General features: G+C 46.2%; 48 protein-coding genes and 1 other annotated feature (2 of these 49 only partly in view). Of the genes, 35 read left to right on the forward strand and 13 right to left on the reverse strand.

Annotation, left to right across the window (positions count from 1 at the left end; translation table 11 throughout):
- A protein-coding gene (locus tag C161_RS06730) for a YitT family protein (RefSeq protein ID WP_036668942.1) crosses the window boundary here: on the forward strand, nt 1–47 show its 3' end. 865 nt of this gene lie to the left of the window's left edge; the window shows 47 of its 912 coding nt (coding positions 866–912); its start codon lies off the left edge, out of view; its stop codon occupies nt 45–47.
- A 55-nt stretch (nt 48–102) separates the two neighbouring features.
- Here C161_RS06730 and ligD read toward each other — a convergent pair whose 3' ends face one another.
- From ligD to ku, 5 genes are all read right to left on the reverse strand, one after another.
- Nucleotides 103–993, reverse strand: coding sequence for a non-homologous end-joining DNA ligase (ligD, locus tag C161_RS06735; protein WP_036668944.1), 891 nt, complete (start codon nt 991–993; stop codon nt 103–105).
- Between the two features lie 71 nt (nt 994–1,064).
- Complete coding sequence (locus C161_RS06740) at nt 1,065–2,015, reverse strand: ATP-dependent DNA ligase (RefSeq protein WP_036668945.1); 951 nt, start codon at nt 2,013–2,015, stop codon at nt 1,065–1,067.
- A 53-nt stretch (nt 2,016–2,068) separates the two neighbouring features.
- Nucleotides 2,069–3,166, reverse strand: coding sequence for a GerAB/ArcD/ProY family transporter (locus C161_RS06745; RefSeq protein ID WP_036668947.1), 1,098 nt, complete (start codon nt 3,164–3,166; stop codon nt 2,069–2,071).
- 177 nt (nt 3,167–3,343) lie between these two features.
- A complete protein-coding gene (locus tag C161_RS06750) occupies nt 3,344–4,213 on the reverse strand; it encodes a VOC family protein (RefSeq protein ID WP_036668950.1) in 870 nt (289 codons plus the stop codon).
- Between the two features lie 316 nt (nt 4,214–4,529).
- Entirely contained in the window at nt 4,530–5,444 is a 915-nt protein-coding gene (ku, locus tag C161_RS06755; protein ID WP_017690092.1) for a non-homologous end joining protein Ku, read from the reverse strand.
- Nucleotides 5,445–5,646: 202 nt separating this feature from the next.
- Between ku and C161_RS06760 the strand changes: the two genes are divergently transcribed.
- The 7 genes from C161_RS06760 to C161_RS06790 all read left to right on the forward strand — a co-directional run bounded on the left by C161_RS06760 (nt 5,647) and on the right by C161_RS06790 (nt 12,259).
- Entirely contained in the window at nt 5,647–5,943 is a 297-nt protein-coding gene (locus tag C161_RS06760) for a hypothetical protein (protein WP_036668952.1), read from the forward strand.
- Between the two features lie 4 nt (nt 5,944–5,947).
- Nucleotides 5,948–6,124 carry an H-type small acid-soluble spore protein gene (locus tag C161_RS06765; RefSeq protein ID WP_026081228.1) on the forward strand — a complete coding sequence of 59 codons (177 nt, stop codon included), beginning with the start codon at nt 5,948–5,950 and terminating at the stop codon, nt 6,122–6,124.
- A 267-nt stretch (nt 6,125–6,391) separates the two neighbouring features.
- On the forward strand, nt 6,392–6,874 hold the full coding sequence (gene tsaE, locus C161_RS06770; RefSeq protein ID WP_036668953.1) for a tRNA (adenosine(37)-N6)-threonylcarbamoyltransferase complex ATPase subunit type 1 TsaE: 483 nt from the start codon (nt 6,392–6,394) through the stop codon (nt 6,872–6,874).
- Between the two features lie 2 nt (nt 6,875–6,876).
- On the forward strand, nt 6,877–7,725 hold the full coding sequence (tsaB, locus tag C161_RS06775; protein WP_036669213.1) for a tRNA (adenosine(37)-N6)-threonylcarbamoyltransferase complex dimerization subunit type 1 TsaB: 849 nt from the start codon (nt 6,877–6,879) through the stop codon (nt 7,723–7,725).
- 17 nt (nt 7,726–7,742) lie between these two features.
- Nucleotides 7,743–8,264, forward strand: a complete 522-nt coding sequence (gene rimI / locus C161_RS06780; protein ID WP_036668955.1) for a ribosomal protein S18-alanine N-acetyltransferase — start codon at nt 7,743–7,745, stop codon at nt 8,262–8,264.
- Complete coding sequence (gene tsaD, locus C161_RS06785; RefSeq protein WP_036611272.1) at nt 8,261–9,316, forward strand: tRNA (adenosine(37)-N6)-threonylcarbamoyltransferase complex transferase subunit TsaD; 1,056 nt, start codon at nt 8,261–8,263, stop codon at nt 9,314–9,316. The genes rimI and tsaD overlap by 4 nt, the downstream gene beginning before the upstream one ends.
- 709 nt (nt 9,317–10,025) lie before the next feature.
- Nucleotides 10,026–10,364: a binding site (T-box leader), on the forward strand.
- A 335-nt stretch (nt 10,365–10,699) separates the two neighbouring features.
- Nucleotides 10,700–12,259: a 2-isopropylmalate synthase gene (locus C161_RS06790; protein ID WP_036668956.1), complete on the forward strand. Its 1,560-nt coding sequence runs from the start codon at nt 10,700–10,702 to the stop codon at nt 12,257–12,259.
- 651 nt (nt 12,260–12,910) lie between these two features.
- Here the strand turns inward: C161_RS06790 and C161_RS06795 are convergent.
- A complete protein-coding gene (locus C161_RS06795) occupies nt 12,911–14,869 on the reverse strand; it encodes an ABC-F family ATP-binding cassette domain-containing protein (RefSeq protein ID WP_036668959.1) in 1,959 nt (652 codons plus the stop codon).
- Between the two features lie 279 nt (nt 14,870–15,148).
- Between C161_RS06795 and C161_RS06800 the strand changes: the two genes are divergently transcribed.
- From C161_RS06800 to C161_RS06850, 11 genes are all read left to right on the forward strand, one after another.
- On the forward strand, nt 15,149–15,787 hold the full coding sequence (locus tag C161_RS06800; protein WP_036668962.1) for a 5-formyltetrahydrofolate cyclo-ligase: 639 nt from the start codon (nt 15,149–15,151) through the stop codon (nt 15,785–15,787).
- Nucleotides 15,788–15,814: 27 nt separating this feature from the next.
- Nucleotides 15,815–16,306, forward strand: coding sequence for a cyclic pyranopterin monophosphate synthase MoaC (gene moaC / locus C161_RS06805; protein ID WP_306068493.1), 492 nt, complete (start codon nt 15,815–15,817; stop codon nt 16,304–16,306).
- Between the two features lie 37 nt (nt 16,307–16,343).
- Nucleotides 16,344–16,829, forward strand: a complete 486-nt coding sequence (locus tag C161_RS06810; protein ID WP_017690080.1) for a MogA/MoaB family molybdenum cofactor biosynthesis protein — start codon at nt 16,344–16,346, stop codon at nt 16,827–16,829.
- 208 nt (nt 16,830–17,037) lie between these two features.
- A complete protein-coding gene (tatA, locus tag C161_RS06815) occupies nt 17,038–17,286 on the forward strand; it encodes a twin-arginine translocase TatA/TatE family subunit (RefSeq protein WP_036668966.1) in 249 nt (82 codons plus the stop codon).
- Nucleotides 17,287–17,364: 78 nt separating this feature from the next.
- Entirely contained in the window at nt 17,365–18,147 is a 783-nt protein-coding gene (gene tatC, locus C161_RS06820) for a twin-arginine translocase subunit TatC (protein WP_017690078.1), read from the forward strand.
- A 399-nt stretch (nt 18,148–18,546) separates the two neighbouring features.
- On the forward strand, nt 18,547–18,828 hold the full coding sequence (gene groES, locus C161_RS06825) for a co-chaperone GroES (RefSeq protein ID WP_017690077.1): 282 nt from the start codon (nt 18,547–18,549) through the stop codon (nt 18,826–18,828).
- 73 nt (nt 18,829–18,901) lie between these two features.
- Entirely contained in the window at nt 18,902–20,536 is a 1,635-nt protein-coding gene (groL, locus tag C161_RS06830; RefSeq protein WP_036611259.1) for a chaperonin GroEL, read from the forward strand.
- A 236-nt stretch (nt 20,537–20,772) separates the two neighbouring features.
- The gene (locus tag C161_RS31425; protein ID WP_051449617.1) at nt 20,773–21,213 is read left to right on the forward strand and encodes a hypothetical protein; all 441 of its coding nucleotides are present in this window, start codon (nt 20,773–20,775) and stop codon (nt 21,211–21,213) included.
- A 122-nt stretch (nt 21,214–21,335) separates the two neighbouring features.
- Nucleotides 21,336–21,572: a hypothetical protein gene (locus tag C161_RS06840; protein ID WP_036668969.1), complete on the forward strand. Its 237-nt coding sequence runs from the start codon at nt 21,336–21,338 to the stop codon at nt 21,570–21,572.
- A gap of 234 nt (nt 21,573–21,806) precedes the next feature.
- Nucleotides 21,807–22,850, forward strand: coding sequence for a flavin-containing monooxygenase (locus tag C161_RS06845; RefSeq protein WP_200869408.1), 1,044 nt, complete (start codon nt 21,807–21,809; stop codon nt 22,848–22,850).
- 276 nt (nt 22,851–23,126) lie between these two features.
- Nucleotides 23,127–23,474, forward strand: coding sequence for a hypothetical protein (locus C161_RS06850; RefSeq protein WP_036668974.1), 348 nt, complete (start codon nt 23,127–23,129; stop codon nt 23,472–23,474).
- A gap of 118 nt (nt 23,475–23,592) precedes the next feature.
- On the opposite strand, the gene C161_RS06855 is transcribed toward C161_RS06850, so the two are convergent.
- Together C161_RS06855 and C161_RS06860 are read right to left on the reverse strand one after the other, a co-directional pair.
- On the reverse strand, nt 23,593–24,117 hold the full coding sequence (locus C161_RS06855; RefSeq protein WP_235193751.1) for a hypothetical protein: 525 nt from the start codon (nt 24,115–24,117) through the stop codon (nt 23,593–23,595).
- A 314-nt stretch (nt 24,118–24,431) separates the two neighbouring features.
- Complete coding sequence (locus tag C161_RS06860) at nt 24,432–27,551, reverse strand: glycoside hydrolase family 2 TIM barrel-domain containing protein (protein ID WP_036668979.1); 3,120 nt, start codon at nt 27,549–27,551, stop codon at nt 24,432–24,434.
- Nucleotides 27,552–27,644: 93 nt separating this feature from the next.
- Between C161_RS06860 and C161_RS06865 the strand changes: the two genes are divergently transcribed.
- Nucleotides 27,645–28,511 carry an AraC family transcriptional regulator gene (locus C161_RS06865; RefSeq protein ID WP_235193752.1) on the forward strand — a complete coding sequence of 289 codons (867 nt, stop codon included), beginning with the start codon at nt 27,645–27,647 and terminating at the stop codon, nt 28,509–28,511.
- A gap of 5 nt (nt 28,512–28,516) precedes the next feature.
- On the opposite strand, the gene C161_RS06870 is transcribed toward C161_RS06865, so the two are convergent.
- Complete coding sequence (locus tag C161_RS06870) at nt 28,517–30,571, reverse strand: helix-turn-helix domain-containing protein (RefSeq protein ID WP_036668983.1); 2,055 nt, start codon at nt 30,569–30,571, stop codon at nt 28,517–28,519.
- Nucleotides 30,572–31,067: 496 nt separating this feature from the next.
- Between C161_RS06870 and C161_RS06875 the strand changes: the two genes are divergently transcribed.
- The 7 genes from C161_RS06875 (at nt 31,068) to C161_RS06905 (ending at nt 37,201) form a co-directional block, all read left to right on the forward strand.
- A complete protein-coding gene (locus tag C161_RS06875) occupies nt 31,068–32,288 on the forward strand; it encodes a metal-dependent hydrolase family protein (RefSeq protein WP_036668985.1) in 1,221 nt (406 codons plus the stop codon).
- A gap of 61 nt (nt 32,289–32,349) precedes the next feature.
- Nucleotides 32,350–33,516, forward strand: a complete 1,167-nt coding sequence (locus C161_RS06880) for a hypothetical protein (protein WP_036668987.1) — start codon at nt 32,350–32,352, stop codon at nt 33,514–33,516.
- 255 nt (nt 33,517–33,771) lie between these two features.
- A complete protein-coding gene (locus C161_RS06885; RefSeq protein WP_036668989.1) occupies nt 33,772–34,707 on the forward strand; it encodes a helix-turn-helix domain-containing protein in 936 nt (311 codons plus the stop codon).
- Nucleotides 34,708–34,734: 27 nt separating this feature from the next.
- Complete coding sequence (locus C161_RS06890; RefSeq protein ID WP_036668991.1) at nt 34,735–35,223, forward strand: DinB family protein; 489 nt, start codon at nt 34,735–34,737, stop codon at nt 35,221–35,223.
- 180 nt (nt 35,224–35,403) lie between these two features.
- Nucleotides 35,404–35,691 carry a hypothetical protein gene (locus C161_RS06895; RefSeq protein WP_036668993.1) on the forward strand — a complete coding sequence of 96 codons (288 nt, stop codon included), beginning with the start codon at nt 35,404–35,406 and terminating at the stop codon, nt 35,689–35,691.
- A 174-nt stretch (nt 35,692–35,865) separates the two neighbouring features.
- Nucleotides 35,866–36,558 carry a hypothetical protein gene (locus C161_RS06900; protein WP_036668996.1) on the forward strand — a complete coding sequence of 231 codons (693 nt, stop codon included), beginning with the start codon at nt 35,866–35,868 and terminating at the stop codon, nt 36,556–36,558.
- Nucleotides 36,559–36,679: 121 nt separating this feature from the next.
- Entirely contained in the window at nt 36,680–37,201 is a 522-nt protein-coding gene (locus C161_RS06905) for a GNAT family N-acetyltransferase (RefSeq protein ID WP_081745950.1), read from the forward strand.
- 35 nt (nt 37,202–37,236) lie between these two features.
- On the opposite strand, the gene C161_RS32925 is transcribed toward C161_RS06905, so the two are convergent.
- On the reverse strand, nt 37,237–38,481 hold the full coding sequence (locus tag C161_RS32925) for a hypothetical protein (RefSeq protein ID WP_076319090.1): 1,245 nt from the start codon (nt 38,479–38,481) through the stop codon (nt 37,237–37,239).
- A 19-nt stretch (nt 38,482–38,500) separates the two neighbouring features.
- The gene (locus C161_RS06915) at nt 38,501–38,851 is read right to left on the reverse strand and encodes a hypothetical protein (RefSeq protein ID WP_036668998.1); all 351 of its coding nucleotides are present in this window, start codon (nt 38,849–38,851) and stop codon (nt 38,501–38,503) included.
- A gap of 439 nt (nt 38,852–39,290) precedes the next feature.
- Here C161_RS06915 and rhaD point away from each other — a divergent pair, with 439 nt between their 5' ends.
- From rhaD to C161_RS06955, 8 genes are all read left to right on the forward strand, one after another.
- Nucleotides 39,291–40,136 carry a rhamnulose-1-phosphate aldolase gene (gene rhaD / locus C161_RS06920; RefSeq protein ID WP_036669001.1) on the forward strand — a complete coding sequence of 282 codons (846 nt, stop codon included), beginning with the start codon at nt 39,291–39,293 and terminating at the stop codon, nt 40,134–40,136.
- A gap of 261 nt (nt 40,137–40,397) precedes the next feature.
- Nucleotides 40,398–42,215, forward strand: coding sequence for an APC family permease (locus C161_RS06925; RefSeq protein WP_036669004.1), 1,818 nt, complete (start codon nt 40,398–40,400; stop codon nt 42,213–42,215).
- Nucleotides 42,216–42,654: 439 nt separating this feature from the next.
- Nucleotides 42,655–43,521 (forward strand): carbohydrate ABC transporter permease, encoded by an 867-nt coding sequence (locus C161_RS06930; protein WP_370511427.1) that lies wholly within the window; start codon nt 42,655–42,657, stop codon nt 43,519–43,521.
- On the forward strand, nt 43,518–44,339 hold the full coding sequence (locus C161_RS06935; protein ID WP_036669010.1) for a carbohydrate ABC transporter permease: 822 nt from the start codon (nt 43,518–43,520) through the stop codon (nt 44,337–44,339). The genes C161_RS06930 and C161_RS06935 overlap by 4 nt, the downstream gene beginning before the upstream one ends.
- A gap of 382 nt (nt 44,340–44,721) precedes the next feature.
- Complete coding sequence (locus tag C161_RS06940) at nt 44,722–46,080, forward strand: ABC transporter substrate-binding protein (protein WP_143781084.1); 1,359 nt, start codon at nt 44,722–44,724, stop codon at nt 46,078–46,080.
- A gap of 187 nt (nt 46,081–46,267) precedes the next feature.
- On the forward strand, nt 46,268–47,422 hold the full coding sequence (locus tag C161_RS06945; protein WP_051449618.1) for a copper amine oxidase N-terminal domain-containing protein: 1,155 nt from the start codon (nt 46,268–46,270) through the stop codon (nt 47,420–47,422).
- A 574-nt stretch (nt 47,423–47,996) separates the two neighbouring features.
- Nucleotides 47,997–53,153 (forward strand): S-layer homology domain-containing protein, encoded by a 5,157-nt coding sequence (locus C161_RS06950; RefSeq protein WP_051449619.1) that lies wholly within the window; start codon nt 47,997–47,999, stop codon nt 53,151–53,153.
- 133 nt (nt 53,154–53,286) lie between these two features.
- Nucleotides 53,287–53,505, forward strand: a complete 219-nt coding sequence (locus C161_RS06955; RefSeq protein ID WP_036669013.1) for an immunity 17 family protein — start codon at nt 53,287–53,289, stop codon at nt 53,503–53,505.
- Nucleotides 53,506–54,113: 608 nt separating this feature from the next.
- Here C161_RS06955 and C161_RS06965 read toward each other — a convergent pair.
- Together C161_RS06965 and C161_RS06970 are read right to left on the reverse strand one after the other, a co-directional pair.
- Nucleotides 54,114–56,702 carry a glycine betaine ABC transporter substrate-binding protein gene (locus C161_RS06965; protein WP_036669017.1) on the reverse strand — a complete coding sequence of 863 codons (2,589 nt, stop codon included), beginning with the start codon at nt 56,700–56,702 and terminating at the stop codon, nt 54,114–54,116.
- A protein-coding gene (locus C161_RS06970) for a quaternary amine ABC transporter ATP-binding protein (protein WP_036611218.1) crosses the window boundary here: on the reverse strand, nt 56,668–57,671 show its 3' portion. 226 nt of this gene lie beyond the right edge of the window; the window shows 1,004 of its 1,230 coding nt (coding positions 227–1,230); the start codon falls outside the window, past its right edge; the stop codon is at nt 56,668–56,670. Before C161_RS06970 ends, C161_RS06965 begins: the two co-directional genes overlap by 35 nt.

Raw genomic sequence — 57,671 nt, forward strand, 5'->3', positions numbered from 1 at the left:
TTCATGACGTGAAGGGCGGACGTTTCAAGAAAAAAGGTATCCATTAGCGATTGATATATACATGAATGATAATAGCCGACACCCTTGTGATGAGGGAGTCGGCTATTTTTTCTTCAAATGTTTGAGAATGAGCTCTACCGGTTGGGGTTCAACAGCTGCGATTAAATCACCGGTTTGGTTCAAGCGTTCAATAATGTTCATCAGATGGTAATCCTGGATGGAGACGTTGCTTCTAACCTCATCCCAGGTAAGGGGTGTAGAGACAGTGGCGCCGGATTTGGCACGTGGTGTATAGGGAGCGGCAAGGGTCTTGCCTCCATAATGCTGGAGATAGTCAAAATAAATGCGGTCTCCACGGTCCTTTTTAAGTCGTTCCAGTGTGAACAGATCCGGGTGCTTCTGAGTGACATATTTGCCGACAAAATAACCAACCTCTCTCAATTCATCAAAGGTTACACCTTGCACAATGGGAACGATGATCTGAACTCCTGTTGCGCCCGAAGTTTTGGGAATGGACCTCAGACCAAGGGAAGTCAGGGTTTCGCCAACGATGAGTGCAGCTTGCATGATCCGCGGTTCATGTTCCTGAGAAGGGTCCAGATCAATCATCCATTCACTGGGCAGATGGCTTCCCACAGTATGCAGAGAAGGATGAAATTCAAGTGCAGCCAGATTACCAAGCCATAACAATTCGGGAAGTCCATTCATGACCACATATCGGATGCCGTCGTGAACTTCAGTGCGCACATAATCTGGTACAGGCTCAGGGGCATTCTTTTGATAGAAAAATGTTCCTCCAGCGCCGTGGGGATACCTTATCGTGGTGAGAAGTCGATTGCTCGTATACGTGAGCAGATAAGGAGCCAGAGCGGCCAGCTTTTGCAGATAGATGGCTTTGGTAACACCCACTTCCGGCCATAAGAGCTTGTCCGGGTTGGTGACCGTCAGCTCTGTGCCTTCTATTATGATGGTTCCCTGGATCTTGGGGGCCATGTGGAACACCTCCTATGTGCTTAATGAATTATTGAAACATGGGCCGAAACACGAGTGAAGCGAACTCTTCATCATGGAAGAAGCTGGTTCGCCAGGCAATCCTCGCGGGTTACATCCGCGAAGGTCTGGATACTGGGATGGCGTAGAGTGTTATGATGAGTCAGCTCCATATATTGCACTTTGACTCCTATTCGCGGTTCCACCCAGGTGGTCTCTGCACTGCGCTCGGGTACATTATGGAACGGTCTGTCCTGCCTGATCAGAGGCTCGACTTGATGTGTGAGTTCCCGCCACGTATTGGAGTTCAATTTGCCAGTCCCGACATGACCAATATAGACAAAATCAGGCCCATCATATACACCGACCGCGACGGCATTCACAATACCGCTCCGGTACGTGACTCCCCCGATCATCGCATATACATCATGCATGATTTTGACCTTCTGCCAGCGCTGATCCTTGCCCTGTATGCCATAACTGCTGGTGAGATCCTTGCAGACGATGCCTTCCATCTGATGTTGTCTCATGACCGTAAGCAGGGAAGAGGCATCAAGTGTATTGGTGACCTCCTGAACATGGGGAGCGTTGTTAAGGACCTCGTGCAACAGGCGCTGTCGATCTGCCAAAGGCTGATCCGTCACCCATTTCCCCTCATAGAACAGGATATCAAATACCATATATGTGACCGGAATCTGATGTATGGCTTGGGCGATACCTTCGGGTCTGCTCATCCGATCCCGCCGCAGAACGTGATAAAACGAAGGTTTTCCGGTGTCTGGGTCCAGCGCAATAACTTCTCCATCTAAGATATAAGAGGAGCCTGAACATAGATTGCGTGGTGTTACCAGCTCGGGATACTGTGCGGTTCGATCATGTAATCTGCGATTCACCAGGCGCAACTCATGCCCGTCCTCATAGGCAAGCATGCGGACTCCATCCCACTTGACCTGGGCAATCCATTGCGGTCCGGTGGGCAAAGTATCTCTGGAGATAGGTTCGAACGGAATCAACGGTTTGAACATGGGGAACTCCTCTCTCGTATCAACCAATTAGCGCAGGTTAATTTGGAATTTAGTTATATTTTTTGAAAACGGGATTTCATATGATGCACCAGAATGAGCAGTAACGGAAGTGCTATGCCACAGGTCAGATCCCAATCAATCCAATAGGGAATAACGACCTTGAGATAAAAGTTCTCGTTTGGAGAGATTAGAATAGACATGGCGAGAATAAGCATGGCACCCGGCAGGATCAGAGAACGGTGACTGGACAAGCGAAACAGATGAGCGAGGCCCAGGACAAAACCGTAGAAGAACAGAGCGGCTTTGAAGAAAACTGCAATAATCCAGACCGATGCTATGAAAGCTTCGATGCGTTGCATAAAGTTTCCGATATTGATCTTCTGTGAAAGGTTGAATGAAGCGAACCAGTGATGCTGGGTCATCCATGGTCCCATGACGAGCAGACACATACTTAGCGTCAGTGTGAGTAACAATCCGCCAATCATCCCTGCTAACAGGATGTCCTTCTTCAGATGGGGTTCATTTTTAGTGTAGGGAAAAAACATCATGAAGATGCATAGCTCACAGTAGGGATAGGTGAGTACAGCAACAAAACCTTTGAATGGATCAAGAAACCCTTGTGCCAGCACAGGTTGGATGTTGGCCAAACGTACATGGGGGATTAGACACACCGTCAGAATAAGCAGAAACAACACGATCAGAGGAAGAAAGACCTCAGCAGTTTTACCAATGCTCTCCAGACCCGACAGAAGCCCCCAGACAAGCGCATACATAAAAACCAAATGCAGAATCAGTAATGGAGATTCCGGCAAGATCTGAGTAGACATAAAATCGCCAATCTCCCTAATGAACGTTGAGGTACTGATCAGGAAATAAAAGAGATAAAAAGAGCCAAACAAGGTTCCGATCCAGGGTCCCAGTGTTCGAAGAGCATTTTGAATCAGATTTAACCGGGGATGCAGTTTGTAGGCAACTAGCATAATGAAGAGTATTCCCAAGCCCCCTACGACTCCCAATAAGGCTGATAACCAGGCATCCTGATGAGCGTAGGATGTGATCATGGAAGGGAAGACCAGAATCTGCTCCCCAATTGTGCACAGGAACATGAGTGAAGCGAGCTGTCTAACTGTCAAACGTCCCTTTTCGATCATGAGGTATCTCCTTAACATATCTTGTCTATGTATTGGTTAGAATGCACCAATTGTGCCAGTTTTATAAAAGCCAACTCAAAAAGCCCGGGTAACTGATCTCTCTGTGATGTAGAGAAATCAGTTACCCGGGCTTATTAAAATGAGGTTAAGCAAACATATTGTAACGCCTAAACAAAATCAGTTCGCAGTTGTCAGACGTATACGAATATTTTGTGGGTCTACCGTAAACCAGGTACCCTCCACTTGGGTAACGACTGCACCGGATTGACGCAATTGCTCAAGTGCCTGATCCAATTGTTCCTGTGTGGCGTACACAATGGTGAAGTAGTCAATTCCTGTAGCGTTATCTGGATTAACAGGTGCGTTCACTCCCGCCCAGATATTAAGTCCCAGATGATGATGATAGCCACCTGCGGATACAAATAGTGCTGACATGTTGGCGAAGTTACCCACGATATCAAAACCGAGTATGCCAGTGTAATAGTTGCGAGCTTCTTCCAGGCTGCGGACGTGGAAATGTACATGACCAATAACGGTGCCAGTAGGCAGACCCTGCCAAGGTTCATTCTCCGAGATGGCAAACAGGCTTTCCACATCAACAGGATCACTTGCCATCACGTAGTTATTGTCGCTATCCCGTTTCCAGGTATCACGTGCACGGTCCGCATAGATCTCAATCCCGTTCTGATCGGGATCGGAGATATAGAAGGCTTCGCTGACTAAGTGATCGCCTTGGCCGATATCGATACCGGATGCAGCCAGATTACGAAGAGCAAGACCCAGGGACTTACGGTCAGGCAGCAGGATGGCGAAATGATACAAGCCAGCGTGTGAGCGTTCCGGCAGGGTAATTCCATCCGTGAGCTCTTCCAATCGCAGCAGGGACTGTTTTCCGTCGGCTGTCAACGTGGCCACTTTGCCACTACGCTTCAGTAATTTTAATCCAACCACTTCGGTATAGAACTTAATTGAACGGTCTAGGTTCATAATTCGCAGACTCACTTCACCCAGATGGGTTGTGGCAGGGATTTGATATGTTGTATTCATGATTGTTTCCTCCTGATAATAGATAATATGGGTGCTCGTTTAATTGTGTATATGCGTTGAAAACGGATTATTTAATTGCATACTGTTGAAGTAGAATTACAGGGTGACTGTATATTCATAAATAAGTTACTTTTCATAAGTTAATATAAAATATAAATCAGCTTTCGTCAATTGTATTTTGCAATTATAACTGGAGTTTTATTGACAAGAACTGCTTCAATAGTTCTGTAAAACAAAAAAATCCGACTGTAAAGCCGGACTTGAGTTGAACGCATTACACACGCATATAACGGAATCGGTCTTGCCTTAGCGACATTCAAACTTTTGGTTTGGGTGTCGCCTTTTTTCTTTTGGCTGGTGCAGCAGGTGTATCGGATTCTCCTCCGGCAACCGCTTGAGCAGGCGTTTTTCGCGGTGCACGTTTCTTAGGCTTGGCCGTTGTTGTCCCAGGGTCAGCCGGAATAGGCTTCACGGCCTCGATACTTGCCTGCAAGGCAGCCATCAAATCCATCACATTGGCTTCAGGTTTGGCTGGAGCAATTTTGATTTCTTCACCTGCCACTTTGTGCTGGATAAGATCCAGCAGTTTGCTGCGATAGTCATCGGTGTATTTACCGGGTTCAAAAGGTGTGGACAATTGATCAATCAGCAACTTTGCCATCGTGAGTTCCTTTTCATTCACGTTCTGCACTTCCGGCAAGTTGGGCACCTGGGAGACAGGACGAATCTCGTCCGGATAGAAAATCGTCTCCATGGAGAGGCAATCTTCCAGCACACGTATTGCAGCCAGACTGCTTTTCGAGCGAATGGAGATTTTGGCGATGCCAATTTTGCCGGTATCCCGCATGGCGTTCATCAAGAGCTGGTAGGCATTTCCACCAGCCTGATCGGGCGATAGGTAATATGTTTTCTGGAAATAGATCGGATCAATCTCAGTCAAGTCGACAAAATCCAGTATGGTAATGGTTTTGCTGGTGGAATCATTTAACGCTTCCAATTCATCTTTCTCGAAGAGTACAAACTTTCCTTTTTCATATTCATAACCTTTGGTGATCTCTTCCCACTTCACGTCCACTTCACAGGATGGACATTGACGAACATAAGCGAGCGGGCTGCCGCAGACTTTATGGATATAGCGCATGGAGATGTCTTTGTCTTCGGTAGCCGAGAACATTTTGACAGGGACATGCACAAGGCCAAAACTGATTGCACCTTTCCAGACGGTATGCATAGATCGGCTCCTTTCATTGAGGTACCTTTATATTTAATAGTATGGGCATCTGGCGCGAGGGATAATCGTCTTGTAGACGAACGAATTCGTATGGTTCGGCGAGACTCGGGGATGATAACAGAAACATGTTTGGATTCCGACAGGAAGACGAGCATGGGATTAGGTAGTTATTCTCGCAGCACATATGCCGGGAGGTGCAATATTGAAGAATAGACGTGATGAGGAAGAAGCACACAAGCATGCATTTTCTCCGTACCCTCTTGCTGAAGCCGAAAGTGCTGAAGAATTCTATACACCTGCTACAGCTGTAAACTGGGAAGCGGTCACTTCGGAAGAATTGCCCCTTGATCGTGAGTCGTTCATGCTCGACATTGATCGGATGGTGAATGAAGGGTTAGGCGGGGGACAGGTTACGGAAGATAACGGTTATATTGGTGAAAGTACAACAGATAGCATGGTTCGAGAGTCACATGATGATCCGGAAGGGGAGTATGAATAAGATGATGGATGCAAAGCGCGCCAAAGCGATCTATGATTCGAAGGATACCATTGCCGTTACGCTGGAGGGAGATCCAGTCTGGATCGAGAATGTGGATGAAGCCAATGGCATGGCAACCGTTCAGGTTGGCAGCAGGCCGGGAAATACCCAGACGGTTCGTGTGGATCGTTTGGAGGAGTAGATACAAGATGCATTTAGTTATTGAGGCATTCGAGAATGAATAAAAGCTGAAATATATGTATAACACGGCCGGTACCGGGAGGTGCCGGTTTTTTGGTTTTTCCTAATAGGTGTCTGAAACTTCGAAGGAAGCGAGTTTTGAAACATGTCTAATAATGCACGTTATATTTCCGCTCGCCTCCTTGGATGTTGCGGGGGAAGAAAGGGACCGATATAATAAGGTTCAAAGTGAACTCAGGCGGCTGGACCGCCAAAGGTGGGGCGAATATTGAATCAGACGCACGAGCAGTGGGTGTATCAATCCCATGGCATTGCAGATACAGAAGCACTCGCTTCCGCACTCGCCAGACAGGCAAACGCCGGCATGGTGATTGCTTTGGATGGTGATCTGGGGGCGGGAAAAACGGCATTTTCACAGAAATTTGCCTGGCATTTGGGTGTACGTGATGTGGTAAGCAGTCCCACATTCACGCTAATCAAGGAGTACGAAGGGCGTCTGCCTTTATATCACATGGATGTATATCGCATATCGCTGGAAGAAGCGGATGAGCTTGGACTTGATGAATATTTCTATGGAGCCGGAGTCAGTCTGGTGGAGTGGTCGAGTATAATTCCCGAATTGCTGCCGCAAGAGCACTTGCATGTGCAGATTGAAACAACGGGCCTGGAGGATCGAACGATTACACTGGATGGGTACGGCGAGACTTATGCAGCCATATGCCGACAGTTCAGACAGAATGGAGTCAAATGATGATGGAAGATTTACAAAAAGAGCCGCGTCAGCGGTTTTTGGCGTTGGATACATCCACCGCAGTGATGGCAGCTGCGATGATGGAAGATCATGCGCTTCTGGAAGAACGCAATGAACGGGCTGAGCGTAACCATTCGGTACACGTCGTACCGGTGATGGAGCAGCTGCTGGCCGCCAGCAACACACAGCCTGGGCAACTTGACGGCATTGCCGTTGGCGTTGGCCCAGGCTCGTACACGGGCATCCGCATTGCGGTGACCGCGGCGAAGACACTGGCCTGGGCGTGGGACATCCCCGTAGCCGGGGTGTCCAGCCTTCAGGCCATCGCCTGGGGCGGCTGGCACAGCGGCCTTGCCACCAAGGCGGAAGCTGCGGCAGAAGATGCCGCAGCAGGGGCTGGCGGAACGCCATCCGCGGACCAGGGCAGCACAGGTGCTGCCCCTGTCCACTGGATCGTTCCGCTTGTGGATGCACGGCGCGGTCAAGCGTGCACCGCGCTGTTTGCCTCCGCCGGGAGCGATGCGCCCCGGCGTCTGGCGCCTGATGCCATCCGCAAGATGGACGGATGGCTGGAAGCCCTCGCCGCCCGCATGGCGGAGGCGGCGCCGGAAGAGCGGCCCGTAGCCGTCTGGATCGTCGGCGAGACGGGCCCTCATGCTGCGGCAGCGGCGGAGCTTCGCTGCCCCGCAGGAACGGCGCTCCAGCTCGTACCTTATGAACTGGAAGGCCGCTGGGTTGGGCGCCTTGGCGCCGCCGCGCTGCTTGCAGGTCAGCGTGATGACGTGCATGCGCTGGTGCCGAACTACACCCAGCTGTCTGAAGCGGAAGCCAATCTGCTGCGCAAAGGCTAAAGGGGGAGGGGAAGCAGATGGACAATGTGGCGAATAATAAGCAGGAAGCAACGCTTCAGTTCAGGTTCATGACACTCGCGGATATTCCCGATGTGATGGAGATTGAACATGAGGCCTTTACCCTGCCCTGGACGGAAGAAGCATTTCAAAATGAATTGACACACAATCATTTTGCTAAATATATGGTGATGGAATTAGAAGGAAAAGCCATCGGCTATGCAGGTATGTGGACAATCATGGATGAAGCCCATATTACCAATATTGCAGTCAGAGGCGCGTATCGTGGACGCAAGCTTGGCGAAAAGTTACTGGATGAATTAATGAGCACAGCGGCTTATCTCGGGATGGAACGAATGACGCTGGAGGTCAGAGTCTCGAACAGCATTGCACAGCGTTTATATCAGAAAAAAGGGTTTGAATCGGCGGGTCTTCGTAAAGGGTATTACTCCGATAATGGGGAAGATGCGATGATTATGTGGGCGAACTTGCCGTCCGCAGGCCGGAGCGGCGAAGAGGAAGGAAGCGTACTGGATTCATGAACGAACTCAATGAAAAAATAAATTCTGCACCATCCTATATTTTGGCGGTGGAGACAAGCTGTGATGAAACATCGGTAGCAGTAGTCAAAGATGGACGGGAAGTGCTGTCCAATCTGATCTCAAGTCAGATCGAGACGCATAAGGCATTTGGTGGTGTTGTACCTGAAGTGGCTTCACGCAAACACGTTGAAGTCATTACGTTGATGCTGGAACAGGCGATCGAACAGTCCGGCATTCGTCCACGTGATCTAAGTGCAATTGCCGTAACACAGGGGCCTGGGCTGGTCGGAGCACTGCTGGTGGGTATCGTTGCGGCCAAAACGATGGCGATGGCACTGGGCAAACCGCTCATTGGCACACATCATATTGCCGGGCATATCTATGCCAACCGACTTACTCATGAACTGCAATATCCAGCGATGGCACTGGTCGTATCTGGTGGACATACAGAACTCGTGCATATGGAATCCGAGGGTAAGTTCAAACTGATTGGTCGTACACGTGATGATGCCGTAGGCGAAGCGTATGACAAAGTAGCACGTGCACTGGGTTGTCCTTATCCGGGAGGCCCGCATGTGGACCGGATGGCGTCTGAAGCGGAGGATGTAGTGCCATTACCACGGGTATGGCTGGAAGCAGGTTCGTACGATTTCAGTCTCAGTGGTCTGAAGTCTGCTGTACTGAATGTGCTCAACCAGGCCAAAATGCGCGGAGAAACCTTGGAGCCGTCTGCGGTTGCACGTGGTTTCCAGGAAGCTGTTGTTGAAGTACTGGTGGAGAAAGCCGTTAGAGCAGTTCGTGAATATGGTTCACGTCAACTGTTATTATGCGGTGGTGTTGCAGCTAACCGGGGGTTACGCTCGGCATTACAGGAGCGATGCACGAAGGAAGGGCTTGAACTGTTAATCCCGCCAATGGAATATTGTACGGATAATGCGGCCATGATAGGAGCAGCTGCGTATCTGAAATGGCAGCGGGGAGAAATTGCTGAATTTGATGCGAAGGCAGATCCGGGACTTTCTCTGGAGGAATGGTCCGTTCAGTCCTTATAGAGGTTGTTCAAAAAGCCCGCTTTTGATTACGAATGATGCCTAGCGGCATCATCAGCATCGAAGATGGGATTCAGCCGAAATGTCCGTTGCTCACGTAGTTTTGACTACGCTCCGCTACTCCATTTCTAGCTTCATCCCATCTTCTCGGTACTGAAAACCGATCTTTTTGAACACGCACTTATAGTTTATATAAACAGGCAGTTTGAGATTAAGAGTTGACAGCAGGGATGTAAAGAATGTATATTTAGTTACAAATTTAAACAGGAATTCAGATTCCTGAACTGATAAACGCGATGAACAGGAATAGTAAGGTCATTCCCGGTTATAGAGAGCTGCGGTATGGTGCAACGCAGTCGAAGGAAACCTGAAACTCACCTGGAAGCGGAACGATGGAACACGGTGACTCCCTGGGAGAATCCGAAGGCCGATCATGGCCCAAAGTACATGGTTACGGGTTGCCTCCGTGAATGGGCCGTTGTTGGTAGGACCGTTATTACAAGGATCAACTGACGATAACTGAGGGGGCTTTCAGGCTGCTTCAAGTGATCCGATTATGCGAAAGCATTCAGGGGTTGTCTTGAATGAACAGGAATGAAGTCAACAAGAGTGGTACCGCGAAGGTGAACAGCCTGTCGTCTCTTGCATTATTGCATGAGGTGGCAGGCTTTTTTGATTTTCAAAATAAGGCTGAATGAAGTTAGGTCATATTATAAATGTGATGAACGGGAGCAGTAGAACGAGAAAGCGCTCAGAGAGCTGCGGGGTGGTGCGACGCAGTGGCTGGAATCCTTCGAATCTCGCCCGGGAACGGAGTTGTGGAAGCGTGGGGACGATATCAATCGCCCAGTTGTCCTGATGGACAACAACATGTGTTACACAGCAACGGTTAACCCCCGTTATAGGGTGTTTCTCCGAATTCCAGTGGTGTCGTGCGTGTACGTACATCCAGTGGATTTCGGAGACGACGAGGTGGATGGAGTCCGGCGCAAGCCTGGCCCATCAAGCGAGAGTGGTACCGCGGAGGGGATAATAACCCGCCGTCTCTTATATGAGATGGCGGGTTATTTGTGTTTGCTGCCGGCAGCAGGGTGGGCATGGGAAGAACCATATGGAGATTGAAAAGTCAGAGGATCAGGGTGTAAGTCGACGTACACTCTGTCATGAGGGTAAGCAGGATATACAACGAACCAGTAATGAACATTGAACAACAAGTATAGGCACGAAACATTCAACAGGTATTACTGATCACCAAGGACTAAGCTACAAACAACATACGCGTTTACAAACAAAACATATAACAACAGGGACGGCGATCAGTGGGTGTTCTGTGGCACGTGGATCATAACGAAAATATTTATAAAAATTTGATGGAGGTTGATGGATATGACAACAACTAATAACAAACGCATGATTGAAATTTTTGATACAACGCTGCGTGATGGAGAACAGGCACCAGGAGCAAGTCTGCAACCCGAGCAAAAGATTGAACTGGCACACCAATTGGCTTCTCTGGGTATCGACGTCATTGAGCCTGGATTCCCGATCTCCAGTCCAGGTGAGTTCGCGGCGGTTCAGGCGATTTCGAGACAGTTGCAGAACGTGGAAATCTGCGGATTCGCGCGGGCGGTCAAAGGTGATATTGATGCAGCTGTGCAAGCAACAGCGGATGCAGCACGGCGCCGAATTCACCTGTTTATCTCTTCCTCGGATATTCATATTGAGCATCAACTGCGCCGTCCGCGCAGTGAAGTGGTGGCTACCGCTCGTGAGATGGTATCTTATGCACGCCAGTTCACGGACATCGTAGAGTTCACAGCCATGGATGCTGCCCGTACCAAGATGGACGATTTGATTGAAATGGTTGAAGTCGCCATTGAAGCTGGAGCGAGCATTATCAATCTGCCGGATACGGTCGGATATGCCCTGCCACATGAGTATGGTGAGATGTTCCGCCGGGTGCGTGAGGGTGCAAGGGGCGGCGATCAGGTTCGCTATAGTGCCCACTGTCATAATGATCTGGGCCTGGCCGTAGCCAATAGTTTGGCTGCGATTGCCAATGGAGCTACCCAGATTGAAGTGACCATCAATGGTATCGGAGAACGGACGGGGAACTGTGCACTGGAAGAGCTGATTATGGCGCTGGAGACTCGGGGAGACGCAATTGGTGCAACGACGAACATTAAGCTGAATCAGCTGTATGAGACTTCACGTCAGATTAGCCGTGCGATGCACTTCCCGATTGCGTACAACAAACCAGTGGTGGGACGTAATGCATTCCAGCATGAATCTGGCATCCATCAGGATGGTCTGCTGAAGAATCGGAGCACCTATGAGATTATGGACCCGGAAGCGCTGGGTATCCCACGCAGCATGATTATTCTGGGCAAACACTCCGGTCGTCACGCCCTGAAGGATCGGGTTCGCAAATACGGTTTTGAGCCGGATGAGCAACAGATGGAGCAATTGTATGAGGTGTTCAAAGAAACCGCAGACCAGCAAAAAGTGGTCAGTGACGACCAGTTATTACAGATGGTTAGCCAGACTATGAATATTCCTGCACAGGACTATGAACTGGTTGAATTGCAGGTGACAGCGGGCAGTATGACGGATCGAATGGCCGCCGTTCGCATTCGCACAAGCGCTGGAGAACAATCTTACTCCGCTGTTGGCGGTGGACCCGTGGATGCAACCATCCGTGCGATTGGTCAGAGCATTTCGGATGATATTGCATTTGTAGATATGGAGATGCATGCCTTGAGTGGTGGAGAGGGTGCAAGTGCAGAAGCTGTAGTTACCGTGGAACGTGCAGGACGTGAGTTCCGGGGAACAGCAACACATAATGATATCGTCATGGCTGCCGGTTTGGCTTATGTAGCGGCTTGTAATGCTGCTGGGCTGAAGGCCGAGTCTTCCGAACATCATGAACAAGAAGCACATGCGTAAAACATCTTTTGCCAGATCGCATCTACAGCGGCAATAGTAGCAATTGCAATTCGTTGTAAATATGCATGGCATATAGTAAATAAATGACGGGCAGGCCTTGAACGACAAAGGTCTGCTTTTGTCTTATTATGGAGGTACATTGAGGAGTGGAATGATGCATTTGTCAAGGTGTTATTATAGTTATCCACATATCCAGTGTAATTTGTGGGTAACTATCCCAAAGCCAAACCAGCATAGTTTTCGAAACGAAAAGGGTTTAGGGGATAGAATGACTCCTTACTATCCACAAAGTTGTGGATAAAGTGGATAACTTGGTGGATAAATATGGTTTTTGTGTGCAAAAGGCTATTCTACCGCTGTATAATTAAGCTTATTAATGTGCTTGCTATCTTGCTTTCTTGTGGATAAGTCTGAGGAACAGGGGGATAAAAATATTTTTCTTCATTCGAGTAAATTTGACAAAAGCCAAAACAGCTCTCCCAACCTCCGTATGTTAGAGTTCAATCTCAAGGAACATAAAGAAGATAGGGTGCATAGCTTCAATACGCATCCTCAACAAACAAAAAGCTGATCCCAATAAGGAATCAGCCGGTGGTACTACTATAATTGTATGACGCGATCAAGCCATGGTCTGAGTCTGTACTATTCGTACTATTCCATAGCTAGTTCTTCCCAGTCCTCGTAGGCTTTGGTGAGTTCTGCTTTGTGTTCCTCCGATTGTTGCTGGAGTTCTTGCAGCTTCATATAATCCTGATAGATTTCAGGCAGAGCCATCTGTGCCTCAAGTTCGGTGATCTTCGTTTCCAACTCCGCAATCTGTTGTTCCAGAGCTTCCTGCTTGCGTTGTCGGTTGCGCTCTTCACGCTTCGCCTGTTTTTCCGCTTCGAATGAAGCCGCTCCGGATTTTTCGGTTGTGGCTGTGTTCAGATCGGATTTGGACGAGTTCTTGGACGAAGCCTGACGTGCCTCAGCAGCTTCACGTGCGATGTCCTCAAGCTCCTGTTTTTTCTCCACATAATCATCGTAATTACCGAGATATTGCTCTGTGCCGCCTGGATGAAGTTCAACAATGCGTTCAGCCATTTTGTTGAGGAAGTACCGGTCATGGGAGATGAACAGCAGGGTGCCTTCATAATCCATTAATGCCGCTTCCAGCACTTCTTTGGCAAACAGGTCGAGATGGTTCGTAGGCTCATCCAGAATGAGCATGTTGGCTTCCTTCAGCATCAACTTGGAGAGAGAGACACGTGCCTTCTCACCGCCGCTGAGGGAGGAAATTTTCTTGAGCACATCGTCACCGCTGAACAAAAAGTTCCCCAGTACGGTCCGAATGCGTGCTTCTTCCATCCCGGGATAGGCACTCCACAGTTCTTCCAGAACCGTGTTGGACGGATTGAGCCCAGTCTGTTCCTGATCATAATAGCCAATCTGCACTTTTGTTCCCCATTGGATCTCCCCGCTTACCGGACGTAAACTTCCCGTAAGACACTTCAGCATGGTGGATTTACCAATACCGTTTGGTCCAATCAGAGCAACCGTTTCCCCGCGTCGCAGATCGAAGGATACGTTGCGGAACAATGGAGAAGCCTCGTCATAAGCGACAGACAGCTGATCTACTCGAAGCACTTCCTTGCCTGACATAACGGCGGTTTCGAAGGAAAAATGGGCTTTTTTCAAATCTCCCATCGGTTTATCAAGCCGCTCCATTTTGTCGAGGGCTTTGCGCCGGCTTTGCGCCCGTTTGGTCGTCGAAGCACGTACAATGTTTTTCTGGACAAAATCTTCCATCTTGGAGATTTCGCCTTGCTGTTTCTCATATTGCTTCATCTGAGTTTCATATTCGGCAGCTTTGAGCTCCATATAACGGCTGTAATTTCCCGTATATTTTTTGGAGCGGTGACGTTCGATCTCAACGATGGTTGTTACGAGTCGATCAAGGAAGTACCGGTCATGGGATACCACGAGCAGTGCGCCTGAATAACCTCTCAGATAATCTTCCAACCAAGTAAGGGTGGCGATATCGAGATAGTTGGTAGGTTCGTCCAGCATGAGCAGATCGGGTGCCTGAAGCAAAATACGAGCAAGGGCAAGGCGTGTCTTCTGCCCGCCGCTCAGAGTAGCAATGGGGGTGTCTGGCGAAAATTCGCCGAATCCCATTCCGTGCAGTACGCTGCGAATGCGGGTTTCCATCTCATAACCGCCATGGTCCTTGAACCAGTCGGAGCGTTTCGCATAACGTTCCAGTAGGTCAGCATACTTTTTCTCGTCTTCCATCTGGGCAGGGTCGGCAATATCGCGTTCCATCTGACGCAAATCAGCTTCAGCCTGTGTCAGGTGAGCGAAGACGTTCATCATTTCTTCCCAGATGTTACGGTCGGATTGTAGCCCGCTGTTCTGAGCCAGGTAACCGAGCGTCGTTTCTTTGGACTTGAAAATCTGTCCTCCGTCATAGGACATTTCACCGGCTACAATTTTGAGCAAAGTGGATTTCCCTGCACCGTTTACACCAACGAGGCCGATGCGCTCGCGTTCTAATATTTGTAAGTTCACGCCGTCCAGGATTGGATCGACACCAAAACGTTTGATAATTCCGGATACTTGCAGCAGCATAAAATTAAGTTCCTCCATAGGTCCAGTTCTTGATATGACAACTATATCCCAGTTTACATGAAATACAGAGCAATTGCACCGATTGGGAACGCATGGGGCATGTAGTCTTTTTGATCAATCAATGATAAACTGAAAGAAGGCATGTTATTACATGAGGATTTTGCAGAAAATGAATCATTTTAACCATTTCAACAAGATGACAACTGGTCATAACATATAAATTGTTTTTAATGAGAGCTTTTTTCTACCTTCCCTATCAACAGGAGGTTATTCAAGGATATGCAGGATCATGCGGAACTGAAAAGTCAGCTTCGATCCAGACTGAGACAGAGCCGTGATCTGATGGATGCAAGCATGCATCAGCAGGCGATGACTAAGATTAACGCTGGAGTGAAGCGGGAGCTGGAGCGCCTTAGACAGGCCAAGAGCAAGGTTGTGAACAGACCACTCGTCATATTCAGTTATTTGTCCTATGGAAGCGAAGCGTCCACAGCTTTTCTGTTTCAAGAGGGCTGGAATCATGGAGATGTGATGTTTGCACCAAAAGTGTTGGCGAATCCACCTCGAATGGAGCTACGGCGAGTGACTGGAGAACAAGATCTGGAGCCAGGCATATGGGGGATACCGGAACCCAAGGATTCCTGTGAAGTCCTGACGCCTGATGATTGGCCGGATATCGATCTCATATTGGTACCGGGGCTTGGTTATGATCTCCATGGCGGGCGTATTGGTTATGGTGGCGGTTATTATGATCGTTTTGCCGAGATGCTTGCAGCAACCTGTGTGATGACGGGCAAGAAACCGTTGATGGCTGCGATGGTATTGCCGGGTCAGTTACAAGAGGAGATCCCGATGGACCTGCTCGATCTGCGGATTGATCTGTTGATAACAACCGAAGGTATATTACATATCGAATAAAGGGTTGTGATGTGATTGAGTTCAGAAGTGAACAACGGCCAGGCTTCGGGTGGCAAACTGACCCATTTTAATGAACAGGGGCGGGCCCGGATGGTTGATATTTCAGGTAAGGAAATTACCGTACGTACGGCTGTGGCCGTAACCAAAGTGACGATGAATCCAGATACACTGGAAGCGATTCGGGAGGGCCGAATCGGCAAAGGTGATGTTCTGGCTGTGGCTCAGATTGCCGGGATTCAAGGCGCGAAGAAAACGTCGGACTGGATTCCGATGTGCCATCCACTGGCACTGACGGGTGTGGATATTCGTTTTCATGATAACGGAGTGGATGAATTACACATTGAAGTTACTGTCAAAACCGAAGGCAAAACGGGTGTTGAGATGGAGGCGCTCACGGCTGCCTCAGCTGCAGCACTGACGGTCTATGACATGTGCAAGGCCATGCAAAAAGATATGATTATCGGTCCAACCATGCTGAATTCCAAGAGTGGTGGCAAAAACGGTGATTACAGCCGATAGGCAATATTTATTTTCATAGAGGAGAAGGGTGATCTTTATGGTGTGGAGAACAGCAATCCTGACAGCCAGTGACAAAGGAGCCCGCGGGGAACGTGAGGATACGAGTGCACAAGTCATTCGGGAGCTGGTGGAAGAAGAGCTGGGTGGTCAAATCGTGGAGTACCGTATCGTTCCGGATGAACCCGATGAGATTATTGCGGCTTTGATTGAGATGACGGATTATTTTCACGCCGATCTGGTGCTGACTACCGGTGGCACGGAGCTGGCCATTCGTGATATTACTCCGGAAGCGACCCGGCGCGTAATTGAGCGGGAAGTTCCCGGGATGGCAGAGGCCATGCGGTACAGTGTAATGAGCAAAAACCGTTCTGCAATGCTGTTCCGTGGGGTATGTGGCATTCGTGGGCGCACGCTAATCGTCAATTTGCCAGGTACACCAAAGGGTGTGCATGAACATCTGGCTGCCATTATGGATCAGCTTCCGGAAGCGCTGCTGATGGTTACGGGTCAGTTCAAGCAATAATCGAGCATGGACTCTGGGGCAAGATATCCGATTAGCCATGACTGTTGTTAGATTGTTCTAGTGACATCTCTTATTTGTGAATTTTGCGGGTTATGTAAGTGGTTACATCTATGGTATGATGGGCTTAAATTAAGAACGCAGCAGAGACATCTATGAACATCTGGCCGAGTATGCGCATCTTCGAAGCTTGAGACGAGGAGGAATATCAATGTTTAGTTCCATTGGACCAACGGGCTTTATTTTGCTGGCCGTGATTGCATTGTTGTTGTTTGGACCCAACAAACTTCCGGAACTGGGACGTGCAGTTGGGCGTACCTTCCGTGAATTCAAAGAGGGCGCTCGCGAGATTATCTCTGAGGATGACTCGTCCAATCGCAAAGAGCAGGAGAAGGCGAAACCGCTGGCGGCTGAGAGCACACCTGCAGACAAGCCTGCTGATAAACGCCTGCCGGAATAATCTTGACGGCAATGAAAGAGAAATCCCTTCCTGCCGGAAGGGTTTTGTATTTTAAGCTGGCAATAATGGGGGGCAGGCATGACGCAGCAAATGGAAGAAATGTCGATTACGGAACATCTGAGCGAGCTGCGGAAGCGGCTGATTTATGTACTAAGCATTTTTGTGCTGGGACTGATTGCAGGATTTTTTGTGGCGGACCCGGTATACCAATATCTGACCAAGGCAGAGTCGGCAAAAGGTTTTGTATTACATGCCTTCTCGTTCTGGGACGGGATTGGCATCTATATGAAGATTGCAGGGTTGTTCTCACTTATTATTACGCTGCCGTTTACGGTGTATCAGATCTGGAAGTTTGTTAGTCCAGGGCTAAAGCCGCGCGAACGAAAAGCAACGCTGAAGTATGTGCCCTATGTGTTTCTTTTATTTCTGACAGGTATGGCTTTCTCGTATTATGTTATTTTTCCGATGGCACTTGCCTTCACAACAGCGATAACGGAGAAGATGGGGCTTGTGGAGACCTACGGGATGAAGCAGTATTTCAGCTTCCTGTTTGGCATTGTGCTGCCTGTATCCCTGTTATTTGAACTTCCTTTACTTATTATGTTTCTGACAGGACTGCGGATTCTGAATCCAATTCGCCTTCGCAAGATGCGCAGAGTCTCTTACTTTGTTCTGATCTTCATTGCAGTGGTTATTACACCACCAGACTTTATTTCCGATCTGCTGGTGATGATTCCCTTACTGCTGTTATATGAGATCAGTGTGTTATTATCCGCAATCGTATATCGCAAGCAGCTTGCAGCCGATGAAGAGATCGAATCCCGCTACGTTCGTGCCGAGGATAAGAAACATGCGGGCTGAATGAGGACAAGCTGTAATGTGCCCGGAAAAGACGGTATGTTCTTATCCGGGCTATTTCTGTAGACTGCCGACAACACGACAGGACAAGCAGGCATATTATGTTCAACAATGGATACAATGGGGAAGGGACTGTCTGTTAACGTTGCAGAAGGGTCAAACAATTTCGTAGAATAAGATTAGTGAATTGCAACATAGAACCAGGCACAGCGGGTGTAATTTGGCTATGTTTGTGTAAATTCAACGTAAATTCTCGCAGGAATTCGTCAAAAGGACTTGAAATCATGCTTCAAGTTGAGTATCATAAAGTTGGTTGTTAGCACTGAACACTGTCGAGTGCTAATACATATGGCTACAACCTACAATGTAACGTTATATAATTTCAAAAGGAGGCTATTTTTCATGATCAGACCTTTAGGTGAACGCGTATTGGTAGAACCACTGGAGCAAGAACAAACAACTTCTTTCGGGATCGTACTCCCGGACTCCGCCAAAGAAAAACCGCAAGAGGGTAGAATCATTGCAGTTGGTGCAGGAGTATTGAAAGACGGCGTACGTGTAGCTCTGGAAGTGAAAGAAGGAGATCGCGTTATTTTCTCCAAATATGCCGGTACAGAAATCAAATTCGAAGGTAAAGAATATTTGATTATGAAAGAGAGCGATATTCACGCGATTCTCGACTAATTCAAATTTAATCGGATAACCGAACCATATAGCACGACCATTTTCCAACAAAAACTAGGGAGGTTTTCTTAACATGGCTAAAGACATTAAATTCAGTGAAGACGCTCGTCGCTCCATGCTTCGTGGTGTGGACGCATTGGCTAATGCAGTAAAAGTAACACTCGGTCCTAAAGGCCGCAACGTGGTTCTGGAGAAGAAATTCGGAAGCCCGCTCATCACTAACGATGGTGTAACCATTGCTAAAGAAATCGAACTGGAAGATGCATTCGAGAACATGGGTGCACAACTGGTTAAAGAAGTAGCAACGAAAACCAACGATGTTGCCGGTGACGGTACTACAACAGCAACTGTATTGGCGCAAGCGCTGATCACAGAAGGTCTGAAAAATGTAACTGCAGGCGCTAGCCCAATCGGTATCCGTAAAGGGATCGACAAAGCGGTTAAAGCTGCGGTTGCTGAATTGCAATCCATCTCCAAACCAATTGATTCCAAACAATCCATCGCACAAGTTGCAGCAATCTCTGCAGCTGACGAAGAAGTAGGCGAACTGATCGCTGAAGCTATGGAAAAAGTGGGTAAAGATGGCGTTATCACTGTAGAAGAATCCAAAGGATTCGCTACAGAGCTTGAAGTGGTTGAAGGTATGCAATTCGACCGTGGATACATCTCTCCTTACATGATCACTGATACGGACAAAATGGAAGCTGTTTTGGACAATCCGTACATCTTGATCACAGACAAAAAAATCTCCAGCACGCAAGACATCTTGCCATTGCTTGAGAAAATCGTTCAACAAGGCAAACCGCTGGTATTGATCGCTGAAGATATCGAAGGCGAAGCACTGGCTATGCTGGTTGTGAACAAATTGCGTGGTACATTCAATGCTGTAGCTGTTAAAGCTCCAGGATTCGGTGACCGTCGTAAAGCAATGCTGCAAGACATCGCTGCCCTCACTGGTGGCCAATTGATCACGGAAGAACTGGGTCTGGACCTGAAATCCGCTGTTGTGGAACAACTGGGTACAGCTCGTCAAATCCGCGTAACTAAAGAAAACACAATCATCGTTGACGGTGCTGGTAACAAATCCGATATCGATGCACGTGTTAGCCAAATCCGTACACAACTGGAAGAAACAACTTCCGAGTTCGACAAAGAGAAACTGCAGGAGCGTCTGGCTAAATTGTCCGGCGGTGTAGCAGTAATCAAAGTTGGTGCGGCTACTGAAACAGAATTGAAAGAACGCAAACTTCGCATCGAAGATGCCCTGAACGCAACTCGCGCTGCGGTTGAAGAAGGTATCGTATCCGGTGGTGGTACAGCGCTCATGAACGTATATAGCGCGGTTGCGGCTGTAGCTCTGTCCGGTGACGAGCAAACAGGCGTAAACATCGTCCTGCGTGCTCTGGAAGCACCAATCCGTACAATCGCAGCTAACGCTGGCGAAGAAGGTTCCGTAATCGTGGAACGTCTGAAAAAAGAACAAACAGGAATCGGCTTCAACGCTGCAACTGGCGAGTGGGTTAACATGATCGAAGCTGGTATCGTTGACCCTGCGAAAGTAACTCGTTATGCATTGCAAAACGCGGCTTCCGTAGCAGCAATGTTCCTGACTACTGAAGCAGTTATCGCTGACAAACCAGAACCAGCAGGTGCTGGCGGCGGAATGCCTGATATGGGCGGTATGGGTGGAATGGGCGGCATGATGTAATAAAGGTGTAAAAACCTTTAAAGCATCATGTGCCTGGCAGAGTGAATTCTCGTTACGATGTGACAAGAATTTGTGAAGCAGTCACTGTTACAAATTATAAATAATACAAAAACCACTTCTTAGTAATTATTAAGGAGTGGTTTTTGTGTTATTGAGTATTTTATAATCAAAGTCACAATGTGGGGGAGCAGTTGTATGATGAAAGTTAGTATCAAGAGATATGGAGGTCATATATCATGAAACATATTAGAAAAATGATAGTGGCAGTTTTGGTTTCTATTGCTGTTATTATCTTTATTTATAATTTCACTTCTAATTCCGAACGAAAATTTGTAAAAGTAAATGATGCTAGTGATACTCCATTAACTACATTCACAGTAATTAATAATGAGAATTTCGCAGGTACTACAAATACGCATCGGTTTGATATTCGGGCAGGATTTAGTTATGTGAAAGTGAGTTTTAAAAACACGGGTTCGAAACACTTCACGTTCACGATCAATGAAGGATCTACTAGTGGAACCGCGATAAAGTCTGGCAGTGTTCCAGCAGATGGGAAAGAGCATACATATTATAGTGACAAAGCATTGTCGACGGGTTCGTATTATGTAAGTACCTCTTCTGCGCAAGGGATGTCGGGCATATTGGATCTTTCTCTTGGAACTGATGTTAATTAAAGATTCGGTAATTCGCTCTAAATGTAGATTTGAAGCCCTGAGATTGAAACCTCGTTCCTATGGTTTCGTATGTACAGTGATACATAGAGAGCTTATAAGTAACGACTTGAGGAGGAAATGATTTGAGAAAGGGTACAAAGTGGACATTATTGATTCTGGGCTTGATGCTCGCTGCAATATTTATCAACTTTTTTATGAATCTATATAACTTTGCTTATGCACTGATTACCGTACTTATCCTTGCCTTTATGGGATGGGGATTCTTAGCAAAGTTAAAGAATGACGTTCGTCAGCATGAGGATCATCATAGAAGAGAGCACGAGTCTGCGATCGATGACATCGATAGATACACCAGGTAATAACTAACGAACGAACAAAAGAACATATCATACTTAGGATCAAAGTTACGTTACATGTATCCTACGCTTAAATGAGTAAAGGCTCCCGTAAGGGAGTCTTTTTTAATGTTGATTTTTCAAAAAAAGGACGGATGTGTTCATCTTCTATTGCTAAACAGAAAGTTGTTAAGTAAAATGAACATATGAACAAGTGCTCATATATTAATTCATAAAACGATATTGGGGATGATACATATGTACGATGTATTGGTTATCGGTGCTGGGCAAGCAGGCTTGGCAACAGGTTACTATCTTCAGCAGTCAGGGTTAACCTTTTTAATCGTTGACGCTGCCTCACTTGTCGGGGAATCTTGGCGTAAACGGTACGATTCATTGCGTCTTTTTACCCCACGAATGTATGATGGGTTACCGGGAATGCCGCTTAGTGGAAATGAAAATGGTCTGCCAAGCAAAGACGAAATTGCAGATTATTTTGAAGGTTACGCCAAGCAAATGCAGCTTCCTATAAAGTTAAACTGTGTAATCTCCCGTCTCTCGAAGCAAGATGAGGTGTACTATGCTGAAACCAATGATGGAATGATTGAAGCGCGCAATATTATCGTTGCGACGGGACCTTTCCAGACCAAGAATGTTCCTCATTTTGCGAAAGCATTATCCGAGCATGTGATTCAGTTTCACTCATCAGAATATAAAAAAATCTCTCAATTGCTTCCTGGAACAACAGTAGTTGTAGGCGGAGGAAATTCAGGTGCCCAAATTGCTGCAGAGTTAACATCAGATGAACAACAAATCGTATACATATCCATAGCTCGAAATATAACCTTTAGGCCTTTGCATATTATGAAACGAAGTATATTCTGGTATTTTGAAAAGCTCGGAATATTACGTGCAAGTGCAGATCGTATGGTTGGAAAATGGTTGAGAAATCAGCCTGAGTACGTATATGGCTATGAGTTAAAGGAATTGATGACCCAGGGAAAAGTTAACCTGCGCCCACGTGCCATTGATGCAATAGATGACCGCATCCTATATGAGGATGGTAGTGAGACACAAATAGACAATATTATCTGGGCGACTGGGTTTAAGCGAAATGATAGTTGGATCGATATCAATACTGTTTTTGATGCCCAAGGTGTAATTATACACGAGAGAGGCGTATCACCGGTTGCTGGACTGTACTTTGTAGGGCTACCTTGGCAAACATCACGGGGTTCAGGACTGTTGGGATGGGTTAAATATGATGCTCAGAAAATCGTTAATCATGTGATACAAAGGTAAGACGCATTAAACTATATAAATTGAACTAATCATTTACACGATAACGGAGAGGACAGAAAAAACCTGAAAAAGCAAAGCGTTCGCCTTTATCCCCGGATTTTCCCCTTCGGAAAAGGAATCAAAAAAATCTGGGGATAACAGCGATTGGAAGGTTATTCTGTCATCGTAGTGTCTGTGTAAATAACTTTAGTTCAACTTATATAGATTAGATATCAGGAATGATTAGCAAATATCACAACTCACATTTTTGGGTATATTCCTAAAAGGAGGGATTTTATGAAATTATTTAAATTGCCATTGATTCTTTGTACTATATTAATTGTATCTATTTTGTCAGCTTGTGGTGCGGATGATAGGTTACACGGAAAGAGCGATAACTGGGATGTTTCTCTACAGAGATCAACAGGGAGCTATAGTATTACTTATATAGGTGATGAAAAGCGCATAAAGGATTTTGTGTTTGACCTTACCGGCAATAATATAAAACAACAGGGGAAGGCGCTTGAGGAGCAAGGGGTACCGTTCAGTATGTCGGGAACGGCTACTGAGGCGGAGAAAACGAAAGACCCGATTACCTTTAAAATGAGTTGGAACAATCAAAGCGAGAATGTAACTTTTGAGTAACTCTCACATGCGGGAGGTGTTCATCATTGGTTTGGTGGCAATTACTGAATCATTTCAATAGTACATTTTACACGAAAGGCCGTTCCTTCATGGAGCGGCCTTTTTGCACAATCGTATCTTATTTCGCAACAGTTATTTCAAAAGTAGAGTGATCAGAATCCTGTACGCTGAAGCGATATTCCAATCCGTTGCGAATAGTCGCTCCATCAAAATCAGACTGATTCACATCACGATCCAATAGACCGATATCCTGGATGGCATCTTGTGCATCGTTATACGTGTACTCACTATTGGTTGTGAGAATGAGTGTGGCGATAGCAGTCAAGAAAATTCCACCTGTTGGTTTACGCGTATCACCAGTTGCGGACAACCTGACTTCCTGTATGCTCTCATCTGTATTCACTGAACCAACCAAACGCAACTCGTCATTGAATACATACTCGAAAGTGTCAGTGCCCTGCTCGGAAGAGTCTTGTATATTCAAGCGGGTAATACTCAAACCATTCAGTCGGTATTTGCCTACGGCGCCATTAAACTTGTTTTTAAATTCTTCGGTAGTCATGTAGAGGCCAGAAAGTTTAATCTGGGATGAAGGGGTCTGATCTATTTCAGACTGAGTAGAGTTCGAAGATAAATTCAGCATCCCATACAAACCTATTGAAGCAATCGCAAAACAGTACGTTGTTAGAAAAATAAATCTGATTGGCAACCTATTACCTTTGCGAATAGACAAGATCATCCCAACAACAAATCCCAAAAAAGCGATAAATCCAAAAATGAAGAGAGTGGTAAACAGATATTGCAAATTCTCACCTCGTAATAGAGTAATAGCTGGTACAAATCTTTCTTGCACCTCATTCATTATAATGTTCCCATGACAAAGTTCAAACTCCCACTATTCACTGCCCCAACAAAAAAAAGCACTGCCGGCATGCTGCCAGCAGTACTTGCTTGATGTTATACAGGTTTTACCGTAAAGGTGAAGTGATACGCGCGGTTGGCTGGCAAAGTGTATTCAGGATGGGTACGTGCGCCCCAGCTGTCATCTCCGCCAACACCCATTTGTTTGTAATTGATGCGTGCGATAGTCTGTGTGCTCTGAGGTAATTTGTACACATGGTCGTTTGCTTCCAGTTCCTCCGGTGTCCACGGCAACGCATTAATTTCAAAGGGTATGGTGGCTTCAACATGAAGGCCAAGCTGACCATCCGCTGACGTAACTTCAGCAAAGCGTACATCCGTTTTGTTACCACACTCTTGTGGCTTCAGATATGGAACAAATTGATCTCGAACCGCACCTGTGTAATAACCGAGACGTGCACTGGTCAGACGGTCTGCGTAGTTGTCATGCGGGCCTCTGCCGTACCAAGAGATTGTATCCAAGCGGTTATTCAGTTGTAGCAGCATACCAAATTCCGGTAGATCAGGTAAGCCTACGCCTGGAATAAGGGTTTGACTGATTTCCAATACACCATCCGCATCAATTCGGTATGTGATGGACAGCGTACATCCCGGATGTTGATCCCACGTATAATCGGTCGTTACAAGAAAACCTTGTTCGTCTGCATGGTGTTCAAAGCGAATTAATCTGCTGGTAGCGTGAGCATCTCTCCAGAAGGCAGAACGCTCATTCAGGCGGTTCCCCATATCATTGTCTGTCATGGCTCTCCAAAAATTCGGCCGGACAGGTGCGAGCAATTGCTCCTGATTGTTAATCTGATAGGATGTTAACGCGCCAGTGGCTGGATTGAAGCTCAACGTGACTTGGCCTGTAGCCACTTTCAATACATCTTGCAGATCCTGTACCTGCGGCGCATTGTCTTGTCCTTGACGTATCGATTGGATTGGACGCAATCTCGGAGATACCACGAACTGATCCCAGGCAATCTCATGACCTATTCCTGCCCATTTGGTTGCCACTTTGGTAACCAGAGATACAGTCAGCACCGCTTCCTGGAACAGATCGGAAGATGGCGTATAAGGGATTCGGACTTCAACCGATTCGCCAGGAGGTACCGCGATATCCAACGTACCGTTCTCTACAGATTTGCCATCGTGAGTTACTGTCCATACGAGCGAATATTCGCCCAGATCCGTGAACAGGAACTGGTTTTTGATGCGCAGCAGGCCGTCTTTGACATCAACGGTTTCCATACGAACGTTCTGATAACATTTCTTCACTTCTTCCAGCTTCGGTGTAACCGTCTTATCCGCCAGAATCAATCCGTTCCCGCAGAAATTGCCATCATGAGGAGATTCACCGAAATCGCCACCATAAGCAAAATATTCTACACCGTCTGCCGTAGTGGTACGAATGGACTGATCAACCCAGTCCCAGATGAATGCACCCTGCAACACATCATATTTATCGAACAACTCCCAATACAGATGCAGACCTCCACAAGAATTACCCATGGCATGGCTGTATTCACAGATGATGTAAGGCTTCTTAGGTCCCTTCATGCGCGCGTATTGCTCCACATCTTGTGGGCTGATATACATCGTTGATTCAATATCGCTTGCCGAATCGGAAGGGCGATAATGGTAGGTACCTTCATAATGAACGAGTCGTGTTGGATCGACCTGCTTCAGATAATCGTACATGGCAATGAAGTTATCGCCGCCGAAGGATTCATTACCCAGAGACCAGATAATAACGGACACATGGTTTTTGTCCCGCTGGAACATCGAGTTACAGCGATCTATTACGTTATTACGCCATTCCGGTTTGCTCGCGGGAATATTGTTCTCATTCATTTCCTTTTGCCCATAATCCCAGGTGCCGTGAGTTTCCAGATTCGTTTCGTCAATGACATAAAGGCCATATTCATCACACAGTTCGTACCAGAGTGACTGATTCGGATAATGGGATGTACGCACCGCGTTAACGTTATAGGACTTCATCAACTCGATGTCACGGATCATGTCTTCCCGCCCAATGGCTCGACCCTTATCGGGGGAAAATTCATGACGATTCACGCCTTTGAACACAATGCGTTTGCCATTGATTTGCATCAGGCCGTCCTTCAGTTCAAACTTGCGGAATCCGATCCGGCTACGGACCGCTTCCAGTGTTTCGCCTGATTCGTCCTGAATGGACAGCACAAGTGTATACAGGTTAGGGGACTCAGCGCTCCATAGTAGCGGCTTCATAACCTCTGCTGACAACTGGAATGAAAGTTCATCCTCGCCCTGGAACGTAACGGCCGCAGTAAGTGGTTGCTTCAGCACTGTCTGCTGTTGTGCATCATAGAGCTGCGCCTGAACGGACAATCCGGCAGGGGTCTGCGCGGCATTATGATTAAATAATTTCAAATCCAGCAGTAGCTCCGCATCCTGATACGCGTCATCCAGTTCAGTACGAACAAAGAAATCGGCGATCTGAACCGGTGAAGGTGAATGCAGGTATACACCACGGAAGATGCCGCTTAACCGCCAGAAATCCTGATTCTCCAGCCAGCTCGCATCACACCAGCGATATACCTCCACAGCGAGCTTGTTCTCACCATCCGTTAGATACGAAGTGATATCAAATTCTGCGGGCGTGAACGTATCTTCGCTATAACCGACCAGCTCCCCGTTCACCCATACATAAAAGGCAGATTCAACGCCCTCAAAATGAAGCAGGACAGGCCGGTCTTTCCAGTCTGCAGGAACAGTAAACGTGCGGATGTACGAACCCACCGGATTATAAGTTGTTGGTGCAAATGGTGGCTTCAATTCAGGCTCACGCTCGACCCACGGATACGTCATATTTGTATAGTGGGGATAATCGTACCCTTGTAGTTGCCAGTTGGAAGGAACGGCGATCTCGTCCCAGTCACTGGCATCATAGTTGTTCTCATAAAAGGATGTAATCCGTTGCTCTGGTGTCTCCGCAAAGGCAAACTTCCACTGACCATTCAGTGATTCGTACCATGGCGATGCGTTGGATTCACTGGACAATGCTTCTGTTATAGATGGAAACGCTACCATAGAAGCATGTGCGGGTAGACGGTTTACTTGAAAAGTCTCGGGATTATTGTTCCATTCCGGGTATCCATTTGCCGGAGGGGTGTGTACCAGTTTCTTTCGCATAACAGCAACTCCTTCTGAAATGTTATAATATTGTCATTATAGAATTGAATGATGACTTAGAGAATAAAGAATATTGCCCATATATATCACAATATGAAACTAACGATGGAGAAAGTGGTGTACTGGATGGATACCCGGATTTTTTTTGGTAAAACAGAAGAAGCTGCTCGCCTGCCGATCTATATGACCACGGTTGGTTACTGGGAACACCAATATGAAACTGAGCGTCCAGAGGGATTCCCGGATTATCAGATCCACCAGATTATTCATGGTCAGGGGAGACTGATTATACAAGAGGAAGAATATATCGTCGGACCGGGTGACGTTTTCTTTCTGTATCCCGATGTTCCGCATCGATATATGCCCATTAGTGACCGCTGGGAGCTGGCGTGGGTCTCGTTTCAGGGGAGAGAGGCTAGCCAGTTATTATCTTATGCGGGGATAACCGGTTCACGCGTATGCAGACTCAGGACAGCCACGCTGCTGCGTGGGCTGGAACAACTTCTGGTTAGAGGAGAGAATGGCGGTGATACGGATTACGCAGATTACGATGTGGAATGCTCCAAACAATTATATGCCCTGCTGCTGGATCTGAAGCCACTGCTCATCGCATCCGCCAATTATAATGATGAACTGGAGCGCTTGAAGCCTGTGCTGCGTTATATCGCTGAGCATCTGGATCGTTCACTGTCGCTGAAGGAACTGGCCGATGTGGCTGTGGTATCTCCCCAATATTTGTGCAGGCTGTTTCAGAGGGCACTCCAAACCAGACCTGTATTTTACGTGAACCAAGAACGGATCAATCGGAGCAAACAACTCATGTTCAGTGAGAGAGAGCTTCGAATATATGAAGTGGCTGATCGGGTGGGTTACGAGAACGCCAGTTATTTCTGTGCGATGTTCAAAAGGCATACAGGCATGAGTCCAGAGCGTTTTCGCAAACTGCACGGACTGAATTGATGGAGTTACAATTTTAGTGCTCCACTCGCGGTAGGAGCAACAGAGTATACTTCGCTTAAATGACATGCCAGATACACCTTCATCCAACCCTCGGAATCGTTCAGATCAACACCTAGAATCTCCTCTATTTTGCGCAGGCGCAGGTACAACGTATTGGTATGGATATGCAGACGTTCGGCTGTGGCTTGCACAGATCGATTCGCGGCAATGTAGGTTTTGAGTGTGAGTTCAAGCTCTCCTGATTTTTGCTGTTGAAGAGGGGACAGAATTTCGTTAATGTAGTTCTCGATATCGGAAGATTCCTGGTTAAGAAACAAGCGATTGATCCCGATTTCTTCGTAGAGCATCAGGCCCGCTTTGTTTTGTTTCAGCAGAAAGGACAACGAGCGTGTAGCCTCGTCATTGCTTTTGGACACATACTCAAGCCCTTGATACAGTCCACCGATGCCGATAGATAGGGCAGGAGTCTTGGAGGTGGTCCATTTCTCCACAGCCGTTTCCAGCCTGCTGATGATCCAGTGTCTGACCTTGGGCTCGGATGCCGCAGCCAAAATCGTAATTTTGTGATGTGCACTGAACAATAGATGTTCGCGGGTGCCCAGCTCCTTTTCGATAAATCCGATCAACTTGCGCACCCAATTTTCAGTTGTTTTCATGTCGGGATGTTCCCCATAGAGCTGCAATTGAGCGACGAACAAGGACTGATGGGCTGGCAACTGAAAGCTGGAAAGTCGTGCCTCCAACTGCTGTGGTTCTCTATATTGCACGAGATCACTGAAGAAATCATGGTTTTTCCGATAGGACATCTCGGTGAGTGAGTAGGTATTCACCATCTCCAGCATCACAATAGCTCCGCCTTGTTCCAAAATCACATGATCCAACTGACCTAACGGATGATCTATTTGGATGGCAAAACAGCCAAGCACCAGAGATCCGTTCACAATGGGATAGAGGTAATAATCGCTATGATCCGTTCCACCGGATAAGGTGATGGGGTTAAACTGGCTGTCCAGAGCGGTATAGATATCGAGCTCACTTAGCAAGACACTTTCCGGGATGAGCGGGTACCAGTCATTTCTCGCCATGTCCACATAATAGGTGGGAAGTTTCAGCATCGACCCAACCGTCTCAATGATATGTCCGAGGCTCACATGTTCAATGGAAAGTGCCGTGAATTGATTATGAATTTCATTTCGGCTAACGAGATATCGGTTTGTTTCCAGCAGTTCTGAATACATGGTGGCGTTGGAGATGGCAATGGCTGCCTGATCCGCAAATCCCTGCATCACATTCAGATCATGTGGGGCAAATCGTCTGTTTTGTTCAAATTGGTATACCAGCATTACACCGATTTTGTGAGTATTCATTGTCACGGGAACGGCGATAAGTCCTTTTGCCATAATACCGTCAGGCAGTGAACTTACAATGATATCCGCATTCTCCTGACTAACATTGCCCATATCTTTAAAGGCATCATCCGGTGTGCTATACATTCGGCCAATGCCTTCCTCGTATACTTTTCCCGTAATGCCCTCATCCAGCTCGCCCTGATATTGATACACGCTATCCTGAAAACCGACTTTGGCTCTAGGAATCATCTTGCCAGAGTCCGGATCAACCATCATGAACAGTCCGCAGGAAAGGGAGGGGATGACATGGAGCGCATTCTCCATGATTTTGAGTAACAAATCGTTCAGCTCCAGGGAACAGGTCAGCTCCCGCAGTCCGGTCAACCATCGATCATTGTGTGCACGTTCCTTCTCAATCTGTTGCTTCAGCAGTCCTTCCCGAATCAAAGACTCCAGACGTTCACTCTGTAGCAGGGTAAGTTGTTTCTGGGTATCGATAACCACACGAATGTTGATGTTAGACAAAAAAACAAACGTGTACCTGAGAATCTTCCAGGATGACTCAATCTGTTCTTGATCTGTATATTCAGGTAGCTCTCCTTCACGTAGCCAGTTATTCCACTGGAAATCATATTCATCCTTGATCCAAATTCCGTACGGAACAGACCCAAAGACTTGAGCCATAAATGAGCGAACCGCTTCATGAATCATAGCAAACGTACTCCTTTTGTGTTCACATGGCAAAATGCTTACATATATAACATGATCTTCACTATGCTGTGTGATTTATATTTTATATTGTGTATATCACCATAATTAATATTAGAATGCTGTTGCTATCAACAATGACATTATACATTTGCAACTTATATAATGTCATTAACTTTAACACGATACAATTTCATCGTAGTACAACAGTAGAGCTGTAAATCGAACAGATATACGTAATATTTAAGTTCAACTTAACTTTTTACACGAGAACGGAGAGGACAGAAATAACGTGAAGAAGCAAAGCGTTCGCCTAAAAGCTTTCGCAAGAAAGCTACTTCGGAAGCATAGGCTATCTCCGGATTTTCCCTTTGGAGAAGGGAATCAAAAAAAATCTGGGGATAACAGCGATCGGAAGGTTATTCTGTCATCGGAGTGGTCAGTGTAAATATTCTTTAGTTGAACTTACAACCAAGTCTGAAAATGAGGTGGAGTACAGATGAGTCAAATTACTGCTTTTGTAGGTGCATTGTTGATTGATGGACAAGGTGGAGAGCCTGTTTCCGATAGTGTGGTCCTGGTTGAGAACGGGAAATTCATAGCTGCGGGTGCAAAAGCAACCGTTCCAATTCCGGAATATGCCGATCTTGTTGATGTAACAGGCAAAACGGTGATGCCAGGATTAATCGATGCCCATGTCCATGTACACGGGGCCAAAAATCTGAATATGGCTGCGGTGGCGCTGGAAGCCAATGAACTCCAGATGGGGAGAGCACTCCAGGATCTGCCGAAGCTGATCAACGCAGGATTCACAACCGTCAGGGATGTCGGTAGCCATGTTGCTGTATACATTCGCGATCTGATCAAGGAAGGTGTGGTGAAGGGGCCGCGGATTAAAACTTCCCGTCATATGCTCTCTCAGACGGGTGGGCATGCAGACATCCATATGATTCCAACGGAACTGAATATCTTCACCGTGTGTGACGGCGTTCCCGAAGTCATTAAGGCAACACGCACGCAGTTCCGTGAAGGGGCGGATTTCATTAAAGTGTGTTCCACAGGCGGGGTACTTTCGGAGAAAGATGACCCTCGCTGGTCGCAATTCCGCATGGATGAGCTGAAGGCGATCGTGTATGAAGCGGAAGCGGTACAGTCTTATGTGGCTGCACATGCGCAAGGTGCACAGGGGATCAAAAATGCGTTGGAAGCGGGCGTACGCACCATTGAACACGGGATCTACATTGATGAAGAAGGCATTGGCATGATGCTGGATCAAAAGGCGGTTCTGGTTCCAACGCTGGCCATTGTACATCGGATCATCAAAGAAGGGCATAAATACGGTGTTCCCGAATTTGGTATCCGCAAAGCCAAAAGTGTATATCAGGAGCATATTGAGAACATGATTATCGCGCGTAAGGCAGGCGTAACCATTGCAGTAGGGACAGACTTCTGCACGTGTGCACCTGTTGAGCATGGGGGGAATGCACTCGAACTTCGATTGCTTGTTGAAGATGTTGGATTTACGCCGATGGAAGCGATCGTAGCCGCAACAAGAGATGCGGCGAGAGCGATGCAGATGGAAGCGGAGATCGGTACGATTGAGCCTGGCAAAGCTGCTGATCTGCTGGTATTGAATGTGAATCCGTTGACGGATATTGGACTGCTCGAAAACATAGAGAATATCGAACAGGTCTATTTATCGGGTGAGCGCTTGAAATAAGAAAGATGGTTCTACGTGTACTGAACTGCACTGACAACATAGAGAATGGGGAGAAGCCACCATGTTTAGTCAACCGATATATATCGCCACAGTATTGCTTGTTATTTTAGCTATAGGGGAACTGGTTTCGATCTGGTCCAAAGCGCGAATTCCTTCCTTGCTTGTTATTCTGATCGGATATTTGCTGCTGAACTGGGCGGGGTTATTTCCTAAAGGAGTGGTATCCAGCTCTGCTCTGACGGCGTTCGGGGCTCTCATGGTGGCTCCGCTGATTGTACACATGGGGACATTAATACCGCTGAAATTAATACGTTCCCAATATAAAGCAATACTGATCTCATTGTTCGCATCACTCACGGCGACAGGTCTTATCCTGTTAATCGTATCACCGTTCTATGGTTATCCTACGGCTGTTGCCGGATCAAGTCCGGTTGTTGGTGGCATTATCTCTTATCTGATCACAACCACGAAGTTGCAGGAGATGAATCTGGGTCATCTGATTACAATTCCGGCTGTTATTCTGGGTATTCATTCCCTCGTGGGGATGCCGATTGCAACCAATATGTTGCGCAGATATGCGTTGAAACTGCAGAAGCAGGGCGCTTTTGAGAACAAGGTTGCAGGGGAAGGCCATGTGAACATTAAAGAAGCGAATGCCAAAACATTCCTTCCGCAGCGATTCCAGACCGCACCTATTCTGCTGTTGCTCTTGTTCATTATGGGTAGTCTCTCCATTTATCTAGGTAATGTAACCGGACTTAGCTACAGTATCTGGGCTCTGTTGCTGGGGGTTCTCGGACATCTGATCGGACTGTTCCCATCTCGTATTCTGGATAAAGCAAGTACATCGGGAATTGCCATGATAGGTCTGATCGTAGTCGTTATGACAAGTATGGAGTCGATCACTTTTGATGCGGTGGTTAGTTCCATTATTCCAGTGTTGTTCATTATCGCAATCGGTGTGATTGGGGTGCTGATCGGTGGATTTGTTGGCTCCAAGCTGTTCAAATGGGACCCGCTTAAAGGTCTGCCTGTGGCACTGACTGCACTATTCGGTTTTCCGGGGGACTACATTATCTGTGAGGAAGTAAGCCGTTCAGTTGGACGTGATGAAAATGAACGCAAAGCCATCCTCGATGAGATTTTAACGCCAATGCTGGTAGGTGGATTCACAACGGTCACAACAGCATCCGTGTTAATTGCGTCCATACTGATCAAGACACTTTAAGAGGTTGTCAAAAACGGTCTTTTTGAACACTCACTATAAGAAAAATTGATGTTCTTTTCATCCCAATTTCAGTTTCCATTAAGGTTGGGAAGGTAAGATAAGTCTTGTAAACCCCTTCTCGTGTTAAATAGATGTGTGACTGGCCCTATCGGATTGTCCTCCGGTAGGGCACTTTTTTTCTTCATTTCTGCGGTTGGTGGTATGATAGATGAATACATAATGTGTAACCAACTCTAGTGACCGGAGGATGGAATTGTGGATCACAGTTTGCACCCGTTGTTTAAGCCTATTCAGATGAATGGAACGTACCCTAACAGTTATTATGTTGAGAAAGTACCTGCTACTGGTCTGATGGCTTATGTGGCCTGTTATTGGGAATCAGGATCTCTTCCGAACACACATGCGGATGTTGCTAAGAGAGAAGGTCCAGAGCGATCGATGACGACGGTACCTGCCCGGGTATTACCGGATGGTTGCACGGACATGCTGATTACATACGACCCGGTCTGTTCAAAGCACTCCTATGCTTACTGTGGCAATTATACACAGCCATTCGCTGTACCTGAGCCAGCCGATGATGGTTCCCCTGCTGGAGACTACACCTTTGGTGTCCGGTTCTTCCCGGGTGGAGCGCATGTCTTCCATGGCATGCCTCTGGAGTGGTTTACGGATAAGCGAATTGCACTTCAGGAATGTTGGCCGGAGAAGCTGAACGGGCTTCAGGAACGGATGGCCGAAACGAATCATTTTGCAGAGCGAGTAGAGGTTATGAATGCGTACTTGAGTCCGTTGCCCGTGCAGGCAAGCACATCGGAGAACAATGTGATGAAAAACGTGCTGCACCGCATCTTTATCGATGGGGGACGTATGAGTGTCCAAGAGCTGGCGATGCGTGAAGTGATCAGTGAGCGGCAGCTGCATCGAAAGTTCTCGGAGTGGGTCGGAATCAGTCCCAAACGGTTCAGTGAGGTGGTTCGTTTTCATCGTGTGTTGAGTGATATTCATCAAGGGAACACGGCAGACTGGGCAATGCTTGCCCAGAATCATGGATTTTTTGACCAAGCCCATCTAATTCGGCAATTTCGCAAGTTTTATGGAGAGACTCCGTTGACGGCAGCCAGGGAGCATGGCAGAATGTTGTCCGATTTGTACAATAGATCTGCAGCACCTTCGGTTATACTGAAGTCGTGAGAATAAAAGATAAGGGAGACATCATATATGAATGGAACATTGCAGATTCGGGATCACTTGTTAAATGAATTGGAAACAGGCGTACGGACGGGGGCTTCGTTAATTCGCTTGATCCGTTCGGAGGATTGGTCGTATCGTCCACAGGAGAATATGCGTTCATTGGTGGAGCTAGTGCATCACTTTATCCAAATCACGGCATCGGATCTTGCCATTATGCAGGAAAAAGGTGAAGCTGAGGTTGGGCTGGTGGAGAATAGCCTGTCGGGGATTGAGGATATCGAGAAGCTTGAAGCAACATTATGGAGCAATTTCGAATCCTACAAAGCTTATATCAAAGGATTGAGCGAAGACGACTTTTTGAATCGTTCAACAAAAGCTTTTTATATGGAACATGGTCACTTGCAGGTTCAATGGCAGATTGAAACCGTAACGCATGTATTCCATCACCGTTCGCAGCTGTATAACTATCTCAAGCAGCAGGGCCATGAACTGAACTTTTTCATGCTGTATGCGTAATTAAACTAAAGTAAGCTTAATTGGCTCCACCGGATGGTCCGGTGGGGCTTTTTTGCGTACATTCGTCTATCAATCTATGAAGTCTATCAAAATTGGACATTATGACCCTGGTAATTCACCGTTGCTTTAATAGATTTCAAGCATAGAATACCGTATCAAAGCAAAAAGGAGGTGATTTCAATGGCCATCCTTTTACCGATACAAAATTACAACCTTCCTGCCGGAGTAGGCAAGTCCTACTACGAAAATTTGGCTGGAGGCACAAATGCCAGCGCTACAGTGAACAACTTTGGACCTTTTCCGGTATCTCTCGTGATCACACGTGTTAATGCACCAGTAGTCACTTACGTTGTTCCTGTAAACAGCAGCCTTACCATTTCTTCAGGTGGAGTTCTGGTGTTTGCCTTGTTAGCTAACCTTGGAGGCGCAGCTTCCGGAACAATTCAATTCGCCGTAGCAGATTTGTAATTGGTGTGAACTGAATTGGAACGGCCTCTGTCGGACATCTTGTCGGCAGGGGTTTTTCTTTTTTTTATGTGGAACCTTCTGGATTGAAAGTGATATTATACTAGAGTCTTATTATTTGATTAATAGGTTGTTATAAGAATGAATTTCTTATACAGCGAGAGAAAGGGAGATTTGATGTTTAGAAAGATGTTCATCTGTATTTTGGGGATAACCTTAGGATTGTCTGCAATCCTGTCACCACATGTTGCTCAGGCGGCGAATGAAAAGACTACTCTGGAGTATGGCAATGGGGCTACATATTATGGAGAGACCAAAAATGGAAAACCTCACGGGAATGGAACCATGACCTGGGGGAAAACCAAAACCTACAAAGGAAGCTGGGCACAGGGAAAACGTTCGGGACACGGCGTATATAAAGTTATAACACGCGGAGAGGACAGTATTACAGAGTCCAAGTATGATGGGAACTGGAAGAATGACAAGAAAGATGGTAAAGGTAAACTTCATGTTAACGAAATAGCTTTGACTGGATATATGCTGGAATCGCGAATCCAAACAGGGACATTTGCAAAAGATCAGTGGATTGCAGGCTATGATGTACGAAATGGGGAATATGATCCGCCATATTCGTTTCTTTACAAAGATTCGAAATTGAGATTTGAAATCTTAGGGTATGCCGGAGACATTTGGAATGATTTGAAGAGTGGTTATATATTCTCATTTACATATAAAAAGGGAAAAGTATATAAACATATTGGTGTTGGAGAAGAGTATATTTCCAAGCAATTCAGCTCTTTTATAAAAAGTGTAGAGAAAGAGATCAAGCCTCACATCAATCAATTTGAGAAATTGGCTAAGCAATTATAAGTGTTATTACAAGGGATGAACATGTACACAGATTATAAATGTTGTTTATCCTGACGGTCATTCGATTAATTTAAGGTATAAGCTGCACGCAGATTGGTGTTGGCATACAGGAGGTTAGTGGATGATGAATAGAACAATCTTATTTGAAACGGAACGGTTGGAATGTGCGACTTGGAACGAAGGAGATCGTGCGCTGGCGTTTGCATTGTGGGGCGATCATGAGGTTGCCAAATGGATTAGCAGCAAGGGATTTCTGAGCGAGGATGAAGTAGAAGCGAGATTAACACAGGAGATTCAAAGGCAGAAGGAAGCGGGTGTGCAATATTGGCCCCTTTTTGAGAAAGAGTCCGAGGTGTTTGTGGGCTGTTGTGGCCTGCGTCCGTATTCTTCAGAAGAGGATATGTATGAACTGGGATTCCATCTAACCCGGGATCACTGGGGCAAAGGGTATGCCCAGGAAGCGGCGCGGGCGGTAATTGGTTATGCCTTTGACAAAATGAATGTGAAGGCACTGTTTGCCGGGCATCATCCGGATAATGAAGTGTCACGTCACATCTTGATCAAGCTGGGATTTGAGTATACAGGTGATGAACGTTATGAACCAACAGGAAAGATGCATCCATCATATGTGCTGCGAAAATAAGAAACCCCCGACCAATGAAGGACAGGGATTGCGTGTTAGGCGATACTGAATAATACGGTTTTGGTTCCCACAAGTATAGATCCGCTGTTAACAAAATAATAGTTGGAGGCGGCATCCAGCGTTAAAGGTCCTGTCCAGGTGATCGTAGCAAACTGACTACTAAATATGCCTGTTGGAGGGACATCACTTAAGGCGAGTGTGACGGTCACATTGCCACTGATCGTGGAATTGGTAATGTGTGAGTATCCTCTTACATTAATGGTGCTGTCTGAAGTACTATCTACCATCCTTTGAATATTCAAACCGTTATGAACCATGGTGTTGATGCGACTGTGATACAGGTATGCATTCAGATTACCCATATGACCCGATTGTACAATATTTCCTACGACTCTGGCATTGAGCAGTTGAAATTCAATGGTCGTGAACGGGTCACCCACAGCCACGTTCTGAAAAGTGACGTCACCGCTTATAATGGCGCCGTCCGTGTAGTTGGTATGCGTACTGACGGACGTGCCGTCATTAAACGTTCCTATAACCGTAACAGGACGAGCATCAAATGCAGGTCCTTGAACCAGATAGACATCTTCTGCAGCCTGACTTGTCTGGATCGTGACATTCCGGGGAATGGAAGAAGCGAAGTTGGCCAGATCCGAATTTCCGAGTTGCCAAGGGCCAATTCCCAGAATTTGCACATGTCTTGCAGGAGGAATAACAATGTCTTCATTGAAGGATGAATTGCCGGCAATAAGAATAATCAACCGGGCTCTCATGCCAAAAGTAACCGCAAGAGGGCTGTTCGTGGCTGCGTCGATAGCAGCCTGTAGGGAGTTGAATGGATCAAAGGGTGATCCGGTACCTGGTCCTGGAGCGCTGGAGTCAGCCCAGTAGATCGTCTGTCCCCACTCGAAGTCGGGAGTGCCACCTTCGGCACCCAGCAATTCAGAAGTTACCAGTCGATGGGCAGCGACCAATTGTCCTGTGGCATTTTTGCCCCACATGGAAACGTCGGTTAAGCTCTCCGCCAAGCCACTGGTAGTGAAAATAAATTCGAAGCCATCCAAGTCTGCATAATAACTCTTGGTGAAGACTTCATTGGGCGCAAGCGAGATGGATTCCAGTACATACAAGGTCCGCGTTCCGTTTAGCACATATCCTTCGATAAGAACAGTTGAGGCGTTGACTGGATCTTCGTTATCAATCTTGACAGTAACCGATTGGGTGAGTCTTGATCCGGATACCAGATTGTTCTCAATGGGCCCGGATGAGATTGTGGCCATCTGATTTCCTCCCCTTTTTTTATAGAGTTAGTTCATTCGAAACAATACGATGTGCGGTGACGATTTGCCCAGTGCTGTCTTTTCCCCACACTGAAATTTCAGTTGATGCAGCTGCGCCTCCACCTGTTGTGAATACATATTCGTATCCATCTAGGTTGGCATAGTAGGTTTGAGAGAAGACTTGCCCGGGGGTCAGATTAACGGATTGCAGCACATATAAGGTCCTCGTTCCATTCAGGAAATAACCTTCAATGAGTACATTGGACGTATTGATGGAATCGGTGTTGACCATTTTGATAGTGACTTGTTGTGTAGGTCTGCTGCCACCGGAGAGGTTGTTCTCGATCGGGCCTGTAGAAAGGACTGCCATAGGTTCATCTCCTTTTTTTTATGAATGTCTTTTCCTGAGAAAAGCTAGAATAGCATATGTTAGAATTGACGAAAGCGTTTGGACAGAGAGATATATGTACTGAATGAAAAGGAGGAACTGAATCTTCTGTCCGAAGGGAATATATGTTTTCATGCTTTTTTTATTTCGCTTTCAGCTTCTATTAAGGTAGCAGAGGTAAGATAAGTCTTGTAAACCCCTTCTCGTGTTAAATAGATGTGTGACTGACCCCGCCGGGCGCCGGCGGGGTATTTTTTTGTTTTATTTTCAAATAAACAAAACTAAACAAAAACAATCAAAAGTATATTTCTGTGTTTGTTATTGACTATCAAAGATAAACAAAGGTATAATGAATGTGAAATAAGGAACTTACTATGTACGAGGCAAGCCATTTGATTTTCAATATAAGGAGAGATTGATCATGAACGTGACCCTTACCAATGAAACAACGCAGGCTGCAGGTTTCCATATTCCATTTGTCCGTGAGATGGCTGAGATTACACAACATATGTGGAAAAATGGCTGGGATGAGCGTAATGGCGGTAATGTCAGCTATCTGCTGGAGGAAGAGGAAGTAGCCCAATATATCGATATCCATCATGTGATACGCAAGATCAAACCGGCATTTTCGGTGCAGGAGCTGGCAGGCAAGTATTTTATCGTGACCGCATCGGGCAAATATTTCAAAAATGTACTCGCTGATCCGGAGAGTAATCTGGGGTTGCTGCGTGTATCGCAGGATGGACAGGAGCTGGAAGTGCTCTGGGGATTGAAGTCGGGGGCGAAGCCAACGAGTGAGTTGCCTACACATTTCATGAGCCATATCGAACGTTTGAAATTGGACCCGAACCACCGGGTTGTCATGCACAACCATGCCACTCATGTATTGGCTATGACGTTTATCCACGAATTGGATGAAGCTAAATTCACGAAGACGCTGTGGCAGATGTGCACGGAGTGTGTGGTTGTATTCCCGGATGGGATCGGTATTATTCCATGGATGATTCCTGGATCAAACGAGATTGGCCGCGAAACGGCTGAGAAAATGAAAGAATACCACGCGGTCATCTGGCCGCAACATGGCATCTTTGGAACAGGTACAACGATTGATGAGGCATTTGGTCTGATTGAGACCATCGAGAAGGCAGCCCAAGTATATATGCTGGTTGCCGGTCACGAGATCCGGCAGAGAATCACGGATGAACAGCTGACCACACTGGCGCAAGCGTTTGGTGTTACCCCTCGTCCCGGAATTCTGGGCAGATAAAATAGTCAACGCATAGATCAAGGAAATGGTCTTTGGTTCAATGAACCAAAGGCCATTTCCTTTTTTTTGACGAACAATCGTCATTTTGGTTCAAAAAAGTTCAAATTGCTGAACAAGAATGGCTTTGTTATCGATTATTGAATCGTAGAATGCATTATCACGCGCTGGCGAAATTCGGGTGAAATGACGTATTGTCAACGGCTCTGCGATTTTGCATAATAACAATGCTTCACAGATGAGAGACGGAAGGAAGTTATGATCATGCTTGGCAAAATGAAGAGAATCTTAATAGGCAAGCCAATGAAATCGGCTGAACTGGATGGAGAAAAATTGGGGAAATGGAAGGCACTCGCCATCCTGTCCTCGGATGCCCTATCGTCCGTTGCCTACGGTACGGAACAGATTTTGCTGGTGCTCGTTGCGGCCGGATTCGCCGCCCTGTGGTACTCTGTTCCGATTTCCATCGCCGTGCTGGGATTACTCGTCATTTTAATTTTTTCCTATCGCCAGACGATATTTGCTTATCCAACAGGGGGCGGCGCTTATATCGTAGCTAAGGATAATCTGGGTACAACATCCAGTCTGATTGCCGGAGGATCTCTGCTGGTCGATTATATTTTGACCGTTGCGGTAAGTTCGTCGGCAGGGACGGATGCGATTACGTCGGCTTTTCCTATGCTACATGACTACAGTGTTGTGATTGCTCTGATTATGATTGTTTTTCTAACCATTATGAATTTGCGGGGAGTGACGGAGTCAGCGTCTGTGCTGGCGATCCCCATTTATCTGTTTATCTTTTCGATTGCGGTTCTGATTATCTCGGGCGGAATCAAATTTCTTGCCGGGGGGATGGAAGCAGCTGCACCAGAATTCGGAACTAGTCTATCCCATGTGAGTATGTTTCTGTTATTAAAAGCATTCAGCTCCGGTTGTTCGGCCTTGACTGGCGTGGAAGCGGTAAGTAACGCAATCCCGAACTTCAAGCAGCCTGCTGAGAAAAATGCCGCGGGTACATTACTGCTCATGGGTTGTATATTGGGAGCCATGTTCATCGGTATCACCTTACTGGCTTATGGGTACGGAGTGAAGCCTGATCCCAAAGCAACGGTCATTTCCCAGATTGCTGAAGCGACGTTTGGCAGGGGCACGATGTATTTTATCATCCAAGGTGTAACGGCACTGATCCTGTTCCTCGCAGCCAACACAGCTTATTCGGCTTTTCCGCTGTTATCCTTCATGATGGCAAAGGATAAATACATGCCGCATGCATTTATGGTCAGAGGAGACCGCCTTGGTTTCTCAAACGGGATCATTTTCCTCAGTGTGATGTCTGCGCTGCTGGTGGTCGGGTTCAAAGGGAATACGGAAAGCCTGATTCCGCTCTATGCGGTAGGGGTGTTCATTCCATTTACCCTGTCACAGCTCGGTATGATGATTCGCTGGATCAAAGTCAAGCCGTCTGGCTGGCAGATGAAGTTGCTGGTCAATACCGTCGGTATGCTGACCACATTATCGATTACCCTGATCTTTATTTTCACCAAGTTCACACAGACATGGGTCATCTTTATCTTTTTGCCGCTCGTTGTTTATGTGTTCATGCGTATTCACCGTCATTATTGTAACATTGCAGATGAGCTGCGGATTGATATTCAGGTCGATAAGCCAGCCAAAAAAGGCAATACGATAGTCATTCCTGTTGCGGGCATTACCCGGGTCGTTATGAATACGATCAGTTACGCCCAGACGATGTCGGATCATGTGGTCGCGCTGTACATTGGCTTCGATGATGAGGCCATACGCAAGATGGAGCAGAAGTGGGAAGAATGGAATCCAGGTGTTCGTCTGGTCGTGATCAAATCGAGATACCGTAGCATTATGGGGCCGCTGAAGAAATTCATTGATACAGTAGAGTGGAAAACGGCTGAGACCGATCACATCACCATATTGATTCCGCAATTCATCACCAAGCATTGGTGGCAAAATGTACTGCACAACCAGACCAGCTTCATGATCCGAGCCTATCTGATCAATTACAAAGACGTGATTGTCACCACGGTGCCATATCATCTTAATCGTTAACTCGAACGGTTAATCGCTTCACCTTGTTTGGAAGATTTACAGATTATTGTAAAATGAGTCGCTTTTATTAATAGACAAACGTTCATATTCCATTTACACATCAAACCGCAGGGATATCTCCAAACAGGGGAGTTCCTGCGGTTTTTTGTCATGAAATCCGGTATGGATACCGCTTTCGAATAGATACACATTTGCGTAAAGTCCCTTGTCCATGATTAACGTTACGTTGATTCAGAATGAATCTTGCTGTGACATTCGACTCTTACACTAGATAACGTGGTGCTGAAGTGGATGTAACATTTCACACACACTGAATGCGTGAAACAAGGGGGAAGAAAATCCGATGAGTGAGCTTGATAACCGGATCAGCTTGCCCGCCGCCAAACGGCGCGTATCCGGTACGAGTGCGCGCCGGACAGCCTCGCTGCGTGTGCAGCGAATGCGGGAGAATCTGCTGGCCTATGGTTTCCTGGCACCATCGCTGCTTTTGTTTGCAGTGTTTCTGTTTTACCCGATGTTTAAGTCCGTGTACCTCAGTCTGCATTCCACAGATCCGACGGGACAGATTGCAGCTTATGTAGGACTGGATAACTTCAAGGCTGTGTTCCAATCAGGACTGTTCATGCAAGGGATGAAAGTGACGTTACTATTTGTCCTGTTTACAGTGCCTACGGGTATGCTGGCTGCTCTGATTCTGGCTGCACTGACTCACAACCGGTTCAAGGGAATGCGTGTGTTCCAATTTGTATTCTCTCTGCCTGTGGTGTTATCCGTTGGTTCGTCAGCGGTGATCTGGAAGTTTCTATTCCACCCGACCCTGGGCATGCTGAATTATCTGCTTGGCAAAGTAGGTATGGATCCAATTCCCTGGCTCACCAGCCCGGATTGGGCATTGATCTCGATCTCCATCATGACGATCTGGATGAATCTTGGATTCAACTACATTATTCTATCCAGTGGTCTAGCGGGTATCCCGGATGAGATCTACGAGAGCGCCAAGATTGACGGTGCAGGACCATTGCTGACGTTTCGCAAAATTTCGATGCCGCTATTGTCACCAACGTTATTCTTTGTCACCGTTGTATCGATCATTGGTGCTTTTCAATCGTTCGGTCAGATCAACATTCTAACCCGGGGTGGTCCGATGGACAGTACAAATGTTTTTGTATATTCCATCTATCAGGAAGCCTTTGTTAATTTCCGCTTTGGTACAGGTAGTGCACAGGCACTGATCCTGTTCGTGGTGATTATGTTGCTGACCCTGATCCAGTTCAAATGGGTAGAAAGGAAAGTGCATTACCAATGAGTGCGACATGGACCAAAACGCTGTTGTATGTATTACTGACGATCTGTGCAGCGCTTGTGCTGTATCCGGTGATGTACACCTTTTTCATGGCCGTCATGACGCCGGAAGATGCGAGTGCTTATCCGCCGCATATCATTCCAAATTCAATCGATCTGTCCAACTTTAGCGAAGTATTTGATATTGTTCCGATCGGCCGATTTATCGGCAATACCTTTCTTGTCGCAGGACTGACAACGCTTGGTCAATTGATTACAGCGAGTATGGCAGCCTATGCTTTTGCAAAAATGCAGTTCAAAGGCAAAAACGTCATCTTCAGCATGTTTGTCGCAACGATGATGATTCCATGGGAAGTGACGATGATCCCAAATTACCTGACAGTTCGCAGCTGGGGTTGGCTGGATAGTTACCAGGGGCTTACCGTGCCGTTTCTGGCAACGGCGTTTGGTACATTCCTGCTAAGACAGTTCTTCATGCAACTACCCAAGGAATTGTTCGAGGCGGCGAGGATCGACGGTTGTGGTCATATTCGCTATTTCATATCGCATGTCTTGCCTTTGTCCCGTCCGGCACTTGGAACACTGGCAATCTATTCATTCCTTAGCATGTACAATTCGTATCTCTGGCCGCTACTGGTGACAAACACACCGGAAATGAGAACCGCACAGATCGGAATCTCGATGCTGGAGTTCCAGGAATCCACAGCGTGGAATCTGGTATTTGCCGGAACAGCCATGGTCATTCTACCATCCTTACTGTTATTGATTTTCGGGTTGAAACAGCTTGTCCGCGGAATGGCCGCAGGCGCGCTGAAGGGGTAAGGAGAGCAAGTTTTACAACTATTAAATTGAAATTGAAGTGGAAGCTCTGAAGGTTTTGATCTAAAGATTTTAATTTAGAGGTTTTGAATTAAACCTGTATCTTCGTACAAGGTCAAAGGCTTGGATACCAGGAGCGAATAAAATGAGGCTCGTGCTTCAAATAAAATGTTGAAATGAACGACGGTAGTAGTGGAGGGGACGAAATCGATTCTGAAGAAGCAAAGCGTTCGCCTTTATCCCCGGATTTTCCCCTTTGAAAGGGAGAATGAAAAAATCCGGGGATAACAGCGATCAAAAGAACGATTCGTAACCGTAACGGCCACACCGCGTCATCCCCAAGATTTTATTGTACGCGAGCCATATAAAAGGAGAGCGATTTCGTTTGAAAAAAAGAGGAACATTCGCATTAATGCTGGCTGCACTCATGTTGGTCATTTCCGCTTGCGGAACAAAAGCTGAAACAAGCAGCCCGGCAAGTGGAGCACAAGCAGAAGCGGCCGCAGCTGAAACAACACAATTGACGTGGTGGCATTCCATGTCTGGCGCTGGGGAGAAAGCCATTAATCAACTCGCTTCCGATTTTAACGCTAGCCATCCCGACATTCAGGTGAAACCCATCTATCAAGGGAAGTACGATGAGAGCTTGAACAAACTCAAAGCATCCATGGGCTCAGACAGCGGTCCAGACATTATCCAGGTCTACGAGATCGGTAGCAAGTTCATGATCGATTCGGGCATGATTACGCCAGTACAACAGTTCATCGACAAGGATCAGTTCGACCTGTCCCAACTGGAGCCAAACATCATAAGATACTACACCATCGATGGCAAATTGAATGCCATGCCGTTTAACACATCCAACCCGATCCTGTACTACAACAAGGATATGTTCAAAGCAGCAGGTCTGGACCCTGAGAACCCGCCCAAGACGTATGAAGAGTTTGAACAAGCAGCAAAAGCATTGGCGAAAGACGGTAAGCCAGGTGCATCCATGGCGATCTACGGCTGGTTTATGGAACAGTTCTTTGCAAACCAGAATGCAGATTATGTAAACAATGGAAACGGACGAAATGAAGCAGCTACAGAGTCTTTGCTGAACTCTGAAGCTGGAGTAAAGACTTTAACGTGGTGGAAAAAGATGATTGATGAGAAGACCCTCTCCAATCTGGGACGTAGCACAGACGATACAACAGCAGCATTTACCGCTCAGCAAATCGGTATGACTCTTGATTCCACAGCTGGCCTGCGTAAAATCGTAGAAGGTTCAGGTGGCAAGTTTGAACTGGGAACAGGCTTCCTGCCTCGTCCAGCGGATGCCAAAGAAGGCGGCGTTGTAGTGGGTGGAGCGAGCTTGTACATCATGAATAACAAATCGGAAGCGCAACAGCAAGCGGCGTGGGAATTCATCAAGTACTTGGCTACACCAGAGGTACAAGCGAACTGGAGTGTTGCGACAGGATACTTCCCTATTACGACAGCAGCCTACAATGAGCAAGTATTAAAGGATAATATGGCGAAGTACCCGCAATTCCAGACAGCAGTCGATCAATTGCACGCTTCCGCAGATTCGACAGCAACATCCGGGGCATTAATGGGTGTATTCCCGGAAGCCAGACAACTTGTCGAAGGAGCGATTGAAACGGTCCTGAATGGACAAGGTACACCACAGGAAGCATTGGATGCAGCAGCCAAACAAATTACAGACAAGATTGCGCAATATAACAGCACGGTGAAGAAGTAATTTAATTCATATCCATGTTGAATGCAGTGATTAAGCTGCATTCAATTTTTTTGTTTTACTAAAGAGAAAGACTAACATTTTTTGTTAATGATTCCGAAAATAGAATAGGAAGCTGAAAGGGGTATCCCAATACATGGATTCATGAAAAGCAATGGACAATATTAAAAATAAGAAGGAGTACAAGTGAATGAAAAGAGTAACGGTTCTAATGATGGCATTTATGTTGTTGTTTGTTTCAAGTGTTTATGCGGAGGAACTTAAAGTTAAAGATATTGAACTCATCCCTAATACTTCAGTTTCGGTCGGTGGTAAGATTAATCTTAATATAGTTGTTGTGTATGATGACGAAAATTCAATACATAGCGATAACGATCCATACTACAGAAGAAATACAGGTCTTACAAAAACAGATTATACGATCAGTGAACCTCATATACTTCAAGTGCTGAGCACTGGGATGGTAAAGGTAATAGGTGTAGGTTCTTCAACAATTACTGTTAAAGTCGAAAATGTTGAAAGATCAGTTACTATTTCAGGTAGTTTGGATGAAGCAATTGATGGAGGATACATAAAAAATGGTGTGACTCTTGTTCCGATGAAAGAGGTATTTAAGGCACTGGGAGGGAGTGTTAGTTACATTGCTCAACAGGACGCCTTCGAGATTAAAGTTGGTTCTACCAAACTAACTCTCCCGAAAACGGGAACAAAAGCAACGTTAAATGGAGAGCCATTAACTCTCAAGTCCCCGTTGCTTGTTCATAATGGCGTAACTTTGTTTCCTGCTTCTGTTCTCTCAGATGCTCTGGATGGAACTGTGACTTATAACTCTAAAGCTAAGCAGATGCAAGTATCCATTGGTAAAGGTAAAATGACTATTAATATTGAACTACCTCAAAAACAAAACAGTGTAACAGGAACAACTCCAACAAAAGGGAAACTTTATGCTGTGCCAGCTACTGGAGATATGAAAGGGTGGAGCATTCTCAAGGGTCATCCTTACGAAAAAAGCATCCGTGTGTACTTCAAAATCAATGGGTCAAATGTACAAATATATACTAAGGATATAAGGAAGGTAGATCTGAATAAAAAAGTAACATGGACCGATTTAGAGGGGAAAAAACACACGAATACGGTAAAACAGTTATATACTGTTTTTGGGGAATTAAGTAATGAATATACTAGTGACATACTATATAAAATGTTTGGAAAAGCATATTCAGACTGGATCGGGTCAACTTCACTGAATGCAGATCGATACGTTGACCAATACTTGGAGCAACAAGGATTAATTGAACCCTATGGAAGTAATATTACTTTGACACCAGACACAGAAGTGTATTGAAAACCGTCTGTAACATTTCGAAAAAGTGAAATTAGTATCATTTTTCATATTTTATATTATCCCACAAGAAAGTCTCTGAGAGTAATTGGAGATGTTCTTGTGGTTTTTTTTTTTAACATTCTATTAACTCATACTGATTTTGCGCTTAATAGTTCTCTTTTATACTCAGTTAATGTGGTGATCTAAAGTGATCCGTACATATCGTTTTATCATGTGAAAATGCATGTCTCAAGACTCAGGTTTTAGTGGGTTTAAAGAAATGAGTACTGTTACTAAATGTCGAATTCGTATATATATTCAGTATAAATGTCAATTTAATTGACGTTAAGTAACCGTATATCTAACATTTATATAACTTTAATAGGCTTAATAACGTGTTTTTAGTTAAAAGTTAGTACTATTTATTCATTATTATAGAGGTTAGTTTAGAAAATGTGATATGAGTGTTCTATTTTCTTTCATAACGAAGAAATATTGTTTACACAAGTCTGTTATTCAGTTATCTTATATTTGAACTAATGTACAAGCTGGCTGAACAAATGATTGCCAAGTTGAAAACATGGGGGTAGGACGAATGAACAACAAGCAAGTGAAACGTTGGGCACAAGGGTTTCTGGTTTTCGTTCTTGTCGTTACAGGTGCGGCACCAATAGGTGGATTAAGTAGCACCGCATATGCTGATGAGGAAAGTGTAGTAACGGAAGAGCCGCACACAAGTGATCAGGAGACTTCCATACCGAATACTGTCCCAACTGAAGAATCGTCAGACCTGGAGGGGACAGAGTCACCAACTAACGAAGATGGTGATTTTGATGGAACTGAAAGTGAAGAACCAGCTGAGACGGATAACTCAGAAGTACAGGAAGCAGACGAGACTGGAATCATATCCATTGCTGATGCGAGAGTCCTTGCACCAAATACAAATGTAGCCGTTTCAGGTGTCGTAACGTACAGTGAACTCTCCGGAGAATTCACGAATTATTATATTCAAGACGAAGAAGCTGGCATTGTAGTCCGAGCGAAGAATCAGGTTGATGTGGGGGATCGCATTGAAGTGTATGGTCCAATTACCCACTACAGCGGACTCGTCCAGATCGAGAAGGATAAGTCAGGTTTTACCGAAGGATACATGAAGTTAACTGAGCAAAATGTAACACTCCCCGGACCCAAAAATATGGTGTCCACAGACTTTGTCAGACCAGCAGACCAAAGTAACAAAGGTCCGGGCGAAAAGTATGAGGGAATGTTTGTCGAAGTAAGAGATATTCAGGTAACACGGGGCAGTAGTTCGACGTTTTACGCTACAGATAGTCATGGTGCTGAGATGACGATTTATGCCAAAAACTCTCCTACCGCGCTAACTGTTGGCAAAACCTACGAATATGTGCAGGGTGTTCTGACATTCAACAGTAATTACGGATTAGAGATTTTGCCTAGAACAGCCGCAGATGTTGTAGAAAATAGCCTGTCTGTGATGGCAAGTGTTCCATCTGGCGGGATTCCCCGGAACAATGAAGTCACATTAACCTCTCCAGCCAAGAGTGCAGTTGTACATTACACGACGGATAATACAGAGCCTACTTCTTCTTCCGCCGTGTATAGTAGTCCGATATTGATTGATCAAGACATCGTAATCAAGGCTGTTGCCATTCTTAATGGACAATCCAGTGCAGTGTACACCTTTACGTATCAAGTACTTCCTGATAAAGAAAACGTGCGTATCCATGATATTCAGGGCGCAGGACATACCTCTGTTTTTAACGGATACGATGTTAAGGATATTGAAGGTATTGTTACCTCTGTCAGTACAAGCAGTTTTTACATGCAAGAGCTTCCGGGCGAGATGGACGATGATAACCGGACATCCGAAGCCATTCAGGTTTATAAACCAAGTCATGGAGTTATCGTTGGCAATCAGGTGAAGGTATCTGGGAAAGTTACGGAATATGGGGCGGTTAACGAATTAACCACCACGCAGATTACGGCGAGTGCCATTGTAAAAGTAATAAATAAGGTAGATCTACCTGCACCTGTGAAGTTGGGTGTCAATGGACGTGTAATTCCAACCGTCATTGACTCAGACTCTTTTGCAGAATTTAATCCCGAGACGGATGCTATAGACTTTTTTGAAAGTTTGGAAGGCATGCGTGTTGAACTGGAAAAGCCTGAAATTATAGGTCCTTACTCCAGTCAACCGGGTCTGGCCGTTGTTGTGGATAATGGTGAGAATAATCCACTTCGCACACCTAACGGCGGTGTTATTCTGACCGATAACAAGAAAGATATGAATGAGAGTGATCTCAATCCGCAGCGTCTATTTATCAGCAAGAAACCTTCCAAAGCAGTAAAAACAGGCGATAAGTTGGATGGTAATGTAGTCGGAGTAATGACCTACTCTAGTGGAAATTTCAAGGTGAGTCCTGAAGGGAATTTACCAGCAGTTATCCCGGGAGAAACGAAACAAGCGACTACTTCCATTGAACAAGCGGCAGATAAACTGACCATTGCTACGTTTAATGTGGAGAACTTCAGCAAAAAAGATTCAACACGAGCCAATAAAATCGGTAAAATCATCGTGGATAATCTGAACACGCCAGACATCATTGGCATCATGGAAGTTCAGGATAACGATGGCGATGCCGACACGGGCACAACAGCGTCCAATGAGAGTTTTCAGACGCTAATTGATGCAATCAAAACGAACAACGGACCAACATATCGATATAGTGAGATTTCTCCGGAAAATAACAAGGATGGCGGGGCACCTGGTGCCAATATTCGTGTAGGGTTCCTTTATCAGCCGAACCGTGTATCGTTGGCTAACGGTATCGGAAAAGGAAATGCTACGACAGCGATCACAGTCAAAGCTGACGGCAGTCTCTCCAATAATCCGGGTCGTATTGCACCAGGGGACGAGGCGTTCGCCAGCTCCCGCAAACCGCTCGCTGCTGAATTCGAATTCAATGGTGAACGTGTAGTGGTGATTGCCAATCACTTCAATTCGAAAGGTGGAGACCTGAAACCTTTTGGAAGTATACAACCTGCCACTCGAAGCAGTGAAGTTCAACGTGCGAAGCAAGCTGCATTGGTGAATGGGTTTGTGAAAGAGTTACTGAACAAAGACCATGAGGTAAATGTCGCTGTTCTTGGTGATTTTAATGATTTCCAATTCTCGAATACTTTGAACATTGTTGAAGGTAATGAACTGGACAATCTGGTAAACGAACTGCCAGAAAATCAGCGGTATTCCTACATCTATGATGGAAACTCCCAGACACTGGATCACATTTTGGTGAGTAAAAATCTGACTGAGACGGCAGCCATCGAAGTGGTACATGTGAATGCCGATTTTGAGACAGCAGATGGACGAGTGAGCGACCATGATCCATTGCTTGCACAATTGAGTATTGGAGATCCAGTGGAAGAAGGCGACTTCAACCTGCGCGTACTGCACACGAATGATACGCATGCGCATCTGGATAACATCCCGCGCCGAGTAACGGCAATTAAGGAAGCACGTAATGATAGTACCCTGGTGCTGGATGCGGGGGATGTATTCTCTGGTACATTGTACTTCAATCTGTTTAATGGTCTGGCTGACCTGGAGTTCATGAACATGATCGGATATGATGCCATGACTTTTGGTAACCATGAGTTTGATAAAGGTCCAAGCGTACTGAGAGCATTTATTGAAAAAGCAGAGTTCCCGTTTGTGAGTGCTAATATTGATTATTCAAAGGATGCGAGTTTGAGCGGTTTGTACAACAATAGCATCGGTGATCCGGGTGAGAAAGCTGAAATCTATCCGGCGATTATTACGGAAGTGAATGGTGAGCGAGTCGGTATTTTCGGACTGACGACACCGGACACGGTATCTCTTTCTTCACCGGGAGATGACTTGAAGTTTATCGATTATAAGGCAAGTGCACAAGCAACTGTACAGATGCTGCAAAATGAAGGTATCAATAAAATCATTGCTTTGACTCACCTTGGCTACTCAGAGGATCTCAAATTGGCTGAAGCCGTAGAAGGGATCGATATTGTGGTAGGTGGTCATTCACACACCATTCTGAAGGAACCGATTGTTGTGGGCAGTCAAGATGAGCCAACATTGGTAGTGCAAACTGGGGAATATGATGTTTCTCTTGGTCAATTGGATGTTACGTTTGATGAAGCCGGTGTATTGAAGAAGTGGAACGGCAAATTGCTGAGTCTGGATGCCAAAGATGCTAACGGCCAATTCATCTATGCTGATGACGTGGAAGCCGCAAACAAGCTGAAAGAATATGCGCCTCAGTTGGAACAGTTCAAGAAAACCGTTATTGGTAAAACGAATGTCTTTCTGGATGGAGAACGGGGCACTGTGCGGAAACAGGAAACCAATTTAGGAAACCTGATGACAGACGGTATGTTGGAGAAAGTGAAATCCATTGTGCAGGAGAACGATGTCAAAGGATACGTCGCGATCCAGAACGGTGGCGGCATTCGAGCTTCATTCCAGACAGGTGATATTACGCTGGGCACTCTTCTGACTGTGATGCCATTCGGTAATAACCTGTCTGCGTTGAAAATGACAGGCAAGGAAATCACAGCCGCGTTAGAAAATGGCGTTAGCGGTGTGGAAACGGGAGAAGGGCGCTTCCCGCAAGTGGCAGGCATGCGGTTCTACTACGATTCCACGAAACCAGGCGAAAAAATTGATGCCACAAGTAACACCGTAACCCAAGTCGGTCAACGTATGGTCAAAGTTCAGATTAAGAATGCAGATGGTACGTACTCGGATATCGATCCGAACGGGTATTATATCGTTGCTACCAATTCATTCATGGCTAATGGTGGAGACTTCTATCGTGCTATGAGATCGGCGAAAGATGATAATCGATTCTACGAATTGAATCTGGTCGATTATGAAATCTTCCATGAACATTTGGACCGTGTAGGCGCAGTCGATCAAAAGACGGAAGGACGTAGTATGGATTTGAAGGGAGCGTCACTTCCGGGGGACGGAAATGGAAGCAATCCTGGTAATGGTGGCGGGAATAATGGAAGTAATCCGGGCAGTGGTAACAGTGGTGGAGGGTCTACAACACCTACCCCGCCTGTAACTCCAACCACACCAACCACTCCTACAAATCCAACTACGCCAACCGTTCCGGGTAATGGAGGAAGCCCTAATCCAACTACTCCGGTTGTTGACCTGAAGGACATCGGAAATCACTGGGCAGCTGCTGCCATTGGACAGGCCATTTCCCGGGGAATTGTGAACGGATATCAGGATGGTAATTTCCGTCCGAATGCACCAGCCACACGCGCCGAATTCATTGTGATGTTGGGAAGAGCATTTGAACTTCCAGCCAGCAACAAGTCATTGACGTTTAAGGATGCTGCTGGGATACCTGCATGGGCACAATCCTTTATTGCTCAGGCAGTGGATCAAGGCATCATTAGTGGGTACACGGATGATACGTTCCGTTCATCGGGTAAAGTATCGCGGGTAGAGATGACGGTTATGCTCGTCAGAGCACTCGGTCTTCCGGTACAATCCAATCCGGCATTGAGTTTCGCGGATGCAGATAAAGTACCGGCGTGGGCTGTTCCATATATCGCTGCTGCATATGAGGCAGGACTGGTGAAGGGAACAGGCAAAAATATGTTTAACCCCCTCGCTGAAGCAACACGTGCTGAAGTGGTAACCTTGCTATTGTCAGCAAGCGAGTTGCAAAAGCAATAAAACGCATGATACAGACGGTTTAGAACAGCTTGCAGACTCCCATCTGCAAGCTGTTTTTTTCTAATTTATGCCTGTTAATTTTCACCAAGTGAAGGTATAGTAGACAGGATTATATTGAAGGAGTGTTGACGTAATGCAAGATCAACCCGTTTTAATCGCACTATTTGCCATAGCGGCAGGGATTTTTAGTTTACTCGGTGGTATCAACAATTGGGATTGGTTTATGAAGAGCTTTAGAGCAGGAATTTTTGTGAAGACCATTGGACGGCAGGGCGCAAGAGTGGTGTATGGTATTCTCGGTGTTGTCATGATTACCATTGGGGTACTATTGTTGCTGATTGGTAAAGTGTAGGAAAAGAGAAAAAAATTGCAGGGTGTGAGTACATAATTCAGTTTTACAGCTTTTAATGTAGAAGGTAACGATTAGTACGTTTAGCTTTATGCTTGAGATTTTCGAGGTTAGTTCGGGTGTGGAGATTAGCATTTTAAAATGTCTTGAAGCTCAAGCCTTTATACCCTGGGGAAAGGGAGAAATTTTCCAAGGAACTCAGGACGCCTTATTTCGCCTTCAGCTCTTCTTTTTACAAAGTAAGGAACATCAGACACGTTATTTACTGGAATCTCTAACAAAAACACTGCAAACGACTGTTTTAATCTGATATAACGTGTCTCAGGTTCTTTAGATTTCTGGAATCACTTTATATCCTTGAATAAGACGTCTCCGATTCGTTAGCGCTTGTACTTGCTCTGCTCCAATCGTGGGTGAGTAGCTGACTCCTGATCCTATCCAGAGCGAAGCTTTTCATTAAAAGGGAGATAATCCACTTTAACGGCACTTCAGGTACATTCAGGCTTTGATTATGTTTGAAGACATTCCCAAGTAAAAGTTACACTCAAAAAGACCACCGAAAAATTTCGGTGGTCTTTTACCAAATTCAGGTTTATCCATCTCAATCTGGTTTAATTATCTTTTAAGTCTTCAACAGAGTTGATATCCATGTACGTTGGAACAACCAGACCTTGTTTAACTCCTGTCATGCTGACAGCGATATCTTCAATCTGGTCTCCATATGTCTTCCAGTAGTCCCCATGTGTAAGCGGGAGCCAAACGGCTGGAGAAGCATCGATATCACCTGCTGCCAAGCCTGCCCACATGGGACCAGCTTCGACTTGCAGTGCTTTGACTGTGTAACCCAGATCCGTCTCAAGCACATACTTCATCAGGTTGGTACTCGCAATTTCAGAGTCCCATGCAACATAACCGAGACGTAAATTGTCACCTTTAACCGGGGTTAACCCCTTGGTCCATTCTTCAATTTGGTCCGGATGTTTTTCCGCATAAGTCTTGGCAGCTTCTTCAGGCGAAACGCCCTTTTGAATGTCTACCATGATTTCACTCATTTGATCTGCAGTCCAATTAAAACGAGAGAAGAACTCATAGGCAACGGGATGATCTTCCTTGATTCCCTTACGTCCAACCGTGTGAACTTCCTCTGCATCGCCGAAAATTAAGTCGGGATCATCCAAATACTTCAGATCATACTGATTGAACATCCAGTGTGGAGTCCAACCCGTAACGATGATGGGTTCTTCATTTTTATAAGCTTTGTCCAACGATGCAGTCATTGCTGCTCCGGAGCCTTCAATCAGATTCCAGTTAGACAATTCATAATGTTTAATGGCGTTTGCTGTGGCCTTCATCAGACCTGCACCCGGGTCAATACCAACAATCTGGTGATTAACCTCTTCGCCCACATTAGCACTTGCCGATGGAGTGGAAGAAGCGGCACCTGTCTCCAGATCTGCAATCGAGTTTACTTCAGTCATGTACTTAGGAACCACGAGGCCTGTACGTACACCTGTCATATTAGCCCCCAGATCGTCCACCTGGTCTTTGTAACGTTCCCAGTAGTCTGCGTGTGTCAATGGCAGCCAAGCTGCTGGAGAGGCATCTACGTCGCCTGAGGCAACACCCGTCCACATTGGTCCGGCTTCGACTTGCAGAGCGTTAACTTTATAACCCAATTCGTTTTCCATCACATATTTCAGCAAGTTCGTACTTGCGATTTCGGAATCCCAAGCCACATAGCTGAGTTTGAATGCATCACCGTTCACTGGAGTCAGACCTTTGGTCCACTCTGCAATCTGATCGGCATGTTTCTCAGCATAAGCTTTAGCTGCTTCTTCTGCGGATGTGCCATCCTGGATAGCAGTCATCATTTCACCCATTTCATCCGATGTCCATTGGAAACGGGACAGGAATTCAAACGCAACAGGGTGATCTTCTTTCAGACCTTTGCGGGCGATGGTATGAATTTCTTCAGCATCACCGAAAGATTTTTCTGGATCTTCCAGATATTTAAGATCATATTTGTTGAACATCCAGTGCGGAGTCCAACCTGTAATAATGATTGGGTCTTCATTTTTGATCGCTTTGTCCAGCGTGGCTGTCATGGCTGCACCAGAGCCTTCAATCAGAGTCCAGTCAGTCAATTTATAGTCTTCGATCGCTTTTGCAGCGGACTTCATGATACCAGCCCCTGGATCGATACCAATAATCTGATAGTTCACTTCTTGACCTACAGCATTGGCAGCTGAGTTGTTGCCGCCAGCCGAAGTTGTGCCACCAACGAAGTATTGTGAGAAACCAGCTACAAGCACAAGGAATGTTGCCGCAGCAGTGATCCATGCTTTTTGCTTGGCTGTAATGCGTGAGGTCTTTTTGCGACCTGGCATAAATACATTTTGTGTAAAACGGTCCAGTACAATCGCGAGTACAACAACGGCCAGACCGGCTTCGAAACCTTTACCGATTTGAAGCTGTGTTACAGCACGATAGACTTCCGCACCAATACCTTGTGCACCAATCATGGATGCAATAACAACCATGGACAGTGACAGCATGATGGTCTGGTTAATACCGGACATCACGGTAGGCAAAGCGAGTGGAAGCTGTACTTTGAACAACTTTTGCATGGAAGTTGAGCCGAATGCATCAGCTGCTTCAACCAATTCACTAGATACCTGTCTGATCCCCAAGTGAGTCAGACGAATCGTTGGCGGAATCGCAAATATAACGGACGCGATAACACCTGGAACGACACCTAGACTAAAGAATGTAACCGCAGGCAGCAAGTAGACAAATGCAGGCATCGTCTGCATGAAGTCAAGCAGCGGTGTAATGATACGCGCCGCAGTTTTACTGTATGCAAGCCAGATTCCGACAGGTACACCAAGCAGGATCGAAACCAATCCTGAAGTGATAACCAGGCCGAGTGTGTCCATCGATTGGGACCAGTATCCCAAGTTATCTACGAGCAAGAACCCGATAACCGTAAATAGTGTCAGTGGGAGTCGTCCTACGAGGAACGCAAGAACACCCAATATGGCAATGAACAGGAGTGGATGGGGCAGCATGAACAGCCCGGAGAAGAATCCAACTACTGCCTGAATAACAATAGAGATTACATTAAACAATCCGGAGAGCGAGGAGCTCATCCAGTCAACGATGGATTCAATCCACGATGCTAGTGGTATTTTGGGAATCATTCTCAAGTTCCTCCTTTACTGCAACTTCACCGCTAAGTGCACCCAGCAGGGCACCGCGGACGATAACACCTTGCAGACGGCCATTCTCACCAACAACAGCGAGCGGCACATGGGCTGAACTTACAATCTCGAACAATTCATGAATCAGGGTTTCAGGCGACACCGTCGGCCCGTCCGTGATCAGAATGTCATTTAATACTTTATTTTCGCGCATTGCACGGGTTGCATCTTCTGCAGTAATGACACCAAGCAGCTTCTTCGAACGGTCAATGACAAACAGATTAGAGACACCATTTTCGCGCATGAGTTCGAGGGCTACCCGAGGACCTCGGTCAAGTGTGATTGTCTCAGGGCGACGCATGACGTGAGCGGCAGTGAGGACCTTGGACAGATCCACGTCTTCGACGAAGCGGGCCACATATGAGTTGGCCGGTTGAATCATGATTTCTTCCGGTGTACCGATCTGCACAACTGCGCCGTCTTTCATGAGGGCAATACGATCGCCGATGCGCAGCGCTTCGTCCAAGTCATGGGTAATGAAAATAATGGTCTTTTTCATTTTATCCTGAAGCTCGATCAACTCATCTTGCATATCACGGCGAATCAATGGATCAAGTGCACTGAAGGCTTCATCCATCAGTAGTACTTCCGGGTCATTGGCAAGTGCACGCGCCAAGCCGACACGTTGCTGCATCCCGCCACTAAGTTCATCTGGCATTTTGTCTTCCCAGCCTTTAAGGCCAACCAGCTCAAGTGAGGTTTTTGCCTTCTCCCGGCGTACTTCCTTATCTACTTTTTGTATTTCCAATCCATACTCCACATTATCAAGAACGGTACGGTGCGGGAACAACGCAAACTTTTGGAAGACCATGCTAATTGTTTTCCGGCGCACTTCGCGCAATTGTTCTTTGTTCATCTTGCGTAGATCCTTACCATGGACCAGAATTTCTCCGGATGTTGGTTCAATCA

This window comes from Paenibacillus sp. FSL R5-192, assembly GCF_000517845.1.
Lineage (GTDB): Bacteria > Bacillota > Bacilli > Paenibacillales > Paenibacillaceae > Paenibacillus > Paenibacillus amylolyticus.

Coding starts and splice junctions, on each gene's coding strand:
- ligD (WP_036668944.1), bottom strand. CDS start 993: ATGGCCCCCAAGATCCAGGGAACCATCATAATAGAAGGCACAGAGCTG.
- C161_RS06740 (WP_036668945.1), bottom strand. CDS start 2,015: ATGTTCAAACCGTTGATTCCGTTCGAACCTATCTCCAGAGATACTTTG.
- C161_RS06745 (WP_036668947.1), bottom strand. CDS start 3,166: ATGATCGAAAAGGGACGTTTGACAGTTAGACAGCTCGCTTCACTCATG.
- C161_RS06750 (WP_036668950.1), bottom strand. CDS start 4,213: ATGAATACAACATATCAAATCCCTGCCACAACCCATCTGGGTGAAGTG.
- ku (WP_017690092.1), bottom strand. CDS start 5,444: ATGCATACCGTCTGGAAAGGTGCAATCAGTTTTGGCCTTGTGCATGTC.
- C161_RS06765 (WP_026081228.1), top strand. CDS start 5,948: ATGGATGCAAAGCGCGCCAAAGCGATCTATGATTCGAAGGATACCATT.
- tsaB (WP_036669213.1), top strand. CDS start 6,877: ATGGAAGATTTACAAAAAGAGCCGCGTCAGCGGTTTTTGGCGTTGGAT.
- rimI (WP_036668955.1), top strand. CDS start 7,743: ATGGACAATGTGGCGAATAATAAGCAGGAAGCAACGCTTCAGTTCAGG.
- tsaD (WP_036611272.1), top strand. CDS start 8,261: ATGAACGAACTCAATGAAAAAATAAATTCTGCACCATCCTATATTTTG.
- C161_RS06790 (WP_036668956.1), top strand. CDS start 10,700: ATGACAACAACTAATAACAAACGCATGATTGAAATTTTTGATACAACG.
- C161_RS06795 (WP_036668959.1), bottom strand. CDS start 14,869: ATGCTGCTGCAAGTATCCGGAATTATCAAACGTTTTGGTGTCGATCCA.
- C161_RS06800 (WP_036668962.1), top strand. CDS start 15,149: ATGCAGGATCATGCGGAACTGAAAAGTCAGCTTCGATCCAGACTGAGA.
- C161_RS06810 (WP_017690080.1), top strand. CDS start 16,344: ATGGTGTGGAGAACAGCAATCCTGACAGCCAGTGACAAAGGAGCCCGC.
- tatA (WP_036668966.1), top strand. CDS start 17,038: ATGTTTAGTTCCATTGGACCAACGGGCTTTATTTTGCTGGCCGTGATT.
- tatC (WP_017690078.1), top strand. CDS start 17,365: ATGACGCAGCAAATGGAAGAAATGTCGATTACGGAACATCTGAGCGAG.
- groES (WP_017690077.1), top strand. CDS start 18,547: ATGATCAGACCTTTAGGTGAACGCGTATTGGTAGAACCACTGGAGCAA.
- groL (WP_036611259.1), top strand. CDS start 18,902: ATGGCTAAAGACATTAAATTCAGTGAAGACGCTCGTCGCTCCATGCTT.
- C161_RS31425 (WP_051449617.1), top strand. CDS start 20,773: ATGAAACATATTAGAAAAATGATAGTGGCAGTTTTGGTTTCTATTGCT.
- C161_RS06845 (WP_200869408.1), top strand. CDS start 21,807: ATGTACGATGTATTGGTTATCGGTGCTGGGCAAGCAGGCTTGGCAACA.
- C161_RS06850 (WP_036668974.1), top strand. CDS start 23,127: ATGAAATTATTTAAATTGCCATTGATTCTTTGTACTATATTAATTGTA.
- C161_RS06855 (WP_235193751.1), bottom strand. CDS start 24,117: ATGCTGAATTTATCTTCGAACTCTACTCAGTCTGAAATAGATCAGACC.
- C161_RS06860 (WP_036668979.1), bottom strand. CDS start 27,551: ATGCGAAAGAAACTGGTACACACCCCTCCGGCAAATGGATACCCGGAA.
- C161_RS06865 (WP_235193752.1), top strand. CDS start 27,645: ATGAAACTAACGATGGAGAAAGTGGTGTACTGGATGGATACCCGGATT.
- C161_RS06870 (WP_036668983.1), bottom strand. CDS start 30,571: ATGATTCATGAAGCGGTTCGCTCATTTATGGCTCAAGTCTTTGGGTCT.
- C161_RS06875 (WP_036668985.1), top strand. CDS start 31,068: ATGAGTCAAATTACTGCTTTTGTAGGTGCATTGTTGATTGATGGACAA.
- C161_RS06880 (WP_036668987.1), top strand. CDS start 32,350: ATGTTTAGTCAACCGATATATATCGCCACAGTATTGCTTGTTATTTTA.
- C161_RS06890 (WP_036668991.1), top strand. CDS start 34,735: ATGAATGGAACATTGCAGATTCGGGATCACTTGTTAAATGAATTGGAA.
- C161_RS06895 (WP_036668993.1), top strand. CDS start 35,404: ATGGCCATCCTTTTACCGATACAAAATTACAACCTTCCTGCCGGAGTA.
- C161_RS06900 (WP_036668996.1), top strand. CDS start 35,866: ATGTTTAGAAAGATGTTCATCTGTATTTTGGGGATAACCTTAGGATTG.
- C161_RS06905 (WP_081745950.1), top strand. CDS start 36,680: ATGATGAATAGAACAATCTTATTTGAAACGGAACGGTTGGAATGTGCG.
- C161_RS32925 (WP_076319090.1), bottom strand. CDS start 38,481: ATGGCCACAATCTCATCCGGGCCCATTGAGAACAATCTGGTATCCGGA.
- C161_RS06915 (WP_036668998.1), bottom strand. CDS start 38,851: ATGGCAGTCCTTTCTACAGGCCCGATCGAGAACAACCTCTCCGGTGGC.
- rhaD (WP_036669001.1), top strand. CDS start 39,291: ATGAACGTGACCCTTACCAATGAAACAACGCAGGCTGCAGGTTTCCAT.
- C161_RS06925 (WP_036669004.1), top strand. CDS start 40,398: ATGCTTGGCAAAATGAAGAGAATCTTAATAGGCAAGCCAATGAAATCG.
- C161_RS06930 (WP_370511427.1), top strand. CDS start 42,655: ATGCGGGAGAATCTGCTGGCCTATGGTTTCCTGGCACCATCGCTGCTT.
- C161_RS06935 (WP_036669010.1), top strand. CDS start 43,518: ATGAGTGCGACATGGACCAAAACGCTGTTGTATGTATTACTGACGATC.
- C161_RS06945 (WP_051449618.1), top strand. CDS start 46,268: ATGAAAAGAGTAACGGTTCTAATGATGGCATTTATGTTGTTGTTTGTT.
- C161_RS06950 (WP_051449619.1), top strand. CDS start 47,997: ATGAACAACAAGCAAGTGAAACGTTGGGCACAAGGGTTTCTGGTTTTC.
- C161_RS06955 (WP_036669013.1), top strand. CDS start 53,287: ATGCAAGATCAACCCGTTTTAATCGCACTATTTGCCATAGCGGCAGGG.
- C161_RS06965 (WP_036669017.1), bottom strand. CDS start 56,702: ATGATTCCCAAAATACCACTAGCATCGTGGATTGAATCCATCGTTGAC.